The 47,871-nt window shown below is 63.3% G+C and carries 45 protein-coding genes and 4 pseudogenes; 9 read left to right on the top strand and 40 right to left on the bottom strand.

From position 1 onward, the window contains the following. Positions 1-233 (top strand): annotated as a pseudogene (locus AC1DYD_RS31935) (IS630 family transposase); the annotation flags it as partial. On the opposite strand, the gene AC1DYD_RS31930 reads toward AC1DYD_RS31935, so the two are convergent. The 3 genes from AC1DYD_RS31930 to AC1DYD_RS31920 form a co-directional block, all read right to left on the bottom strand. Beyond that, positions 230-1,033: an enoyl-CoA hydratase/isomerase family protein gene (locus tag AC1DYD_RS31930; protein WP_478176750.1), complete on the bottom strand. Its 804-nt coding sequence runs from the start codon at positions 1,031-1,033 to the stop codon at positions 230-232. The pseudogene AC1DYD_RS31935 and the gene AC1DYD_RS31930 sit on opposite strands and share 4 nt — an antisense overlap. Then, on the bottom strand, positions 1,026-1,154 hold the full coding sequence (locus AC1DYD_RS31925) for a hypothetical protein (RefSeq protein WP_478176749.1): 129 nt from the start codon (positions 1,152-1,154) through the stop codon (positions 1,026-1,028). Before AC1DYD_RS31925 ends, AC1DYD_RS31930 begins: the two co-directional genes overlap by 8 nt. Positions 1,155-1,274: 120 nt before the next feature. Further along, positions 1,275-2,279 carry an NADP-dependent oxidoreductase gene (locus AC1DYD_RS31920; protein WP_478176748.1) on the bottom strand — a complete coding sequence of 335 codons (1,005 nt, stop codon included), beginning with the start codon at positions 2,277-2,279 and terminating at the stop codon, positions 1,275-1,277. A 171-nt stretch (positions 2,280-2,450) separates the two neighbouring features. Here AC1DYD_RS31920 and AC1DYD_RS31915 point away from each other — a divergent pair, with 171 nt between their 5' ends. The 3 genes from AC1DYD_RS31915 (at position 2,451) to AC1DYD_RS31905 (ending at position 4,782) form a co-directional block, all read left to right on the top strand. Further along, entirely contained in the window at positions 2,451-3,035 is a 585-nt protein-coding gene (locus AC1DYD_RS31915; RefSeq protein ID WP_478176747.1) for a TetR/AcrR family transcriptional regulator, read from the top strand. Between the two features lie 448 nt (positions 3,036-3,483). Further along, on the top strand, positions 3,484-3,708 hold the full coding sequence (locus tag AC1DYD_RS31910) for a hypothetical protein (RefSeq protein WP_478176746.1): 225 nt from the start codon (positions 3,484-3,486) through the stop codon (positions 3,706-3,708). A gap of 201 nt (positions 3,709-3,909) precedes the next feature. After that, entirely contained in the window at positions 3,910-4,782 is an 873-nt protein-coding gene (locus AC1DYD_RS31905; protein ID WP_478176745.1) for an SDR family NAD(P)-dependent oxidoreductase, read from the top strand. A 685-nt stretch (positions 4,783-5,467) separates the two neighbouring features. On the opposite strand, the gene AC1DYD_RS31900 is transcribed toward AC1DYD_RS31905, so the two are convergent. The 6 genes from AC1DYD_RS31900 to AC1DYD_RS31875 all read right to left on the bottom strand — a co-directional run bounded on the left by AC1DYD_RS31900 (position 5,468) and on the right by AC1DYD_RS31875 (position 10,772). Beyond that, on the bottom strand, positions 5,468-5,785 hold the full coding sequence (locus AC1DYD_RS31900) for a type II toxin-antitoxin system RelE/ParE family toxin (RefSeq protein ID WP_478176744.1): 318 nt from the start codon (positions 5,783-5,785) through the stop codon (positions 5,468-5,470). After that, a complete protein-coding gene (locus AC1DYD_RS31895; protein ID WP_478176743.1) occupies positions 5,782-6,033 on the bottom strand; it encodes a type II toxin-antitoxin system ParD family antitoxin in 252 nt (83 codons plus the stop codon). The genes AC1DYD_RS31900 and AC1DYD_RS31895 overlap by 4 nt, the downstream gene beginning before the upstream one ends. 282 nt (positions 6,034-6,315) lie before the next feature. After that, entirely contained in the window at positions 6,316-6,825 is a 510-nt protein-coding gene (gene rraA / locus AC1DYD_RS31890; RefSeq protein WP_478176742.1) for a ribonuclease E activity regulator RraA, read from the bottom strand. Positions 6,826-6,836: 11 nt separating this feature from the next. Then, on the bottom strand, positions 6,837-7,805 hold the full coding sequence (locus tag AC1DYD_RS31885) for a tripartite tricarboxylate transporter substrate binding protein (RefSeq protein ID WP_478176741.1): 969 nt from the start codon (positions 7,803-7,805) through the stop codon (positions 6,837-6,839). After that, positions 7,802-9,766 carry an aconitase family protein gene (locus AC1DYD_RS31880; RefSeq protein ID WP_478176754.1) on the bottom strand — a complete coding sequence of 655 codons (1,965 nt, stop codon included), beginning with the start codon at positions 9,764-9,766 and terminating at the stop codon, positions 7,802-7,804. Before AC1DYD_RS31880 ends, AC1DYD_RS31885 begins: the two co-directional genes overlap by 4 nt. A gap of 118 nt (positions 9,767-9,884) precedes the next feature. Next, positions 9,885-10,772, bottom strand: a complete 888-nt coding sequence (locus AC1DYD_RS31875; RefSeq protein ID WP_478176753.1) for a LysR family transcriptional regulator — start codon at positions 10,770-10,772, stop codon at positions 9,885-9,887. 637 nt (positions 10,773-11,409) lie between these two features. Here AC1DYD_RS31875 and AC1DYD_RS31870 point away from each other — a divergent pair. Further along, positions 11,410-11,764 (top strand): annotated as a pseudogene (locus AC1DYD_RS31870) (aldehyde dehydrogenase family protein); the annotation flags it as partial. A gap of 153 nt (positions 11,765-11,917) precedes the next feature. On the opposite strand, the gene AC1DYD_RS31865 reads toward AC1DYD_RS31870, so the two are convergent. From AC1DYD_RS31865 to AC1DYD_RS31830, 8 genes are all read right to left on the bottom strand, one after another. Further along, complete coding sequence (locus AC1DYD_RS31865) at positions 11,918-12,862, bottom strand: alpha/beta hydrolase (protein ID WP_478176740.1); 945 nt, start codon at positions 12,860-12,862, stop codon at positions 11,918-11,920. Between the two features lie 78 nt (positions 12,863-12,940). Continuing rightward, the gene (locus AC1DYD_RS31860; RefSeq protein ID WP_478176739.1) at positions 12,941-13,762 is read right to left on the bottom strand and encodes an alpha/beta fold hydrolase; all 822 of its coding nucleotides are present in this window, start codon (positions 13,760-13,762) and stop codon (positions 12,941-12,943) included. 100 nt (positions 13,763-13,862) lie between these two features. Beyond that, on the bottom strand, positions 13,863-15,086 hold the full coding sequence (locus AC1DYD_RS31855) for an alpha/beta fold hydrolase (protein ID WP_478176738.1): 1,224 nt from the start codon (positions 15,084-15,086) through the stop codon (positions 13,863-13,865). 117 nt (positions 15,087-15,203) lie between these two features. Then, entirely contained in the window at positions 15,204-15,410 is a 207-nt protein-coding gene (locus AC1DYD_RS31850) for a hypothetical protein (RefSeq protein WP_478176737.1), read from the bottom strand. Positions 15,411-15,443: 33 nt separating this feature from the next. Beyond that, on the bottom strand, positions 15,444-17,483 hold the full coding sequence (locus AC1DYD_RS31845; protein WP_478176736.1) for an ABC transporter permease: 2,040 nt from the start codon (positions 17,481-17,483) through the stop codon (positions 15,444-15,446). Then, positions 17,480-19,039 (bottom strand): sugar ABC transporter ATP-binding protein, encoded by a 1,560-nt coding sequence (locus AC1DYD_RS31840; RefSeq protein WP_478176735.1) that lies wholly within the window; start codon positions 19,037-19,039, stop codon positions 17,480-17,482. The genes AC1DYD_RS31845 and AC1DYD_RS31840 overlap by 4 nt, the downstream gene beginning before the upstream one ends. A 35-nt stretch (positions 19,040-19,074) precedes the next feature. Beyond that, the gene (locus tag AC1DYD_RS31835; protein WP_478176734.1) at positions 19,075-20,196 is read right to left on the bottom strand and encodes a sugar ABC transporter substrate-binding protein; all 1,122 of its coding nucleotides are present in this window, start codon (positions 20,194-20,196) and stop codon (positions 19,075-19,077) included. A 91-nt stretch (positions 20,197-20,287) separates the two neighbouring features. After that, on the bottom strand, positions 20,288-21,250 hold the full coding sequence (locus tag AC1DYD_RS31830) for a cyclase family protein (protein ID WP_478176733.1): 963 nt from the start codon (positions 21,248-21,250) through the stop codon (positions 20,288-20,290). 394 nt (positions 21,251-21,644) lie between these two features. Here AC1DYD_RS31830 and AC1DYD_RS31825 point away from each other — a divergent pair, with 394 nt between their 5' ends. Then, complete coding sequence (locus AC1DYD_RS31825; RefSeq protein ID WP_478176732.1) at positions 21,645-22,748, top strand: LacI family DNA-binding transcriptional regulator; 1,104 nt, start codon at positions 21,645-21,647, stop codon at positions 22,746-22,748. A 139-nt stretch (positions 22,749-22,887) separates the two neighbouring features. Here AC1DYD_RS31825 and AC1DYD_RS31820 read toward each other — a convergent pair whose 3' ends face one another. The 9 genes from AC1DYD_RS31820 to AC1DYD_RS31780 form a co-directional block, all read right to left on the bottom strand. Then, positions 22,888-24,486 (bottom strand): GMC family oxidoreductase, encoded by a 1,599-nt coding sequence (locus AC1DYD_RS31820; protein WP_478176752.1) that lies wholly within the window; start codon positions 24,484-24,486, stop codon positions 22,888-22,890. 2 nt (positions 24,487-24,488) lie between these two features. Continuing rightward, positions 24,489-25,886, bottom strand: coding sequence for an FAD-binding oxidoreductase (locus AC1DYD_RS31815; protein WP_478176731.1), 1,398 nt, complete (start codon positions 25,884-25,886; stop codon positions 24,489-24,491). Next, positions 25,883-26,698, bottom strand: coding sequence for a shikimate dehydrogenase family protein (locus tag AC1DYD_RS31810; RefSeq protein WP_478176730.1), 816 nt, complete (start codon positions 26,696-26,698; stop codon positions 25,883-25,885). Before AC1DYD_RS31810 ends, AC1DYD_RS31815 begins: the two co-directional genes overlap by 4 nt. Positions 26,699-26,701: 3 nt before the next feature. Then, positions 26,702-28,147, bottom strand: coding sequence for an aldehyde dehydrogenase family protein (locus tag AC1DYD_RS31805; protein WP_478176729.1), 1,446 nt, complete (start codon positions 28,145-28,147; stop codon positions 26,702-26,704). 24 nt (positions 28,148-28,171) lie between these two features. Further along, positions 28,172-28,951 carry an SDR family oxidoreductase gene (locus AC1DYD_RS31800; RefSeq protein ID WP_478176728.1) on the bottom strand — a complete coding sequence of 260 codons (780 nt, stop codon included), beginning with the start codon at positions 28,949-28,951 and terminating at the stop codon, positions 28,172-28,174. A 1-nt stretch (position 28,952) separates the two neighbouring features. Continuing rightward, positions 28,953-29,087, bottom strand: coding sequence for a hypothetical protein (locus AC1DYD_RS31795; protein WP_478176727.1), 135 nt, complete (start codon positions 29,085-29,087; stop codon positions 28,953-28,955). A gap of 383 nt (positions 29,088-29,470) precedes the next feature. Next, positions 29,471-30,115: an NADPH-dependent F420 reductase gene (locus tag AC1DYD_RS31790; protein WP_478176726.1), complete on the bottom strand. Its 645-nt coding sequence runs from the start codon at positions 30,113-30,115 to the stop codon at positions 29,471-29,473. Between the two features lie 182 nt (positions 30,116-30,297). After that, positions 30,298-31,152 carry a pirin family protein gene (locus AC1DYD_RS31785; RefSeq protein ID WP_478176725.1) on the bottom strand — a complete coding sequence of 285 codons (855 nt, stop codon included), beginning with the start codon at positions 31,150-31,152 and terminating at the stop codon, positions 30,298-30,300. A 20-nt stretch (positions 31,153-31,172) separates the two neighbouring features. After that, on the bottom strand, positions 31,173-31,556 hold the full coding sequence (locus AC1DYD_RS31780; RefSeq protein ID WP_478176724.1) for a DoxX family protein: 384 nt from the start codon (positions 31,554-31,556) through the stop codon (positions 31,173-31,175). A gap of 132 nt (positions 31,557-31,688) precedes the next feature. On the opposite strand from AC1DYD_RS31780, the gene AC1DYD_RS31775 reads away from it, so the two are divergent. Continuing rightward, entirely contained in the window at positions 31,689-32,603 is a 915-nt protein-coding gene (locus tag AC1DYD_RS31775) for a LysR family transcriptional regulator (RefSeq protein ID WP_478176751.1), read from the top strand. A 59-nt stretch (positions 32,604-32,662) separates the two neighbouring features. Here AC1DYD_RS31775 and AC1DYD_RS31770 read toward each other — a convergent pair whose 3' ends face one another. The 3 genes from AC1DYD_RS31770 to AC1DYD_RS31760 are packed head-to-tail and all read right to left on the bottom strand — an operon-like array spanning position 32,663 to position 34,653. After that, positions 32,663-33,061 (bottom strand): nuclear transport factor 2 family protein, encoded by a 399-nt coding sequence (locus AC1DYD_RS31770; protein ID WP_478176723.1) that lies wholly within the window; start codon positions 33,059-33,061, stop codon positions 32,663-32,665. A 4-nt stretch (positions 33,062-33,065) separates the two neighbouring features. Beyond that, on the bottom strand, positions 33,066-33,965 hold the full coding sequence (locus AC1DYD_RS31765; RefSeq protein ID WP_478176722.1) for an MBL fold metallo-hydrolase: 900 nt from the start codon (positions 33,963-33,965) through the stop codon (positions 33,066-33,068). Between the two features lie 49 nt (positions 33,966-34,014). Next, a complete protein-coding gene (locus AC1DYD_RS31760; RefSeq protein WP_478176721.1) occupies positions 34,015-34,653 on the bottom strand; it encodes a DsbA family protein in 639 nt (212 codons plus the stop codon). Positions 34,654-34,731: 78 nt separating this feature from the next. On the opposite strand from AC1DYD_RS31760, the gene AC1DYD_RS31755 reads away from it, so the two are divergent. Further along, positions 34,732-35,697, top strand: coding sequence for a LysR family transcriptional regulator (locus AC1DYD_RS31755; protein WP_478176720.1), 966 nt, complete (start codon positions 34,732-34,734; stop codon positions 35,695-35,697). A gap of 55 nt (positions 35,698-35,752) precedes the next feature. On the opposite strand, the gene AC1DYD_RS31750 is transcribed toward AC1DYD_RS31755, so the two are convergent. The 10 genes and pseudogenes from AC1DYD_RS31750 to AC1DYD_RS31705 form a co-directional block, all read right to left on the bottom strand. Beyond that, positions 35,753-36,745, bottom strand: a complete 993-nt coding sequence (locus tag AC1DYD_RS31750) for a Bug family tripartite tricarboxylate transporter substrate binding protein (protein WP_478176719.1) — start codon at positions 36,743-36,745, stop codon at positions 35,753-35,755. Between the two features lie 171 nt (positions 36,746-36,916). Further along, entirely contained in the window at positions 36,917-37,567 is a 651-nt protein-coding gene (locus AC1DYD_RS31745) for a 3-oxoacid CoA-transferase subunit B (RefSeq protein ID WP_478121976.1), read from the bottom strand. Next, positions 37,560-38,219 carry a CoA transferase subunit A gene (locus AC1DYD_RS31740; protein ID WP_478176718.1) on the bottom strand — a complete coding sequence of 220 codons (660 nt, stop codon included), beginning with the start codon at positions 38,217-38,219 and terminating at the stop codon, positions 37,560-37,562. The genes AC1DYD_RS31745 and AC1DYD_RS31740 overlap by 8 nt, the downstream gene beginning before the upstream one ends. 38 nt (positions 38,220-38,257) lie before the next feature. Next, a complete protein-coding gene (locus AC1DYD_RS31735) occupies positions 38,258-39,784 on the bottom strand; it encodes a UxaA family hydrolase (RefSeq protein ID WP_478176717.1) in 1,527 nt (508 codons plus the stop codon). 112 nt (positions 39,785-39,896) lie between these two features. Next, positions 39,897-41,213, bottom strand: a complete 1,317-nt coding sequence (locus AC1DYD_RS31730; RefSeq protein ID WP_478176716.1) for an MFS transporter — start codon at positions 41,211-41,213, stop codon at positions 39,897-39,899. 213 nt (positions 41,214-41,426) lie between these two features. Next, positions 41,427-42,527 (bottom strand): annotated as a pseudogene (locus tag AC1DYD_RS31725) (enoyl-CoA hydratase/isomerase family protein). Positions 42,528-42,611: 84 nt separating this feature from the next. Beyond that, positions 42,612-43,538 (bottom strand): 3,5-dioxohexanoate:acetyl-CoA acetone transferase, encoded by a 927-nt coding sequence (gene kce / locus AC1DYD_RS31720; RefSeq protein WP_478176715.1) that lies wholly within the window; start codon positions 43,536-43,538, stop codon positions 42,612-42,614. A gap of 26 nt (positions 43,539-43,564) precedes the next feature. Continuing rightward, positions 43,565-44,527, bottom strand: a complete 963-nt coding sequence (locus AC1DYD_RS31715; protein WP_478121955.1) for a 3-hydroxyacyl-CoA dehydrogenase — start codon at positions 44,525-44,527, stop codon at positions 43,565-43,567. 166 nt (positions 44,528-44,693) lie between these two features. Continuing rightward, positions 44,694-45,473, bottom strand: coding sequence for an SDR family oxidoreductase (locus tag AC1DYD_RS31710; RefSeq protein ID WP_478176714.1), 780 nt, complete (start codon positions 45,471-45,473; stop codon positions 44,694-44,696). Positions 45,474-45,500: 27 nt separating this feature from the next. Further along, entirely contained in the window at positions 45,501-46,376 is an 876-nt protein-coding gene (locus AC1DYD_RS31705; RefSeq protein ID WP_478176713.1) for an SMP-30/gluconolactonase/LRE family protein, read from the bottom strand. 449 nt (positions 46,377-46,825) lie between these two features. On the opposite strand from AC1DYD_RS31705, the gene AC1DYD_RS31700 reads away from it, so the two are divergent. Then, positions 46,826-47,611 (top strand): GntR family transcriptional regulator, encoded by a 786-nt coding sequence (locus AC1DYD_RS31700; protein WP_478121681.1) that lies wholly within the window; start codon positions 46,826-46,828, stop codon positions 47,609-47,611. Positions 47,612-47,636: 25 nt separating this feature from the next. On the opposite strand, the pseudogene AC1DYD_RS31695 reads toward AC1DYD_RS31700, so the two are convergent. Then, positions 47,637-47,871: pseudogene (locus AC1DYD_RS31695) on the bottom strand (hypothetical protein); the annotation flags it as partial.

Here is a 47,871-nt window from a genome sequence, read left to right as displayed (position 1 = left end):
CGCCGACCTCTGCGTCCTGGCTGAACCAGGTCGAACGCTGGTTCGCCACCCTGACGCAGAAGTACATCCGCCGCGGCACGCATCGCTCCACGCGCCAGCTCGAACAGGCCATCAGGCACTACATCAAGATCAACAACAGCGCCCCCAAGCCGTTCGTCTGGTCAAAGACTGCCGATGACATCCTTGCGAGCGTCGAGAGATTTTGTTTGCGAACTTCTAACTCACGACACTAGATATCCGCGAGGTTCTTTCCGAGGTTCAACTCGAACTCGCCCGGCTTCCCGATGCCGCTCTTCATCAGTTTCGGAATGCGTTGCTGGAATCCCTGCCAGGCGAACGTCTTGAAGAAGGTGTCTTGCGTTTCCTGAAGATCCGCACCGCTCGGCAACCCGGTTTTATTGATGGTCGCCTTAGATATCGCCAGCACGCTTTTGTCGAACGACAGCACCCGTGCCACGAACCCGGCGACATGCCCGTCCAGCTCGTCTTCCGGAATGGCGCGATTGATCCAGCCGTAACGTTCCGCAGTGTCCGCATCGAAGTCGTCTGCGCCGAGCACGATCTCCAGAGCGCGCGCGCGGCCGACGAGCAGCGGCAGGCGTTCTAAGGCACCTCCCCCCGGAATCAGCCCGGTGCCGACTTCCGGCTGGCCGAAGATGGCCTTCTCTCGGCTCGCGAAGCGGATGTCGCACCCCATCGCGAACTCGCTGCCGCCACCACGCACGCGCCCCCTGATGACCGCGATGCTGAGTACGCTGCTGGCGGCAAGGCGCTGCGCTGTCTCGATCCACGGAGGAATGCCGAAGCGACTGCGCGGCTCCGCCGTGCTGTAGTGTGCGACAAAGAAGTCGGGGTTTGCACTCTCAAAAGTGACTATCTTCAGCGCCTTGTCTGCCTCGATCTCGGTAACGAGGTCGTAGAGCTCGTCGTACATACTGTCGTCGATTAGGTTGATCGGCGGGTTGTCCAAGATCACTCTCCAGTGACCTTGCGCCGCTTTGTCGACAAGCAGCTTCTTCTTTCTGTCAGTCATCATCTTCTCCGCGTGGAGTTGTGAGGGCTTGTCTGGGTACCAGCGCCGCCAGCCGTTGCATGAACTCCTGCGCGACATAACTGGCCTCGATCTTGCCCACCAGCGCCTGAAACTCCAGCACGGTCTCAGGTTGACGATGTTGGATGGCGGGTCTTCGAACGGGGGGCGCTACCGCTAGCCGGAGGACGCTTCGATGCGGAATTGGCTATCGGCCATGTCAGCTCCTCAAGCTACTTGGAGTTCAGATCAGCTTGGAGGTGTCGAGCACCAACTTGCCGCGGGTGTGACCCGTGCCTACGGCTTCGTAGGCCTGCTTCAGTTGGTCTAGCGCAAAGACCCGACTGACGTGCGGCTTGATGATGCCGGCGTCCACCAACTTCGCGATCTCGGCCAACTGATCGGCGTCCGGGCGGGTCAGTGGTCCATGAAACTCCGCGCCACGCGAGGCCGCAAGCTCTTCGTACTGGGCGATTCCTGCGGCTGCGCCCTTGGCCATCGCCTCTGGGAGGCCCAGCGACATGAACGCGCGCGCGTCCGCCACCATGACCAAGCCCACGTAGCGCCCGCCGGGTGCCAACGTGTTGATGGAACGCTCGACCAGTTCGCCGCACACACCGTCATAGACCACGTCGAACGGGCCGAAGTCTTCGAAGCGCTGCTTGGTGTAGTCCACAGCAACGTCAACGCCCAGTTCCTTCAGGAAGGCTTGGTTGGCGGTACCGGCAGTTGCTGTCACATGCGCACCGAAGTGTTTTGCCAGCTGGATGGCGAATGTACCGACGCCGCCGGCGCCGGCCTGGATCAGGACGCGGTCGCCATTTTTCAGGTTGGCGCGCTCGAAAAACGCTTGCCAGGTGGTCAGGGCCACAGTTGGCAGGCTGGCCGCTTCGATGTGGGAAATCTTCGTGGGCTTCCTGGCGAGCAAGTCATTGGCGACTACCGCACGCTCTGCGTACGCGCCAGGCGCGCGGTTGGCCATGCGCGCGTAGACCTCGTCACCCACCTTGAACTGAGAGGGACCGCTGACCTCGCGCACCACACCGGATATGTCGAAGCCCGGCACCTGAGGGAAGGAATAGGGCAGCACGCGTTGAAAGCCGCCGGCACGCATGGCCGGCTCCACGGGGTTGACGCCCGCAGCCTTGATTTCGATCAGCGACGTGCCCTCGGAAAGGACTGGCTCTGGCAGTTCGCCAGATGACACCACCTCGTTGCCGCCATAGGCGGTCAGATAACTTGCGCGCATTTCAGATCTCCTGTGTGGTAGCCATTCACCAACTTGTCAACAAGCAGCTTCTTCTTTCCTTCAGTCATCATCTTCTCCGGGTTGAGGGTGTCAGGACTTGCGTCGGTTTCAGTCGATTGCTGTGTACCGGTCGGTACAAGCGCATCATATACCAAACGGTACAATGCGCAAATGGCAAGGAAACTGATTCGAGAGAAAGCGCTGGAACAGGCCTTGCGCCTTTTCTGGCGTAACGGCTACAACGGCACGTCGATGGAGATGTTGACGAAGGAGCTTGGTGTCGAAAAGCCCAGCATCTACGCGACATTCGGCAACAAGCGAAGCCTTTACCTGGAGGCATTGCTCCACTACCGAACCAGCATGGTCAGGCAGGTTGCGGAATTCCTCGACTCCGCTGCCAACCCGCGTGCAGGCATCGACCGTGTGGTCCGTTTCATGATGACTTCGCTGTACGAGCCAGGCGTGCAGGAGGGTTGCATGGTGACCAATGCCGCGCTGGAGCTGGCCGATCAAGACCCAGAAGTTGCTGCGCACGTGAGTACCATGCTCCGCGAGATCGGCAGCTTGTTCGAAAAGTCGTTGGTGGCAGGACAGAAGTCGGGCGAGGTGACGACTCGTGTCTCCGCAGACCTGCTAGCGGCTTATCTCGTCAACGCGGTCGAAGGGGCTCGGGTCATGGAGAAGACTCGGCCAAGCAAAGAGAAGCTTCAGGCACTCGCGCAGTTTTCCTTGAGTGCATTGGACCCTGCGGTTTGACGCGCCTCGCCATGAGCGTTGGCAAGAGCGAAGCACAGTGGCGCGCTGGGTGGCAAACCGTGGCCGGATTTTGTCGAAGCCTCCCGCCCGCCGGCGCAAACCCCGGCTCTCCCACATCTTGGTGTCTGCGGCTCCGGCATGTCGGCAAGCTTTGCGAAAAGCGACCTTCCGTACCGCTAGGTTGTCCGTCCATGGCTGACCCTAAGCACTGGACCATGGGGTAGCAGCGCGGGAGCTGCAGCCGGGTTGTCGTTGCGTCTGGAGTCGGACTATGTGGTGCAGGCCGCGCAAGCCGGCGATGACCCGTTGAACATGCGGCTCGCGCTCCTCACACACGAGCCGTCGCGTGAGGTGTTGACGGCGGTGGCGTCCCTTTCGGACTGGGGCCAACCATTGGCCACCGGCCGCGGCCGCGGGGGTGGCTTTTCACCTCTGCCGCGGCGTGCCATTGGCCCAGGTGATCGAGATCACGGTGGTCAAGGAGGGTGTGAAGATCGACAAGGTCTTCGTCGCCGTTGATGTGGGCACGGCGCAGCACGTTGGCGCGGTCCACCACGGCGTCTTGCATCAGCACGCGCCACCGGGACGGACCCAGAGGCTGCGGGCGTGGCTGAGGCGGTCGTTGCAGGCAATCAGGTCGTCGGTCCGCTCGGATGACATGCGTCAAGTCTAGTTCGCGCATCGCGCCAACACATCAGCGAATCGCGCCAAGCAAGATAGACGCTGTTGGCGCGTTTCGCTGCCAATCTGGCGCCATTGGCGAGTGCGCGCGGACAGCGTCGTTGGAACAATGGCCTCATTGAATCGACAGAACAATTCGACCTGCCATAGGGCTGCAGCGACCCCCCAAGACCTACAACGGAAAGCGAATCGAATGAGTAAGCAGATCACGGAACGGACCTCGGTGATTACCGGTGACGCTACCGGAAACGAACGGGCCAAGGCAAGTCAGGGCATCAATGCGCCCACCGCCGTTCTTATCGGGGCGACCGGAGGACTTGGCCACGCCCTTGCCAGACTCCTCGCGGCCGAGGGCTTCCGGATCGTGCTCGCGGCGCGGCGCGAGCAAGACGCCGCGGTGCTGACCGGCCGAAGCGACGGTTCGGCGATTTACCTGCGCGCGGATGTCACCGATCCGGCGAGCCTTGAGAAGCTCGCGGCTGCGGCTTTCGATCACCTCGGCCGGATCGACGCGGTGGTGAACCTCGCGGGCATCTCGCCGCGCAAGCCCCTTGAGGACTACACGACGGCCGACGTCGACGCGCTGATGGCGGTCAACGTGAAGGGGCCGATCTTCGTGACTCAGGCATTCCTGCCGAGGTTGCTAAAGCAAACCGGCGGTGGGGTGGTCGTCCACCTCGGTGGCGCCATGGACGGCCGCGTAGCGCTGCCGTTCATGAGCGCCTATGCGGCCACCCGCGGTGCGCTGGCAAGCTACGTTCAAGGCGCCAACCGCGAGCTGGCCGGGACCGACGTGGTGCTTTCGTTCTTCGGGCCGGTACCCTCCAACACCGAGTCAGAGTCTCCGTATTTCGACATGTGGCGCAAGATGGGCGTTGCCCTCTGCGAGCCCGAAGTGGTCGCGCGCGAGATCCTCGCCACCATCCGCCAGCGACGTCGCTCCCATGTGATGGGCGGAGGTCTACTCAAGATGCTCACGCTTGCGAACGCCGTGTCGCCGTCCATTGCCGACGCGATTGGTCTGCGGCGATTCGGGAAGCTCATCAAGCAGCATAGTCCACGCTGATCTTCGCACGGGGCGCCTCGCGCCCGTCACCGGCGGCAAGCGGAGGGGCCACCGCTCCTAGCCCAACGTCGTTTCCGTGCGCGGCTTTGCCGTGGGGCGGCTCTCGAGGGTCGAAGGGTGCATGGACGCATTTGGAGCGGCTCGCCCCTCGGTATGAGCAAGACGCCCTCAACGTGCCAGCCCTCTGACTACGTCACTGTGGCTCTCGGTCTCGGCACTCGCACCAAGCCGTCCGACACCATGACCAGGATCTCTTCATCGGAGGCGAAGGTGCAGGGCTCCCCGACTCCGTCGAACGTGAGCCACTCGACGGTGAAGCGGTGCGCCCGAGCAAGCAGCTGCTGCCCGGATGCCGTCGCCGCGGGCGACCCGCTGCCGAAGTCCACGAAGGTGCGCTGTCGTATCGGAAGTGTTGCCATGGGAAAGGTGTCGAGTTGATCAACGATCCTAAGTCGAGCACCGAGCGAAAGCGCGGATGGTCGCCTCACTTTCCGGCAGCCGGAATGCGTGTAGTAGTTGTTCTTCGCTCGTTTCGAGATTCGCAGGGTTTTCCAGCTGATTACGCCTGGGCCGGCGCAAGGGTTCTGTCAACTGGCTCGCTACCTGGTCAGATCCTTGAGATACGTTGTATCTCACCTCTGCGCACGCCGCCAGTCACAACTCTGATCGTCGAGAGCTCAGTCATTCAATCGCCGGAAGTCAGAATGACTGCAATGTCTTGCCGGTCGCCAAGCAAGCGAATCACATCCAGATGGTCTTCGGTTTCGAAGTAAAGCCACTGCATGGGAAATCCCTCGACGCGCCACGATCGCAATCCGGGGATCTCGCACAACTGCCCCAGTCGCGGCGAGCCCATCGCGGGCATGCGCTGAATCGGTTTCAGCGCCGCAAGCGCTGCGTCGAACATCCGCTCGCCCAACGCCCGCCCGCCCTTCTGCACATAGTAGGCCACGGCGTCGACGAGATCTTCCTCGGCCAGCGGTCGCAGCTTGGCCGGCTTCAACGCGCAGCGCCCAGAGCACGCTCCTTCAACTCAGCCACGACCTTGCGCGTGAGCGTGCGACCGGTACCAGAACTCAGCCCTTCCTCGATCAACTCACGCAGACGTTTCTTTGCCTGATCTTCCTGGTCCCGCCGAATCAGTTCACGAAGATATTCGCTGGTGTTGCCATACTGACCCGAGCGCACGCGCTGGTCGACGTAGCTCCGAAGGGCTTCGGGGAGGGCAAAACTCATTGTATTCGTGCTCATGTGCCCATGATCGCGTGACTATCAATAGTTGTCAAGACGGCCAGATCCCTGCGATGGTAGGCGCGCAAAGCAGGCTTCTGCACCTCCACGGAGGCCCATCGAGTCGAGACGGGCAGCATCGAGAACTTGGCCCGTTGGGGAAGCGACGGCCGCAAGGGAGCCCCATCGGCCACGTCAGGCTCCCTGAGCGCTGCACAAACCTCTGCTTTGACGGTGCAGAATGCAATCGCCTCTTAAAGGCGAGCCGTTCGACCTTGAACCGAGCCGAGCCGAGCCGGCAATCTATGCTTTCGACTGCTGGTCAACGCCATGCGGAGGTGCCATCGGCGAGATGACCAGACCATCGCGATCGATGCAGATGAATTGCCCCGGAGCGAACACCGCGTCCCCGAAGGCCAGCTCGATGTCTTCCTCGCCCAGTCCGGATCTGCCGCCGCGCATGGGCACATGGCCGACGGCCAGCACCGCAATGTCCATGGATTGGAGTGTGTTGACGTCGCGCACCATGCCGTTGATGACGACGCCGGCCCAGCCGTTTTCGATCGCCAGTCGCGCCATGTTGTCGCCGAAAATCGCCACGCGCCGCGATGCACCGCCGTCGATCACCAGAATGCGGGCGTCGCCCGGCTGTTCGAGCCGATCGCGCAGCAGTGCGGCATCCTCGAAGCAACGCAGACATGCGATGAGACCCGACGCGCTGCTGCGTCCGCCATAGGAGTTCATGGGCGCCCGACACACCTGGACGTTGTCGCCGAAGCGGTCGCACAGATCGGAAGTTGTCTCAGACGGCATGGCGTGCCGGCTCAGTCGAGCGTGGCGCCCGACTGCTTCACCAACTTCTGATGCTTGGTGAGTTCGGACTGGAAGAAGGCCGGGGCCAACTCGGGCCCGGTGTCGAGGATCGTGAGTCCCTGTGCCGCTATCGCACGCTGGGCCTCGGGCGAGGCGAGCGCCGACTTGATAGCGGCATATTCGCTGTCGACGATCGCCTTCGGCAGGCCGCCAGGACCGACGAGCGCGATCCAGGCATCGAAGCTGTACTTCGGCACGCCCGCCTCAGCGAGCGTCGGCAGGTCGGGAAGCGCCGCGGAACGTGTCGGCGTGGACACGGCCAGCGCCCGCAATGCGCCCGCCTTCACTTGCGGACCGACCTGCGAGATCGACACGAAGCCCAGCTGCACCTGGCCACCGATCACGTCCGTGATCAACGCCCCGGTGCCGCGGTAAGGCACATGCTTCATGTCGATGCCGGTCTCGCTGACGAGCAACTCCCCCGCAAGATGCAGAGTGCTGCCGTTGCCAGCCGATCCGTAGTTGAGCTTGCCCGGATTGGCCCTGGCATAGGCCAGCAGTTCCTTGACGCTGTTGACGGGCAGCGCCGGATTGACGACCAGCACCAGCGGTACCGTGGCGAGCACCGCGATCGGCGTGATGTCCTTCATGCTGTCGTATGGAATCGACTTGTAGATGCCGGGGTTGATGACGTGGTTCGACGAAATCATGCCGAGCGTGAGTCCGTCCTTGGGCGCCTTCGCGATCTGGCTGGTTCCCGGGATTCCGCCGGCACCGACGATGTTCTCGACGACGATCGGGTGGCCGGTGGCTTTGCCGAAGCCGGGTGCCACGGCGCGCGCGACCGCATCGACTGTCGAGCCGGCGGCCAACGGCACGACCAGCCGAAGCGGCTTATCGGACTGCGCATGGGCGGCGACCAGGCCTCCGAGGGCAAGAAGGGCCGCCAGCGCGATGCGCCGGAAGGGATTCGGGTTCATGGGTTGTCTCCTGATATGCGGATTCGGGCGTGCTGTTGCCGAAGGGTTTCGAAAGACACAAGTTCACCGGCGATCGCGCTCGCAGCCACGGTCGGCGGACTCGCCAGCCAGACCTGGCCCGGGCCGCCGCGGCCCGGAAAATTGCGGTTGATGGCGCTGACCGTGGTCTGGCCGACGCTCACCGAGCCGCCGGGTCCGCAGTTGCCGCAGGCACCGCACGACGGCTGCAGCATGCGTGCGCCGACCTTCTCGAAGGCATGCATGTAGCCCTGCGCGATGCAGTAGTCGCGCACGGCCGTGGTGCCGAACTGAAGGAACAGTTGGACCCCCGGTGCCACCTTCAGCCCGCGGTCGGCGGCCCAGCGCAGCACAGCGTGGTAGTGGTCGAAATCCTCGCGCTTGCCGGCGGTGCACGATCCGCCATAGGCGATGTCGATGCGCACAGGCTCGTCGACCTGCGACAGCGCCGCGCCGTTTCCGGGGTCCCCGGGCCGCGCCACCATCGGAGGCACCGCGGCGCAATCAACGCGCAGGGTGTCGGCATACGACGCGCCCGGGTCGCTGCGCATCCAGGGTTCGATCGTGACGTCGATGCCGCGACGCTCGCGCAGGAAGCGCACCGTCTCCGCATCGGGTGCGACGATGCCCGTGAAGCCGCCGAGCTCGGCCGTCATGTTGGTGAGGGTGGCTCGCTCGTCGGTGGACAGGGCTGCGATCGCATCGCCGCAGAACTCGAAGACCTTCCCAACGCCGCCGCCCGCGCGGATGAAAGGCATCGACAGCAGGTGCAGAACGATGTCCTTGGTCGTGATGCCCGCGGGCACTCGGCCTTCCAGCACGATACGCAGCGTCTGCGGCAGAGTCATCCGCACCGCGCCGGTCACGAAGGCGTTGGCCATGTCGGTGGTGCCGACGCCGAAGGCCACGCAGCCCAGCGCGCCGCTGTGAGGCGTGTGCGAATCGGTGCCGACCACGAGCTGGCCCGGCAGCGCGTAGTGCTCGGCGACCATCGCGTGCGAGATGCCCGCCACGTTCGATCCGTCGTCGCGTGCGGCCTCGGTCTCGGTCAGCGTTCGGTGCGAGCGCAGGCCGTGAGCGGCGGCGAACGCGCGCTGCGCTTCGACCATGCGGTGCACGTTCGGCACCAGACCGCCTCGCACGTGGGCCGGGCTTTCCTCGACATAGGAAGTATGGTCCTCGAACACGATGATCGAGGCCGGCTCATGCAGCGTCAGCGACGGACCGAATTCCGACTTCAGCATATGCGCCGCCATGCCCGTGTAGTACTCGTGGATGAAGCGCCAGTCGGCGCGCACGAAGGCACCCTCGCCCGGCGCGGGATTCGCGCCGGTCAACGCGGTCGCCAGGGCATGGCGGGCCACGATCTTCTCGAACAAGGTGCGCGGGCGCGCGTCGGTGGGCTGCGACACGACATGAACGTCCTGCATGGACTGCCGGCCGAAGCGCAGCAGTCCGCCGCTCGCGAGGATGCGGGCAGCCAGGGCATCGCGCCCCGTCAGCAGCGCATCGAGCGGAATCGGCTCGCCGGCCTGGATGCGCTCGACCAGGCCGAAGTCGGTCGAGGTGAAGAGCCCGATGTTGTCGGCGTTCTGGCGGTAGATGCGCTCGAAACTCTCGGCAATGACCAGCCGCACGCCAGCCATCTTCTCGGCGGCGGGACTGTGCTCACGCGAAGAACCCTTGCCGTAGCGCCGGCCCCCCACCACGACTTCGATGCCATGCGAGCGGATCGCATCGAAGCCGATGGGCGTGGCGTCGCCCGCCCGGAAGCCCGTGTAGGGGTAGCGGCCGAGCTTGTCGTCGTAGTGCGTGAGGATGGGCAGCGGCGTGATCTCGTCGGTCGACACGTCGTCGCGCAGCGGCCGTGCCTTGTCGAGGCTCACTGCGTCGCCACCCAGGCTGCGGGTGACGATGTCGGCCGAGCAACTCAGAAAGAGCATGGTCGGCGCGAAACGCAGGGCTGGCGGGTTGGCTGGCATGCCGAATCTTCGCCACCACGGCGCGCGCAGGAAAGCGCTGGTGCGTCAGACCGGCTCTCGCGGAATGCGAGATCGGTATTTACCCTTGAAGGCTTTCAATCAAGGCCGCGACAGCGCGCGGCCTCGGCGACTTGCGCAGCGCGTAGAGGCGCAGTTCGCGCTGCGCCCAGGGCTCATCAAGCGCCAGGCGCACGAATCGGGGGTTGCCCGCGTAGGCAGCGGCTGCGCTCTGCGGGATCACCGCGATGCCGAGCCCCGCCTCGACCATACGGCAGACCGCGTCGAAGCTGCTGACCGACACGGTCGGGTCGAAGCGGCGGTGCAGCGCGGTGGCCCGCTCATGCAGCGAGCGGTCCAGCGCGCCGCCCTGATGGACGCCGATCAATGAATACTCGAGCGCCTGCGCGAAACTCATCGACTTGCGCCTGGCCTGGGCATGGTCGGCACGCAACACCACCTGCAGCGGATCGGTGGCGAAGGACCAAGTTTCGAGCCCCGCCGGCACCGGCACTTCGACACCGACACCCACATCGGCGAGGTCGTCGAGGCAAGCCCGAATCACGTCGCGGGTGTCGTCCTCCTGCAGCGAGACCGCGACACCCGGGCAGCGCGCCATGAACGCACGCAGGCGCTCCGGCAAGAAGCCGATCACGGCCGACATGTTGGCGTAGAGGCGCACGGTGCCGCGCACTTCGTCACCCGCGGTTTGGACCTCGCGCACCAGCGCTTGCAGGTCCTCGTCGATCTTTTCCCCTCGCATGAGCACCATCCGGCCGGCTTCGGTCAGCGCGACGCCGCGTGGGGACCGGATGAGCAACGGCGTTCCAAAGGCGTGTTCGAGGTCGGCGAGGCGTCGACTGAGTGCCGAAGGGGCAATGTGCTCCTGCTCCGCGGCGCGCACGATCGAGCCCGCCCTTGCTGCGGAAACGAACAAGCGGAGGGTGTAGGGGTCGACGCGACGGGCCAAGGTCAAGTTTTGATCGTGAGGCAAACATTGTTGCAGCGTTGCAAGTGACTACGTTCATCGCCGAATCTTGACCAGCAAATATCGCCTTTGGCCCAGTCGAAATCGTCCCCAACATCCGGGAGCGCTCCCGCGCAAGGCCGTTCATGGCTCGGCCTGCAGCCGCCGCATTTCCCCCGTGCAGCCGTCTGGCAGCACATGTGACAGCGGCGACGACGACACGTCGAACATGCCGCGCGTATCGGCGCAAGCGCACAGGCGGATGCGAGGGGCGGCGACCTTCACGGTGCCGAACAACGTCTGTAGAGTGCGGGTGCGCTGATCGCGTAGCCGTCTCAGCTTCAGGCAGTCGCGRCAGACCCGGGCGCAGGTGCCGTACTCACGATTTGGCTCTGCACGATGCGCTGCTGTAGCTCTGCCAGTACCGCCTTGGCTTCGGCAAGGCCGAGGCCCACGCCGTCGGCGGTGAGATCGCCAAGGCCGCGGCGCAGAGCACCGATTTCGCAGGTCGTCACCTCACCCCAGCCGGTTCTAGCTTCGAGCCTGACCGTCTACTCCATGATGCCCCCTCCTGACCATAAGCGACGAGCGTCGCATGGCTGGTCTGGGCAGCCCAGGTCTTTTCCACTCCCTCTACTAGGTGTCGCCGGCGCTGTTCAGAGAGTCGGCCGCCTCGATGCGCATCAACAAGGAAGCGATCTTCGGGCCGGTGAGGAGCGTGATCCGGGTCAAGCACTACGAGGAAGCGCCGGCCACGGCCAACGACACCGAGTTCGGGCTGTCGGCCGGCATCGCCACCACCTCGCTGAAGAACGCGACGCACTTCAAGCGCCACAGCCAGGCCGGGAGGGTGATGGTCAACCTGCCGGACGGCGGACGTGGACCACCACGTCCCGTTCGGCGGCCGCAAGGGCTCGAGCTACGGGCCGCGCGAGCAGGGCCGGTATGCGCAGGAGTTCTTCGCGGTGCCGAAGACGACCTACACGCTGGGCTGAGACCTTGCGGGACAGACTAAGAAACAGCAGTTTTTTGCTCTGTCCTCAGCGCGATGGCCAGGCCATGCTTTCACCGAACCGCGATCGCTGCGACCTACACCCTGGCCCTTGCAAGGGGTTGTCCGCCAGGGAAGGCACGTTTCCCGGAATGCCCTATCGCAAGCCAGCCGACGGGTTTGCTTTGCGCAGACACTGTTCCAAAAACAATGCGGCGCTCTCCATGGCCTGTTGTGCCTCGGGCTGCAAAGTCGCAACGAAGTGCCACGCGTGAAACATATGGGGCCAGACTTCGAGAGTCATCCTGACACGATTCTCGGCAAGGTGCGCCGCGAGGCGCATGCCGTCCGTGAGCATCAGCTCTGCTTCGCCCATCTGGACCATGATGGGCGGCAGACCCGTTACATCGGCGAAGACGGGCGATGCCATCGGATGATTTGGCAAAGCGCCTTGCAGGAACACTCTCGCCAAGAAGACAAGACCGGCTTTGCTGTTCAAAGGGTCGATCGTTTCCCGATTGGTCATCGAGATGCCCGTGTGCTCCAGGTTGGCCCAAGGCGAAATGGCCACCCCTCCAGCCGGCAGTGGGACGCCGGCGTTGCGGGCAGCCACCATCGCGGTCACGGTCATTGCGCCACCAGCAGACTCGCCGGCAAAGACGATCCTGCTGGCTGGGTGACCTGMATCGAGCAAGCCTTTGTAGAACCGCAGGGTATCGTCGATGGCAGCCGGAAACGGGTGCTCGGGCGCGAGCCGATAGTCCGGCAGGAACACCTTGGCGCCCAACATCTTCGCAAGATTGCCACTGATGCCGTGGTAGCCGTCCGGCCCGCCCACGATGTACGCGCCCCCATGGATATAGACAACGATGGCATCGGTCTTGAGGACGTCGGGGATCGCCACCTGACCCGGTATCCCGCCAATGGCGACATGCTCGAACGTGATGCCCGCCGGTGCAGGGTTCTGCGCCAGCATCCTGCTGTAGAGCGCCCGGATCTCGTCCAGAGATACCTTCTTGTTCTCGCCCGTCAGGACAGGTCCCAAGTCCAGCAAGCTCTCGCTCCATTGCTTCACAAAGGCCTGCGCTTCATTTGTCAGCATCGATATTCTCCAGTTGGTAGCAAAGCAGGGCTCGACGCCCTTCCATCCCCGGCCTCGCGCGCCAGAGCCAGCGCAGCCTCAGACGCTCGGATCGGAGAAGAAGCCCACGATCTCGGGAAGCACAAGCTCCGGGGCTTCCAAGGTGGGACTGTGGCCGATCTTCTTCAATCGGATCAGCTTCGCGTTGGGCAGCTCCGCCTTCATCTGGTCCGACCACGCCGGCGGACGGGGCATGTCTTCTTCGCCGTTGATGATCAGCACCGGGATCTTTATCGAGGGCAGCAATTCGACCGAGCTCTCGCGATGCATGACGCCCTTCATCGCAGGACGCAGCGACTTCGGCAGGGCGGCGATCCGGTCGCGCCAGTACGCCACCATCTCCTTCTTGGCGGGGTTCTGGCGGGTGGTCTCGCCGAACATCACCCGCATCGTCATCTCCAGTATCTCGCCTGTGAAGCCTTGGTTGCCGGCATCGACCACCCACTGCGCGAAGAGAGCACCCTGTTCGGGCGGTTCGCCGCAGGCCGATGAGCCGGCGACGACCAGCGAACGGAACAACTCCTGGCGTCGCGCGATCAGACGGAATGCAACGTCCCCTCCCATCGACTGGGCCATCACGTTGATCGACCTGATGCCCATCGCATCGATGAGCGCCTGCATGTCGTCCGCGCATTGGTCCATGCTGATGATGTCAACGTCCTCGATCGCGCTCTTGCCTTGTCCGCGGAAATCGGGACGGATCACCCTGAACTTGCCTTTGGCGGCCTTGACCAGGCCGTCGAACATGGTGCCGTCCAGGAAGCAGGAGTGCAGGCAGAGGACGACGGGAAGATCGCTCTCTCCTGTGTCCTCGACCCATAAAGTCGTGCCGTTGATCTCTTTGTGAGTGCCTTGTGCCATGGAAACTCTCCGTTTTTAAATCCCAATTGCCCTTGCTCGTCGGGATCCCGGCCGAGGGCAAACCTGCCGAAATAGGTTCGGCGCCACATCGACGATTTCTCTAGCGCGGAGCCTTGCCCACGCCGGCCTTCTCAAGGAAGGCCCGTACCGTCTCGCAGAATTCGAGCGGGTTCTCGGTCATCGGGTAATGCCCGGTGCCCGCCAGCACCGCGATTTCGCTGCCAGGGATGCGAGATGCGGTCTCTTCAACCTTGCTTTGATAAACGAGCCAATCGGCGTCACCACGCAGCAGCAGGACGGGCGCCTTGATCTTTCCCACCTGGTCTCGCTTGTCGAAATTGCCGTAGCCGGTCAAGTCGCCGCGCATCACTTCCGGCGTGGTGCGAGAGATCTGCCACACCACATCGCGTGCCCGGTCAGGCGGCGTGCGATAACCGGTCATGGACCGAGACCAGGCGCCGATGATCTCAGTGCCGTTCATTAGCAGCATGTCGAGGAAGAACTCTGAAACCGTCGGTGTGTAGTCCGCGCCCTCGGCCGACACGATCGCGCTGTATGCATCGGGTCGGCGCGCGCCCAGTTCCAGCACGAGATTTCCGCCCATGGAGCAACCGATGATGGCGGGCTTCACGAGCCCGAGTTTGTCCATCAGCTTTTCGTTGAATTCAGCATGACGCGTCAGGCTTTGAAATGGGCCATCCGCCGGCAGTTCCGACTTCGAGTGACCCGGCGCATCGACGGCGATGACGCGATAGTTGTCGGACAGGCCTTCGAGCACATGCCGGTACATCAGGGTGTCCTGCGCTGCCGCATGGAAACAGATGATCGGATTGCCTTCGCCCGCCTCTTCGTAATAGACACGGATCCCGTCGACGACGACGTAGTGACCGTTGATCTCCTTGCCAGACGACTTCCCTGCTGGCGAATACGAGGCCGCGTCAAGCGACTCGGGCTTGCCGACTCGCTTCATCGCGTCAAACGCCCGAGCCATGACGTCGACGTAGCGCCAGGCGGCCACCGTGTTGCCTGACAGCGCAAGGCGACCCAGACCGGGCGAAAGCGCCTCGAACCAATCGATCTTGCCGTCGAGCACGCGTTGCCATTCCTCGTCGGGCCCGCCGACCTCGATCTCCGCACCCAGCGGAATTCCATCGGGAAATGCCGCGACCGCGCGGCCGGCCACGACGGCCAACGTCGAATGGCCCTTGTCGTGATTGAACTGGATCTGCCCGCTGAAATATTTGGCGGCCTTGGTCCAATGGGTGTCGGCGTTGAGCTCCGCGATATAGCGCTCCCACCAACCGTTGTCTGAAAGCTTGAACATGATCTGTCTCCGAGTATTGGGATCGTCAGTCGACTGTGGCGCAGCGGGTGATCCAGATCCCGCGCGCCTGCATCGTCGGCAACCACTTGGCTGGCTGCCTGGATGCGCCTTGATTCTTCAATGTGAAATGTTGCTGTTGGGCGGGACCGCTGGCGAACGCGCAGCTTCCTGGCCGATGTTTCCATCGAAACCGCAGCCATCGAAGCCGCGCAATATCCACTTGCGCGCCACACTCTCTGCCATCGTCGGCGCATGAGCCAGCGCCTGCGCTGCCTTGTTGCCCCACATCGGCTTGGCCGGGGTGAACGTGATGGTTCGCTCCATGATCAGACTCCGCATGGAAACAGCGCCGGTCGGTCAGTGGGACGACCGTTCGCGCAGCATCACCACCGCGCACAGGATGACCACACCGTAGATCACATCACGGATCGAGGGCGGGATCATCGTGCCGGCAAGCAACGTCTGCAGGGCGGTCAGCAGCAGCACGCCGCCGATCATCCCGACGTACTTTCCGCGTCCCCCGGTGATGAGAGTGCCGCCTATAACGACCACGGCGATCGATGGCAGCAGGTAGGGGTCTCCCATCCCGAGGCTGGCCTGCCCGCCGAAGCCCGTGAGCATCACCCCGACGAGCGCCGAGCACAGCCCACTTAAGGCATAGACGCTCATGGTCACGCGCCCGACGTTGACACCGGAAAGATGGGCCACCCGCTGGCTGTTGCCGACTGCATAGACCTGCCGCCCGAACACAGTGCGCGACAGCAGGACGATCCCAAGAAAGGCAAACAGGATCACGGCAAACACCACCGGTGTGAACGGTCCGATCCGCGCATTCATGAGCCACTTGAGAGCGGGCGGCGCGAATCCATCGGGCGTGCCGTTGCTGTAGAGCAGCGCGATGCCCTGCAGAAGCCCGTTCATCGCCAGGGTTGCCACGATCGGCGGAAGTTTGAACAGCACGATGGCCAGCCCATTGACCAGGCCGATCAGGACCCCGATTCCGAGCACCAATGGCACCGCCCACAGCGCGGCTTCGTTGCTGCCGCGGGCCAACCCTCCGAGCAAGATGCCACAAAGCCCGATGGTCCAGGGCAGCGACAGGTCCAGCCCCCCGGTCAGAATGACGGTGCCCTGGCCCAAGGCCAGCACCACCAGGAAGGAACCCAGCAGGATCAAGGTGTTCAGGTAACCCATGTCGATCGGACGTCCGAGCAGGACCGTGACGAGCATGATCAGCAGCAGACATACGTAGGCCGGCAAGACATAGCGAAGCGCGGTGCCGTGTGTCTTGAGCCAATTCGCGCCGACAGGCAGTTGCCGCGCCGGCTCCACCAGCCGCACCACGGGTCTGGAGCGCGCAGAGTCGGCAAGGCGCCGTTTGACGGTCTGGCGCCACCAATGCGCAAGCTCCGCGCGCGACACGCCGGTCGTGCCGAGCGCTGCCGCGATCAGGACCAGGCCTTCCACGATGGTGCCGTAGTAGGCCGGCACGTTCAGCACCAGCAGAATGTTGACGATCAGCATCAGGCTGTAGGCACCGACGACGGAGCCCACGCAGCCGCCTCTACCGCCACCCAGTACCGTGCCCCCCAGGACCACGGCGGTGAACGTCTGCAGCAGCAGAGGCACGCCCACCAACGGATCTCCGGTCGCCGTCTGCGCCGTCACCAGCACGCCCGCGGCGCCATAGGCCAGGCCGGCGAGCGTGTAGGCGCCAAGCTTCGTCATCACGACGTTGATGCCCGAGTACGTGGCCGCCTCGTGATCGCTGCCGACGGCATAGAGCGCGGTGCCGAAGCGCGTTTTCTTGATGGCCAGCCACGCAAGGACGACGAACCCCAGCACCAGCACGGGCGAGGGCAAGACGCCTTCGATCGCACTGCCCGTGAAGAACCGGGTGAAAGACTCGGGCACCATGCCGCCGGGCTTGTCCATCACCACCAGCGTGATGCCGGTGAGGATGAACATCGTGGACAGCGTGACCACGATCGACTGCAGGCGCAGGACAGCCACGAAGAATCCATTGAACGCCCCCACCAGCGCGCCCACGCCCAGGCCGATGAGCACGGCGGTGCCTTGCGAGGCCGGGTGATCGTTGAGGTAGACGGCCACCAGCACATTCACCAGCGAGATGACCGCACCTGCACTCAGGTCGAAGCCGCCTGTGAGGATGACGATGGTTGCCCCGAGCGCCGCGACCGCCAGTGTCAATCCCCCGGCGGAGAGATAGAGCAGGTCGGCATACGCCAGCGGCGTGGCCGAGAGAAGGTTGACCAGCGCAAAGAGCACCGCCAGGACCGCGATCGCGATCAAGAGCCCCTTGGCGCGGCTTGGCACCCACCGAGCCATCGGCGAAACCGGTGGCTGGACGTACGAAACGACTGCGGTATTGCTCATGATTGAACTGCCTTCCGGGTCGCCGATTCGGACCCGTGTGTGTGTGCGCTTCCCAGGGCCGCACGCATGATTTCCGACTCCGAAATGGCCTCGACTGCACCGTCGATTTCACGAACGATGCTGCCGCCGTAGAAAACGACGACGCGATGGCTGAGATGCACCACCTCCTCGATCTCGGTCGAATACAGGATGACTGAACCGCCTGCCCGCACGTACTCGTTGATGAGCAGATAGATTTCGTGCTTGGTGCCCACGTCGACGCCGCGCGTCGGGTCGAACAGCAGCAGCACTCTCCCGCCGGCCAGCAACCACTTCGCCATGACGATCTTCTGCTGGTTGCCGCCGCTGAACGAGTTGGCCGGCATATACAACGCGCGTTCGGCAACCTGCACCTTGGCAAGGGCGCCGGCAACGGCAAGGCCCTCGGCCGCACTGTCGATGAGCCCGAAGCGCGTGTAGCGGTCGAGCACCGGCAGCGCGGTGTTCTGCCGCCCGTCCAGGCGCAGAAACAGTGCCTCTGTCTTGCGTTCTTCCGGCACGAGCGTGATGCCCAGCTTGGCGTCGATGGCATCGCGCGGCGATTCGATTTTCACCTCGCGGCCGTCCACCGTGATGGTGCCGGAGCTTGCCGGCATGTCACCGAAGAGCGACAGGAAGAGTTCGAGCTGTCCCATCCCCGCGAGGCCGGCCACTCCCAGCACCTCGCCAGGCTGCAGCGACAAGGATGCGTTGCGCAGCCGCCCGGCGGACATGTCGCGCACCGTCAGCACTGGCGCCACGCTCCGGTCCACCGGGGGCTTGGGCGGGAAGGTCTTCTCCAGCGAGCGGCCGATGATCTGCTCGATCACCTCTTCGTCCGAGATCTCGTCGATGCCGAACGTGTCCACGCTGCAGCCGTTGCGCAGGATGGTCAGGCTGTCGCAGAACATGCGCACCTCGGGCATGCGGTGCGTGATGAAGATGATCGTCGTGCCGCACGCCTTTTGCTGGGCAATGATCTGTCCCAGCCACGCGATGTCTTCACCCGACAGCGCCGAGGTCGGTTCGTCGAGCAGCAGCACCTTGGGCTCGCGCAGCACCGCCTTGACGATTTCGATCTTCTGGCGGAGCGGCAGATCCAGCGAGCGCACCTCGGCCCGCGGCGAGATCATGTGCAGGCCCATCTTCTCCAGGCTGGCTGCAACACGCTCCTCCGCCGCCTTCTTGTTGAGCAAACCGGCAAAGCCGGTCGGCTGGTAGGGCAGCAGCAGGTTCTCCGCCACGCTGAGATCCGGAATCAGGGTAAGTTCCTGGAAGGCTGTCTGCACGCCCAACCTGTGCGCATCGCGCGGGCTGCTCATGCGCACCTCTTCGCCGAACAGGCGGATCACGCCGCTGTCCGGGCGAACCAGGCCGCTGAGGATCTTGACGGAGGTGGACTTTCCCGCCCCGTTTTCCCCCAGAAGCGCATGCACCTTCCCGGCAGCGATGCTGTACGTCACGCTTTCGAGCGCCACGGTCGGCCCGAAGGCCTTGCGTACCTGCTCGACGCTGACAGCTTGAGTTGACTTGGACATGCCGAGCAATTCCTGGTCAGGCGATGGGTGCCGAATCAGTTCTCGGTCTTGCCCGTCAGCGCGRCATTGAGCGCGACTTCTGGCGTTTCCGGATTGAAGACGTCCGCAAACCAGCCCGGATTGGTGACGACGGAGGGCTGGAACACATTGCAGCCCTCCTTCATCTCCTTCCACGTCCCTTCCTTGCAGAGCTTCACGGTGTCGTTGGTGACCTGCGGCAGCGGCACGATGATGTCGTGAGGAAACTTCTTGCCCTCCAGGGCCTGGATCGCCTGCTTGAGCGCGTAGGCACCGGACACCGGCGGAGATGAATAGGAGAAGCTCGGCGCGCCCATCGGCCGATAGGTCCCGTTCGCACCTTGGACTTCCTTGTCAGACACCGGCAACATCTGGATGCGGTGACCATTGGCTCCCTCGCCCGCACACGGCTTCTTCTTGCCGTCCGGAATACCGGCCTCGTCCTGCATTGAGAAAACGGTGTAGCAGCCCACCTGAACAAGCAGGCCATCGACTTTGTCCCAGGGATGCGAAGCCAGGATCTTGGTCATCTCAGTGCGAGCCACGGCCTGGCTCCACATGCCCACGCCCTGGGCAACCACCTTGACATCCGGATACTTGGCGAACACTTCCATCGACGCCTTCGTGCGCTGGGTGTCGGTCGAGGTGCCGGGAACACCAGTGAGATACACCACGTTGCCCTTGCCACCCATGGCCTTGACCAGCCATTCGGCAGCGACCTTGCCGGCGAGGAGCTGATCGATATGCACGTTGTGAGCACAAGGTTCAGTGATTTCGGCGTCGTAGGCGAAGACATGCACCCCCTTGTCACACGCTGCCTTGACAGCCTGGTTCAGCGCGGTCGGCGAAATCGGGTAGATCACGATCGCCTTGGCGCCCGCTTGCACCATGGCATTGATCTGCTGAATCTGTTTTTGCGCATTGGGCCCTGCGACCTGGACTTCGAAATCGATCTTGTCCTTGTTGCTGGGGTGCGATGCCAGGGCGCGCTGCATCGACGCCGCTTCGCCTTGCCAATCGTTGCCGATGTAACTCATGCTGAGAAAGACCTTGTCCTTCGCAGCAGCCGCACCTGAAAAAGCAATGGCGGCGCTCAATGCGAGCACGGCACGGGCGGCGATGGTATAGCTCTTGGTCATCGTAGTCTCCAGTTGTCGAAGTGAATGCCCAGTGGGCGGTTGGAAAAAATGGATCGGCCGACCTGACTCGGCAGATGTCCTGCGGAAAAAACTATTTAATGACGATCGGATTCACGGGCGCACCCGAGCCGCCAACGATCTTCAATGGGGCCCCTGCGTAGAGAAATGTCCACTGGCAGTCTTTCGCGCAGTCCTCTGCCAGAGGATCGAGTTGCGCAATTTCCGTCAATGCGACGCCGAGATTTCTCATCAGCGCGTTGTGCAATGGGAGTTCGACGCCCGAGACAGGATCGACGGTCACCTCGTTAGCCATCGTGTCGGTGACCAGGTTGGGAATCTCCATATCCTGGAACCACTGGACCAGTTCCCGGCTGTAGGTAAGGCCAGGTTCCTTGAAGTCCTTGTAGAACTCGGCGTGCTCGCGCTTGTAGAAGGATCCGATCCAACCCGTGCGGACAATCAGGATGTCCCGCTTCTCGATCACCACCCCTTGCTTTTCCGCAGCCTCGAGCAAATCGACATGCGAAAAGGTTTCTCCGGGACCGAGGACTTCCTTTCCACGGTGGCGCGCCATGTCGATCAGAACGCCACGGCCTACGACTCCTCTTTCACCAATGGGCAGCACACTCGCCTTGGCCAAGCCGCCAATGGTGGTGTCCGCGTCGTAGCCATTCCATATCTGGTCGTCGTACCAGACATGCCCCAATGCGTCGTACTGGGTGGAGCCTTGCAGGTACATGAACATCACGTCGTCGGCATATTCGTATTGCCCTGGAAAACGTGGCCCCTTGCCGCACAGATAATGACCTCGGTCCATGACATTCATCCGCTTGGCCGATTGCCGACCGGGCCATACCGGGTCGCCCCCAGGGTCGCCCATTCGAACTTGCAGCGTGAAAGTCTTTCCCTGCTTCACGGTTGCAATGCCGCGCAGGATCTCCGCTGATGTCAGGTAATTGAGCGAGCCGACTTCGTCGTCCTTGCCCCATTTGCCCCAGTTTTTTGGAGAGGATTCCAACAGCTCCCGCACATGAGGCACGTTCTTCGCTTCCATATGACTCCTTGGTCAGGTTCTCGTTAAAGGACGCAGCTTCCGCACACCGGCACCGACGGCGGGGGCTCGGACGAACGTCACCTCCGCCCCTGGGTGCCGATGCCCCCCACCTTGAAGGTGCAATTGAAGCGCTTCATTTTCCGAAAGCATTTGTTCTCGGTACAAGGTGCAGGCGCACCGGCAGTGGATTGGAAGCGCTTCATTTTGCGGGAAAAGACGAGACACGCATCATGGTGTTTTCCCGAATACGCGACCAGCGGGATCGCCAGGTGACGGGGCCGGTCAGCGCTCGCTCAGGAAGCCGCTATTTCCCGTATCATGAAGCGCTTCATCTGAGCCTTGTTCACGACAGCACGGCCGGCACCTACGACTTCGCCTTCCAAGACTTTCATCCATGCCTCAATCGCCCACTGGCAGACCGACTCTGGAGGACGTCGCACGACTCGCGGACGTCTCGCTGGGGAGTGCATCTCGCGCCTTGTCAGATCCCGGCCTCGTCAAGCCGAAGACCCTCCAGCGTGTCATGCAGGCGGTGGAGCAGCTCGGCTATGTGCGCAACGGTGCGGCTCGCGCACTCGCCTCGCGCCGAACATTTTCGGTAGGTGCGGTTTATCCCACTTTGCACAACCCGGCGTTCGCCGACTCGATTCACGCCCTTCAGCAGACGCTATGGGGCTTTGGCTACCAGTTGGTCGTCGCAAGCCACGAATACGTCGAGGAGCGCGAATACGAGGTGGTGCGCTCCATCGTTGAGCGGGGCGTGGATGGCCTCATCCTGGTGGGCGTCGAGCATGATCAACAGGTGTTCGACCTGGTGCGTCATCGAAAGCTTCCGTTGGTCTTGTCGTGGTCGCTAGACCAGGCGCCCTACGGCCACTCTGTCGGATTTTCGAACCATCAGGCTGCGTACGACCTCACACTCGCAGTGCTCGCCAGGGGACACAAAGACATTGCAGTCGTTTGTGGTTCCCGGGCGCACAACGAACGCGCACGCCAGCGAGTGAGCGGAACCTCCGACGCCATGGCCGAGCACGGCCTCAAGCTGCGCGAAGACTGGATCATCGAGCAGCCTTTGTCCGTGGAGGGTGGCAAGCTCGCCATGCATCGAATTCTTGCGATGGAGCAACGTCCGACAGCGATCATGTGCAACACCGATACCTTGGCCATCGGTGCGCTGCACGAGTGCCGGATGCATGGAATCGTGGTACCTGACCAAATGTCCATCACGGGCTATGACGACATCGTGCTCGCCAGTCTTACCGTTCCGCCTCTCACTACCGTGCATATTCCGACAGCGCAGATGGGGACGCTTTGTGCACGACGCCTGGTCGGTCTTATTGAAAACCGCGACCTCGGCGAAGTCCCCGCGCTAGGCCATGAAGTCATCATCCGTGAAAGTCTGGGTCAGGCACCTTCCATGACCACGCCGGCATCGATTGCGACCGGTGCCATCAAGAACCGGTTGATGCCAGCGAGAATCGACTCCGACTGGGTCTGACCTCGTCGATCGGAAACATCGACAAGGGTCATCGAAGCCATGCGGCCGCTGGCGTCCGTGGCGGCCACCATGGCGGCAGGGTCGATGAATTCATCGAGGTGCACACACTGTTCGAAACAGGACGGCGCGCTCGTTCGCACTACCGGCGGGAAGCATCCTCCAGGATCAGGTCGGCCGCCTTCTCCGCCACCATCATGACGGCCGCCTGGATGTTGCCCGACACCATGCAGGGCATCACGGAGGCGTCGACGATGCGCAGACCGCTCATGCCCCGTACTCTCAAGCGAAGATCGACAACGGCCGCATCGTCCTCTCCCATGCGGCAGGTGCCGATCGGATGATAGATCGTCTGGCCGTTCTGGCGTGCGAAGGCGAGCCAGTCCGCGTCGGAGCGAACCTCGATTCCCGGACTCATTTCCTCGACCACGTGGCGCCGCAGCGCCGGCCGTTCGACGATGCGCCGCGCGATCTGCATGCTGCGCACCATGCATTCCCGATCGACGGGGCTCGACAGAAAATTCGGCCGGATCGACGGCCCCGCGGAGGGGTCCCGCGATTTGATGTGGATGGTGCCGACCGATTCGGGCCGCAACTGCGTCACGCCGATCGTCATGCCGGGCAACTTGTCGAGCACGCGCTCGGCGGCATTCGCATAGCTCGCGTGCATGAAGAAATACTGCGCGTCGGCTGTCGGCATCTCGGGCTTGGTCTTCACGAAGGCGTTCACCAAGCCGGTGCCCAGCGTGAGAATGCCGGTCCGCCGCGCGTAATATTCCGACACGGCCAGACCAAGGCGCCAGCTCCGCGACATCTCGTTCAGCGTGACGGCGTCTTTCACGCGCCAGTTCATCCGGGTGCAGAAGTGATCGATGTAATTCTCCCCGACCCCGCGCAGGTCGTGGCGCACCGCAATGCCATGTGACTGGAGCAGTTCTGCCCGGCCGACGCCCGAGAGTTCGAGCAACTGGGGAGACTGGATCGCACCGGCGGCAAGAACGACTTCCGCAAGGGCATTGACCGTGCTCTCCACGCCGTTCCGGCGGTAGGTGACGCCGGTGCAGCGCTGGCCGCTGATCTCGAGGCGCACCACATGCGCATGGGTCACGATGGCGAGGTTCTGGCGCCTGAGCGCGGGCCGCAAATAGCCGTCGTACACGCTCCAGCGCCGCCCGCCGCTTTGCGTCACCTGGTAGTAGCCGACGCCTTCCTGGCGCCCGGCGTTGTAGTCTTCGTTGAAGGAAAGGCCGTCCTCCCGGGCCGCCCGGATGAAGGCGTCCGAGATCGGAAAACGTTCGCGCACCTGCGCGAGCTTCATTGGCCCTTCGTGTCCGCGCGTGGGTCCGCCCTTGTCGTAGTTCTCGAGCTTGCGGAAGTAAGGCTCGACGTCTTTCCATGCCCAGCCGCACGCACCGGCGTCGCGCCAGGCGTCGTAATCCCCGGACTGCCCGCGCACGTACACCATGCCATTGATGAGCGTCGAGCCGCCCAGGCCCTTGCCGCGCGGTACCGCGATCACCCGCTGGTTGGTGTTCTCTTCCGCCTCGGTCTTGAAACGCCAGTTGTACTGCGTATTGGTCAGCAGCTTGCTGAAGCCTGCCGGAATGTTGATCCACATGCTCGCGGGTTCGCCCCCGGCCTCGAGCATCAGAACCCGGTGCTGTCCGGAGGCGGTCAGCCGGTTCGCCAGGATGCAGCCGGCGGTGCCACCGCCGACGATGATGTAGTCGTAGGGTTCCATGTTCACTGTGTCTCCGTCCAAGAAATGACCTTGCCGGGATTCATCGTCCCGGCCGGGTCGAGCGCCGCCTTGACGCGGCGCGCCAGCCTCAGTTCCGGAGCCGAGCGGCACCGTTCGAGTTCGCTCACGCGGTACTGCCCGATGCCGTGTTCGGCGGAGATGCTGCCCTGGTGTTTCACGACCAGGTCGTGGACGAGCGCATTCAACGCCGGGCCGTCACAAAATGGCGGCACGACGACGTTGTAGTGGATGTTGCCGTCGCCGGCATGCCCGAACGCATTGACGCGCGACCCGGGAAACGCGAGCGCGACCGCTGCATCGGCCTCGCGCAGGAATGCGGGAATTCCGGAAATGGGCACAGACACGTCGTGCTTGAGCGAGCGCCCTTCGCGCGACTCGGCCTCGGTGATGGATTCGCGCAGCAGCCAGAGCTCGCCTTCCTGCCGCTGCGATTCGGCGATGACGCCGTCCGTCGCATCGCCGTCTTCGAGAACCATTGAAAGAAGCGCTTCCACCGCATCGCGCAGGCCGGGAAGGCACGAGCTCGCTTCCAGCAGCACGAACCATTCGGAGGGCGCCAGCGGCGTCTTGAGGCTTTGGTGACGCTCGACCAGTTCCAGTGCGGCGCCGGACATCAGCTCGAACGCGTTCAGCGTCTCGCCGATCTGCTGCCGCGCCGCGCGAAGCACCTTCAATGCGGCGTCGGCGCCGGGCACGGCCAGCAGCGCCGTGACGCGGTGGCCGGACAGCGGCGCAAGCTGCAGCACCGCCGCGGTGATGATGCCGAGCGTGCCTTCGGTGCCGATGAACCACTGCTTCCAGTCGTAGCCGGCGTTGTCCTTGCGCAGGCGGCGCAGCCCGTTCACGACTTCGCCATTGGCGGTCACGACCTCCAGGCCGAGCACGCGTGCCCGAGACATGCCATGGCGCAGCACGTTCGTACCGCCGGCGTTGGTCGAGAGCACGCCGCCGATCTGCGCGGAGCCTTCCGCGGCCAGGCTGATAGGCAGCATCAGGCCGGCGGCCTCCGCGGCTTCCTGCGCGGCCTGGAGGATGCAGCCCGCTTCGACCTCCATCGTTTCGCCGAGGACGTCGACGTCGCGGATTGCACGCATGCGCGCGAGCGACAGCACCACCTGCCGGCCGCTGCCGTCGGGCGTCGCGCCGCCGGAGAGGCCGGTGTTGCCGCCGTGAGGCACGACCGCGATGCCCTCGCTCGCGCAAAGGCGCACCACGGCCGCAACCTCGTCGGTGGCTCGCGGCAGGACGGCGCAGCGAGCCCGGCCCTTGAACACATGGCGCCAGTCCACGTTGTAGTTCTCGAGATCGGCCGGGTCCGCCACCACACCGCGTTCGCCGACGATGGCGCGGAGCGCCTCCAGGAATTGCGCGTCGGTCATGTTCCGGTCGCCTCTTGCGCGGGCACGCCCATGAACGCGGCCATCAGCGCAACCTGGCTCGCGAGCATCGGCGCACCGAACTGCACGCGGCAGCCTTTCGCGCGTGCCGCCCGCAGCAGCGGCGTCTCGGCGGGCTGCATGACGATCTCGGCCACGATCTGATCGGCCAAGAGCCGGCCGGTATTCAGCGGCAGCACATCACCCTCTCGAAGGCCAAGCGAAGTGCCGTTGACCACCAAGTCGTGCTGCGACGGGTCCTCGGTTCCCAGTTCCATCGCCAAGCCGGGAAAATCCTCCTTTAGGCGGGCGATGAGCTCCTCGGCCTTGGCAGGCGTACGGTTTGCAACCGTGAGGCGCGAGACGCCGGCCTGCGCGAGCGCATAGGCGATCGCGCTCGCGGCACCGCCCGCGCCGGCAAGATAGGTGGTAAGGCCCGCGGGCTCGATGCCCTCGCTGCGCAGCCCCGCGACAAAGCCTTCTCCGTCGAGCATGCCGCCGACCAGGCGGCCGGCGGCGGATCGGCGCACCACGTTGACCGCGCCGATCCGCTGCGCGGCAGGCGTCAGTTCGTCGCAAAGCGCGGACATGGCGGTCTTGTGCGGCACGGTCACGACGAAGCCGCCCAGGTTGTTCATCCGGCGCAACCCGTCGACCATGGCGCCAAGGCCCTCGGCGCCGACGTGGATCGGTACCATGACGCCGTCGAACCTGCGCGCCTCGAGCAGGCGGTTGATGCCCTGAGGCGTCTTCACGTGATGAATTGGATCGGCCAGGATGCCGAAGATCCGCGTGTGTCCAGTGATTTCGATCATTTTTCAAGCCTGCGTATAGGTGGTCTTGACGGCGGTGTAGAACTCGCGCGCATAGGCGCCCTGCTCCCGCGATCCGTAGCTCGAGCCCTTGCGGCCGCCGAAAGGCGCGTGGTAGTCCACGCCGGCTGTCGGTACGTTCACCATCACCATGCCGGCGGTCGAATTGCGCTTGAAGTCGCTGGCATGCTTGAGGGAGGTCGTGCAGATGCCCGACGACAGGCCAAACTCGGTGTCGTTGGCGACCACCAGTGCCTCGTCGTAGCTTGCGACCCGGATCACACTGGCAATCGGACCGAACACCTCTTCGCGGTTCACGCGCATCGCGTTGTGGGTGTCGACGATCAGCGCGGGAGACAGGTAGAAGCCGGGGTGCTCACGCTCGAGGAGTTCGCCACCTGCGACCAGGCGGCCGCCCTCTTCCTTCGCATTGGCTATGTAGAAGCAGTCCTGGTCGAGCTGGTCCTTCGAGGCCACTGGGCCGATGTCGGTGCCGCTCTTCAGTGCATGGTCGGTGCGCAGCTCGGCCATGCGCTCGATCGTGGCGGCGACGAAGCGGTCATGGATGCCGTCCTGCACGATGAGCCGGCTGGAGCCGGTGCAGCGCTGGCCGGTGGAGAAGAACGAGCCATTCACCGCCACCGAGACCGCCTGCGCCAGGTCCGCATCGTCGAGGATCACGAGCGGGTTCTTGCCCCCCATTTCCAACTGGACCTTGGCGCCACGCTCCATGCACCGGAGGCCGATCTGCCGCCCCGTGGACGTCGATCCCGTGAAGGTCATCGCGCGCACCTTGGGCGAATTCACCATCGCATTGCCAACCTTGGAGCCGGCGCCCATCACCAGGTTGAAGACGCCGGCCGGCAGCGCACCCGCACGCACGATGATCTCCGACAACGCCCAGGCACTGCCCGGAACCAGGTCCGCGGGCTTGAAGACGACCGTGTTGCCATAGGCCAGCGCGGGCGCGATCTTCCATGAGGGAATCGCAATCGGGAAGTTCCAGGGGGTGATGATGCCGATGACGCCTTCGGCTTCTCGCACCACGTCCACCTCCACGCCAGCGCGGATCGACGCGAGCTTTTCGCCGCCCAGGCGCAAGGCCTCGCCGGCAAAGAACTTGAACACGCGGCCCGCTCGCGTGGCTTCGCCGATGCCCTCGGCCAGCGTCTTGCCCTCCTCGCGCGAGAGCAACCGGCCCAGCTCATCGCGGCGCGCGAGGATCTCGGTTCCGATGCGGTCGAGTGCGTCGGAGCGTTCTTCGGCCGTCTTGCGTTGCCACGGGAGCCGGGCCTCGAACGCCGCATCGATCGCCTGAAGCACCTGCGCCTCGTCGGCGCGCGCGTACTCGCCGACGAGGTCGCCGGTGTCCGACGGATTGATGTTGCGGTTCACGTCCGCACCGGAGAGCCATTCGCCGGCAATGTAGTTCGACTTGAGTTCTGCAGTCATCGTGGTTCCAATGTGATTCATGTGTCAGGTCATCAGCCAGCCGCCAGCGACATCGATCACCTGGCCGGTGATGAAGTCCGACCTCGGCGAGCTCAGGAACAGGCAGGCGTCCGCCACTTCGGTGGGCTTGCCGAGCCGCCGCAGCGGCGTGAAGCCAACCACGGCTTCGTTGGCCTCGCGCGGCGCACCGGCCACCATCGGCGTATCGATACGGCCGGGGGCCAGCGCATTGACCGTGATCCCGTGCGGGCCCAGTTCGCCCGCGAGATGGCGGGTCATGCCGATCACCGCCGCCTTGGTGGTGCTGTAGTGCGCGGCCACGATGTCCAGGTAGGCCTTGCCCGCCACTGAAGACATCGACAGGATGCGCCCGAACCTGCGATCGACCATGCCGGGTGCAAGCCGCCGCACGAAGTTGAAGACGCTGTGCAGGTTGACGTCAATCACGCGGTGCCATTCGGCCGGTTCCATCCGCCAGATGGGCGCCGGCATGCCCGCGTGCTTCGGCGAAATGCCGGCGTTGTTGACCAGCGTGTCGACGGGGCCGAGCATTTTTTCGATGGCGCTGCATGCGGCGTCGCATTCAACGAAGCTCGCCACGTCGGCTTGGACGAAGCAGACGTGGTGGCCTGCAGCCCCAAGCCTTTTCGCCAACGCCTGACCCGCCGTCGAATCGAAGTCCACGAGCCCGACCGCCGCGCCGTCGGCGGCATAGCGCTCGGCAATGGCCGCGCCGATGCCGCCCGCGGCGCCGGTGACGAGCACGACGCGACCGCGGTGTTCAAGCTCTTGCAGTGCATCCATGTCAATGCTCCAGGTAGGCGCGCCGCAGATAGAAGCCGAAGCGCGAGTGGCGGATCAGCCAGCTGATCCAAAGGGTCACGGCGAGGAAGCCGAATGCGATGGCCAGGGCATCCGATGCCTCCGTAGGTGCAATCACTTGAAGCGCTTCATTTTAAAACGGAGAAACATGTGTCGACCACGGAAAATAGGCCTAAATACTAACTTGAAGCGCTTCATAAAACAAGCGGCTCCGGCGTTTGTGCCTAGGGGTCTTCCCCAGGACAAAGGAGCGCCGCCCGCGCCACCTCGCAATGCGAAGCGCGCATGGCAAAGCCGGCGCTCAGCCGGCCAAACCATGCCGGAAAGGTCCAGTCGAGTTGCTTCTCGCCGCGCGCGTGTTCACGAACGCGCGACCCGCCTGCGCTTCTGGGTTCATGGTCCGGCTTGGGGTGCGATGGGGGCGCGGTGTCCGGTGCGGTGTCGCGACGCCGCCTGGCGGCCAGAACCGAAGTTCCTGCCGCCGCTGCGTTGAGGGCCGCTTCAGATCCTGATGAATTCCTGCGCGGCCAGCGAGCCGAACGGCAGCGATGCAAGCGGTCCACCGACATCGATCGGTCCGAGATCGACCGGCGCGAAACCAATGTCCTCGAGGATCTTGCGGACTTCAGCCTTCGCGGCAGCGTCATCGCCCGAATAGAAGAGCACGCGCTTGCCACCCGCCACTTCCGGCTCCGAAAGGACCTTGACATCGAGGTGGTTGAACGCCTTGACGACACGTGCGCCCGGGACGAACTCTTTGAACACCTCGCTTGAATGCTTCCCACCCAAGTCGACGGCCTTGATGCCGTAGGCTGCAAGCGGATTGCTCGGGTCTTTGGCGTCCGGCGAATTCGGATCGAGGAACTCGACCGGGTTGGTGCCATCGATGACGATGCGCCCCTTCCACGCAGGCAAGCCGCTCAAGACTTTCTCGGCATCGACCCAACGCAGCGCGGCAACCACGACATCGGCACTCGCCGCCTCGGAAGTCGTGCCCGCCTTGATCGAAGGGCCAAGCTCCTGAACCAGCGCTGCCAGCGAATCCGGTCCGCGGCTGTTCGAAAGCGTGGCCGCGATCCCCTTCTTCGCGAGCGCGCGCGCCACGTTGGCGCCGAGGGCGCCAGAACCAATAATGCCGATGCTCATGATGTATTCCTGTTGAGTCCAGTAATGCCAAGGGGCTTGAAGGATCGAACTGCCAGCGCCCCGAAGGCTGACAGCTCCGCATGTCGACTCTCACAAGTCGAAGCTGTGGTTGGCGCACGGAAGCTGCCAGACGCGCAGGCATGACTGCGCTTGGTAGTCGGCCAAGCGGCCTGGATGGGGCCTCAGGCTTTTTCGCGAGCGCCTTGCAGCCCGGCAGTGCCTCTCAGACGGGCGCCGATGCGCCGAATTTCGGCTTCCCCTTGCGCGAGGGTTGCCTTGCTCGTGTGCACCGAGTAGTGACCCATGACCAGATCGTGCGGATGCTTCACCGCCGAGCCCAGCACGAAGGACGTGTCGCCGTAGGCCACGACATCGATGGCCTGGCCCGACTCCTCGAAGACGACGAGTTCGCCGGCCGTGGCAGGGCCGCCCGCATCGAGCCGGCCCGTGTCCACTGCCAACCAGGCCACCGTGTGGCCGGCGGGCGTCGCATAGTTCCAACGCTCGCCGTCTTTCAGGCGGACTGCGAGGTAGTTCATGTCCGCAGGCGCTGGAATCGGGCTTCTCGCCGCGCCATAGTGTCCGAGCAACACGCGCGCCGGGCCTTCCTCGGAGATCTCGGATGGCGCCAGGTAGAGGCTTTCCGCAGGCGCGTTTTCCTCCGAAGCCGGCAGGGCCACCCAGAGCTGGAAGCCCAGCATGGGCGAGCCCTCGACCGGTGCGCCGGTGTGCCATACGCCGTTGCCTGCGCGCATCCACTCCACACCGCCCGCTGGCAGCACGCCTTTCTTGCCGGTCGTGTCTTCATAGTTCACGTCCCCTTCACGCAGAAAGGTCAGCGTCGCGATGCCCGAGTGCGGGTGCATGCCGAATTTCTGTCCCGTCAACGCCGTGGAGCGCACGAGGTCCAGAAACACGAATGGCTTCAGGAACATGCCGAGGTCGCCGGGGCTCATCAGCCGCGTGATGGGCCCGTGCGCGCTGCCGCGGGTACGGTGGACGATGGCGCGCGCTTGGGTGCGGGTTGCGAGAGTCATTGCACTTGCTCCTGATGGCTTCAACGGGCCACGGGTGAAGAGGAAGCCGGGCGCAGTCGCCAGGCCACGAAGGCGGAGAGCAGGCCCAGCACCATGGCCGGGAAGGGATTGCCGCCAATCAGCAGCAGATGCGTCGCCACACCTCCGACCATGGTGGCGGCCAGCAGCAGGCCGCCGAGGAAGCCTGTGGCGGGCACGAGGACAAGGAGAGCCCCCATGATCTCGACGGCACCCGTCAGATAGCGGAACCCTTGCCCGAAGCCGACGGCATCAAAAAACTGCACCATCTGGGGCACGCCCGCCAGCTTGCTTGCGCCGGCCGCACCGAAGGCCAGAGCGAGAAGAATGCGAATGCCCCAGACCATTCGGCGTTGGGTCAGGGAACGTGGCGTTGAAGTGGTCATGAAGCGATGTCCTTTTGCCGAGAAGTGGATGGCCTCCGTGGCCGATGGATGAAGCGTAGGACCGGCGTCATTGCCTGACTAGACAATGCAATTGAGTTGAACTCGTCCATTTTTTTAAGTAATCTCGGCTTCATGGTGGATTTGAACGACATCGCGCTGTTTGTGCAGGTCGCACGCAGCGGCAGCTTTGCGGCGTCTGCGCGACGTCTCGGCATACCGCCCAACACGGTCAGCCGGCGCATCCAGGCGCTGGAGGGGCAACTCGGCACGCGTCTGCTGCAGCGCTCGACCCGCAAACTCACGCTCACCAGTGCGGGCGCTGCATTCCACGAGCGCTGCGCGAGTGCGGTGGACGGCTTGATCGACGCAGGCCAGGAAATAGCGACCGGCAGCGACGAGCCCACTGGCCTGGTGCGCGTCGCCGCACCCGCCGACTTCTTCGATTTCTTCCCGATGGAATGGGTGACGGGTTTCCTGACTGCACATCCGCGCGTTCGGCTGGACTTCGTGCTCAGCGATGCGAAGGCCGACTTGATCGCCGAGCGGATCGACGTGGCATTCCGCGGCGGGCAGCTTCGCGACTCAGGCTACGTCGGCCGGCAGGTGCTGCGCGCCGGCAACGACATGCTGGTGGCCAGCCCCGCCTACGTTGCCGCCCGCGGCTTGCCCGAAACGTTGCAGGACCTTGTCGAGCACGACTGCGTGAGCTTCGCCGATCCCAGCGGGCACGCAACATGGCGACTGACCGGGCCGGACGGGGTCGAAGAGGAAATACAGGTCGCCACCCGCTTCAGCGCCAACACCGCGCAGGCGCTGCGCAAGGCGACGGTGGCCGGGCTCGGGATCGCACTGCTGCCGCATACGATTGCCGGGTTCGACCTTCAGGCGGGTCGGCTCGTGCCTGTGCTTGCGCAGTACCGATGCAGGGGTTATGGCCTCAACGTGCTCTACCCGAGCCGACGGCATCTGCCGCTGGCCGTGTCGGCATTCATTGATCTGGTGGTCGAAAAGCTCAATGTAGCGGAGGCAGCGCCGCATGGCGCGTGACGCAAAGCCCATCTCCGACCACTCCGAGAGGCCGATTGAAGTTCTCCCACCTGCGAAAGCTATTTCGTGGCCGTCAACGCCTGCTGCACCATCGCGCTGTCGACATACTGCTCCATGCTGACGATCTTGCCGTCCTTGAGCCGATAGAGATGGGCGAAGGTAGCGCGCATGGATTTACCGGTTTTCGCATAGGTGCCGGAGTACACCCCGAAGGCCGCGACGTGGTCGCCGTCGGCCAGGTAGGTGTGCACCACCGCCTGGTATCCCACCCACTCGGTCGCCAGTCTCCGAAACACCTTGGCGAAGATTTCTTCGGGGCCGGTGTAGGTGCCGGCGTACGGGAACCCGGCTGCCTCGGTCCACGTCGCGTCCGGGGCCAGGGCGGCCAGCAGATGCTTGCCGTTCTCCTCGGACGGACCTTCGTAGGTCGCGCGAATGACGTCGAGATGGGAGGTCATGGACTCAACCCCATTTCATCTCGCCCTTGGCCACCTTGGCGCCGATCTGCAACGCAATCGCCATGCCGGCATTCGGATAGCGCTTGGTCATGGCCGCGATGAGGGTGGCGCTGTCGCTGGCCTTGGCAAGCTCTTCCTCGAAGGCCACGAGGTAGTCGCGCGTGTATTGGATAGCCGATGCATCGGTCGCCGCGATGGGCGTCATGTGGCCGGGGACCACGACGGCGGGCTTGCGCGCCGCCATGGCGTCGAGGTTCTTGATCCACGCGGCGCGCGCTTCGGCGCCTTGCGTGTCCGCGGTCCAGACGTGAACGCCCGAGAACAACAGCACGCCGCCGAAGATGGCGTTGAGCGAAGGCACCCAGACATAGCGGCGATTGGCAAGGCCCTCGGCTTCGACGATCTCGATGGCCTGGCCTTCCAGGGTGAGGCTCCGGCCGTCGAAAACTTCGGGCATCACGATGTCCGCCAGGGTCTGCGGGCCGTTTTCCTTGAGTTGCGGACCCCAGGTCGCGAGCTTTTTGTCCACGTTGCCCTTGATGGCCGCAATCGTGGCCGCCGCGGCGATCACCTTCACCGCGGGAAACGCCGCCTTGATGGGCGCCAGGCTGAAATAGTAGTCAGGGTCGCTCTGGCTGATGTAGATGGTGGTCAGGTTCTTGCCACTGCTCTTGATGGCCTCGGCGAGCGCCTTGCCGTCCGAGAGGGTAAAGCCCCCATCGATCAGCACGGCATCGCGTGCGCCGGAAACCAGCACCGGGGCACGGAAGAATCCATTCTCGCCGGCGGGAAAATGCTTCCAGGTCAATACGGTATTTGCAGCCATAGCGCTCTTCACTCCTAGGATGGCCGTCGCGACACCCGCGGCGGCTACGGTTTTAATCAGTTCTCTGCGTGTTGTCATGGCTTGTGCCTTCTACATGGTTACAAGGGGTTTGCGGCGTAAATAGGGCTCAGGCCGCTTCCAACTGACTGATGAGTGCACCCGGGTTGGAATAGGCGACGCCGGGATTCACCATCCAGCGCTTGGCACCGGCTTCGGCGATCAGGGTGGGCACACCACGAGCGCTGAATTCCCGCATCAACGCCTTCGCTTGATCGATACGGGCTGCGTTGGCAGCCAGCAGATCTGCATCGGGTTGCGCGACCCTCGCAGCGGCCTGCGCGAGACCGAGCCCCTTCAGCAGAGTGGCCAGCGTTGCCAACGCCGTCACGTCGCTGCCATCCACATAGCGTGCATGCTGGATGGCCTTGAGGCTGTCGAGTTCTCGGGCCGGGTCGGTCAAAGACACGGCGGTCAGCGCCACCGTGGCAGGACCGCTGTCAAAGAGCTGCTGGCGATCACCGAGAACCCGATTCCGATAGCGCTCGGTGAATCTCTGCCCCGTCAGGCGTTCGATGCGCTGGTCGTTGGACCAGGCAAAGTTCGCGAAGGCATCGTCCATCGCTCGCGCGCCCTCGCCCGAAAACAGGCCGGTCGGCTGCAGGCTGACGACGATGCCTGACGATTCAAGCAAGTCCGATACAGCCGGAGTCGCCCCGTAGCACCAGCCGCACAGCGGGTCGAACAGGTAGTGAAGAGTCTTGTTCATGGCAGATATTTGGGTTGCGTGCAGGAATAGTAGGCTCGATCTATTGATTCTTAAATACACACGTGCTAAACACAATGTATGCTGAAAGCACACAATCAAGACGAGAGCAACCTGGGAGGAATCGGCAACCTGCGGCGACTGACCTACTTCGTGGCCGTGGTGGAAACAGGCTCCTTCACTGCAGCAGCCGAGCGCCTGGGTATCACGAAGGCGGTCGTCAGTCAGCAGGTTGCCCGGTTGGAGCATGAGTTCCAGACCTCACTGCTAGTTCGCACCACGCGCAAGGTCCAGCCCACCGAAGCGGGACAGGCGTTCTACCTGCGCTGCGCCCTGATCCTGCGCGAGGCCGAACATGCGTTCGAAGAACTGGCCGAGACATCGGCGGCGCCGTCCGGCATGCTTCGGCTCACCGCGCCCTTCGACTATGGCGTCGGCGTGGTTGTGCCGGCCATCGCCGCCTTCACAAAGCAATACCAAGCCTGCAAGGTCGATGCGATCCTGAGCGATCAGACGCTGGACATCATGGCCGGCAACATCGAACTGGCGATCCGCGTCGGATGGCTGGCCGAGACCAGTCAGCAGGCGCGCAAGATCGGCAACTTCCGACAGTTGCTTGTCGCGCCCTCCTCCATGGCTTCCCAGGTTGCGCGGCTCCGCGAGCCTGACGAGATCGCGGATCTGCCCTTTGTCGCCAACACCGCCTTGCATGACCACCTTCGGTGGAACTTCTCGCGCAACGAGATCGAACGCCAGGTTGTCAATGTGCAGGCCTCAATCTTTCTCGACGCGACGCTCGCCGTGCGCGAAGCCGTGTGCCAGGGCGCGGGGCTCTCGGTGCTGCCGGACTATGCGATTGCAGACGAACTCGCCGCCGGGCGCCTGATCCAGGTCCTGCCGCAATGGGGCCTGCCGTCCGGTGGGATTCACGCGGTCTTTCCGGCCGCTCGCTTTCGTCCAGCGAAAGTCCGCGCATTTGTCGACTTGTTAGCGGACAGGGAGCAGCAACGGCAGAAATCCACGTCAACGGCGCAGTCGCCTCGGTGATCCAAGACCTCGACTCCGACTCGACCTTCGGATCTGAGACCCGATAATCACTGCCTCATTCAGCACGAATGTTGTTTCGCTTGGCCACGTCGCCCCAAAGTTTGTAGTTGTCTCGCGTGAGCGTGGCGAGGCGCTCCGATGTTCCGCCGCCTACCATATCCCCATTCTTCACAATCTGAGAGGTGACTGCGGGATCGCCAAGTGCGGCATTCATTGCCGCATTGGCTTTGGTGACGACATCGGCGGGCAACTTTGGCGGACCGTAAAGCCCTACGAACACGGTGACCACAAAGTCCTTGATGCCAAGTTCCGCCGCTGTGGGAACGTCGGGAAGCGCCGGAAGCCGCGTGCTACCGGTAACGAGAATTGGCCGCAGCTTGCCGCTGGAAATGAATGGGATCAGGAGGGACGCCGCATCCATCAAGCAGGGCACCTGATTTCCCACAACGTCTTGGATGGCTGGAGCGCTGCCGCGGTAGGGCACTTGGCTCATCTTCGGCAGGCCAGCTCTCTCCCGGAAATATTCCATCGCCAAATGCGTGTTGCCGCCATTTCCCGACGAGGCGTAGCTAAACCCCTTTTCGCTTTCTGCCTTGACCCAGGCAACGAAGCCAGCAAGGTTCTTCGCCGGCGATGCAGGATTCACGACCAGTACCAATTGAGATTCCAAGATCAGCCCAATAGGAGTGAACTCGGTCGGAACAGGCGAAGGCGTGGAGTAGGTATGGGGGTTGATGGTGAAGCTCGTATTGGCCACCAGAAACTTGTACGGGTCGTTCGCGCGCTGCACCTCGGCTGCAGCGATATTGCCTCCCGCGCCCGGCTTGTTGTCGATCACGACAGGCTGTGCAAGAGCCGTTGCCATTCCCCGGCTGAGGAATCGCGCTCCGGCATCCGTCAGACCRCCCGGCGGATAACCCACGAGAACGGAAATTGGCTTCATGGGCCATTGCGTCGCCTGCGCGATCGCAGCGAGAGGACTGAAAGCGGACGTCGCCGCGCCGACGGCTGCCAACTTCAACACGCGGCGTCTGGACAGGATATTCATTGCAGTCTCCTTAGGTCTCAAAAATATTGAATGTCGTGATCGTATATGTGTGATCACACAAAGAGCATAGGACTTACCCCGATCGAGCGGCCGAGGCCCGTTGCTTGAATCGGAAATGACCTATGCCGTGGGCAGTGGCGCAGCAGCCACCATCAAGAATGCGTGCTTCCATCAAATACGCATCTCGTGAACGTCATCCGGCACGATCAGTCGCGCACCCGTCGCACTGACGACCTGCTCGACCGTCACGCCCGGCGCCGTCTCGCGCAACATCAGCCCAGCCTGCCCCGGTTCGATGACGGCGAGTTCCGTGACGATCAAATCGACACGCCGGGTCGAGGTGATCGGATAGGCGCACCGTTTGACAAGCTTTGGCGCGCCTCTGGCCGTGTGCGTCATTGCCACAATGACCCGCCTGGCGCCCGTGACGAGGTCCATGGCGCCGCCCATACCGGGCACCATGACCCCTGGAATGAGCCAGTTCGCCAAATGCCCCGCCTCGTCCACCTGAAGGCCGCCGAGAACGGTCACGTCGAGGTGCCCACCACGAATGAGGCCGAAGGACATGGCCGAATCGATTGCACAGGCCCCAGGCCCGGCGCCGACTGGGCGGCCGCCTGCGTCAGTAAGATCAGCCCACGCAAAGCCCTCCTCAGGTAGCGGCAGCATGCCGATCAGACCGTTCTCGGACTGAAAAAACACATTCACGCCCTTGGGCAAGTGGTGCGCTACCTGCGTCGGGAGTCCGATCCCCAGGTTGACGAGCTGACCATCGCGAAGCTCTTTCGCGATCCGGCGGGCGATCAATTCCTTGTCACCCATTCGCGCTCTCCTTGCAGACCAGGTACTGGATCAACACGTGGGGCGTCATGACCGCATCGGGCGGGATGACACCCACAGGAACCATGTCTTCCGCTTCTGCGATGACTGTTCCAGCAGCCATCGCCATGATTGGATTGAAGTTCCGAGAGGTCAATGCGTACTCCAGGTTGCCGAGGTAGTCGGCACGCCTCGCATTGATCAGAGCGAAGTCGGCCTTGAGAGGCAGCTCCAGCAGAAACGTCTTGCCATCGACTTCGACCACTTGCTTGCCTTGCGCTGCGAGGGTCCCAAGCCCTGTCTGCGTCAGAACGCCGCCGAGTCCGAATCCCCCGGCCCGAATACGTTCCACAAGAGTCCCCTGCGGCACCAGGTCGACAAGCACCTCACCCGCGATCATCTGCCGCTGCGTCTCTGGATTGGTGCCGATGTGGCTCGTCACGATTCGACTTACGAGCTTGGCGTCGATGAGCTTGCCGATGCCTACGCCCGGCCGTGCAGTGTCATTGGCGATCACTGTCAGGTCTCGTCTTCCCAGCTTGACGAGCGCGTCGATGAGACGCGGTGGCGTTCCTGCCCCCATGAAACCGCCGATCAGCAGGGTCGCGCCGTCAGGTATCAAGTTCGCGGCGTTCGGAGGTTGAATGGTTTTCATGGTTGGCGGATGGATCAAGGCTTGTCCGCTGCGTCAACTCACATCTGAGCGCCGATCATCCACGGCACCGTCTCTTCGTTTCCGAGGCCGAGTTCCTCGCTCTTGGACATCTCGCCTGATGCGATCCTGAGCATGAGCTCGAAGATCTCTCGCCCCTTCGATTCAAGGGTTGCGCCGCCATCCATCACGTCGCCGCAGTTGATGTCCATGTCGTCCTTCATTCGCAAGAACATCTTCGTGTTGGTGGCCAACTTGATCGAGGGAGATGGCTTTGCCCCGAAGCACGAGCCACGACCCGTCGTGAAAGCGACCAGGTTGGCTCCGCTGGCAATTTGTCCGGTCGCCCCCATCGGGTCGTAGCCGGGCGCATCCATGAAGACCAGGCCGTGCGTCGTGATCGGTTCGGCGTAGCGGTAGACGCCCATCAGGGCGGAAGAGCCGCTTTTGGCCACCGCGCCCAAAGACTTCTCGAGAATCGTGGTCAACCCACCGGACTTGTTGCCCGGTGTCGGGTTGTTGTCGATGCTGCCCTTCTCCCGGTCCGCGTAATCCTCCCACCACTTGATGAGATCGACGATGCCCTGCCCTACCTCACGGTTCACGGCCCGTCGCGTCAACAGATGTTCGGCTCCGTAGATCTCAGGGGTTTCGCTCAGGATGGCAGTTCCCCCATGCGCAACCAGGAGGTCGACCGCCATGCCAAGCGCAGGATTCGCGGTGATTCCCGAGTAGCCGTCAGAGCCCCCGCATTGCAGTGCCACGGTCAGGTGAGCGGCGGACACGTCTTCGCGACGGCACTGGTTCGCCACCGGCAGCATCGCCTCCACGGCGGCGATAGCGGCTTCGACCGTCTTGCGCGTGCCGCCCTTTTCTTGAATCACGAGCGGTGCGATCAGCTTGCCGGTCTCGATGCCCTCGGACATGAACATCGCGCCCATCTGGTTGGCCTCGCAACCCAAACCGATGACAACTACACCGGCGAAGTTGGCGTGCTTCACGAAGCCGCCCAGGGTCCTGCGCAACTGCTGCACCCCGGTTCCGTTGTGCTCGATGCAGCATCCGAAGCTGTGGGTAATGGGAACGACTCCGTCGACGAACGGATAGTCCTTCAGCGCATCACTCTTGGAAAAGTGCTCGACCACCAGCTTCGTCACCGTGGCGGAGCAGTTCACGGTGCTGACAACCCCAATGTAGTTGCGCGTCGCCACACGGCCATCAGCACGCACGAACCCCTTGAACGTGGCCGGCGTCGCCGGCGGAGCCGGCACTCTCGCGTCTTCACCGAACGCGTAGTCGCGCTTGAACGATCCCATGGCCAAGTTGTGCGTGTGGACGTGCTCACCAGGCCAGACGGGCTGGGTCGTGAAGCCGATGATCTGACCGTAGCGCAGAACCGGTTCGCCCAAGGCGACCGGTGCCAGTGCCACTTTGTGCGCTGCAGGCACGTCTGCCGTCACGACCAGGTTGGCGAACTCGGCAAGGACAGTTCCTTTGGCAATGGCATTTCGCGCGATCGCGACGTTGTCATTCGGATGAAGCTTGAAGGCGAGTGAATCGTGGCTCATATGATTTCTTCCTAGGTCAAATTTGGCTTCTGAGTGAAGCAGCCAGGTGGGCAGCGCGAGACGTTCAAAAGGTCGCCGCGCACGCTGTCTCAGGTGAATGTCAGCGCTGAAGTCAGGTCCGTTCCTGTCCTTGTCTCATCCTCGTGCTGGCGAGCGCAGCAACGCTCAGAAGCACCGAGATGATGATCAGGCCGTTGGTGGTGCGGCCGGTCGATTGTTCGATCAGTCCCATGATGGAAGGGCCCACAAAACCACCGGAGATTCCGAAGGTGTTTAGCAATGCCAACCCGCCAGCCAGAGCCACGCCTGCGAGGCGGGACGAGGTGAACAGGAAGATCACCGGTTGCACGACAAAAAACATCGCCGCGGTGAGACTGAAGCCTAGAATTGCGATCACGGGGCCGGCGAACGCTGCGGTCAGAAGCCCGGCGGCCATCACGAGCAACCCGCCGAGCAAGAGCTTGCGCCCGCGCTGCGGGGTGTCCGCAAAGCGTGGCAATGTCGCGGCGCCGATCGCAGCTGCGATCCATGGCAGCGAGTTCAACAGGCCGACCTGTACGGGCGAGAGCTTCGCGTAAGTGCCGATGATGCCAGGCAAAAAGAAAATGCCCGTATAGACGCTGATCTGGTGGCAGAAGTAGACAAAAATGGCAAGCCAGATTTGAGGATCGACAAACGCGCCTTTGAACGAATGGCCAACGTGGCCAGCCTCCTCTTGCTCGGCGCGCTCGGCGGCAAGGCGTCGCTCGACGTCCAGCGCCTGGGAGCGAGACAGCCACTTTGCACTCGAAGGGCCATTGGGCAGCTTCTTCCAGATCACGATCGCGAAGAACACTGCAGGCAGGCCCTCCAGCATGAACATCCACTGCCATCCGTGCCACCCAAGGAAGCCGTTCATCTGCAGCAGAAAGCCGCCCAGCGGGCCGCTCACGATATTCGCCAAGCACACGCCGAGCAGGAAATAACCTGTGGCGCGAGCTCTCTCCTTGCGTCCGAACCAGTAGGTCAGATAGAGCATCACGCCTGGATACAGCCCAGCTTCTGCGGCACCCAACAACATGCGCATGACGTAGAAGGACGTTTCGCCGGTGACGAAGGCCATGCCGGCCGACAGCAGTCCCCACGTCACCATGATCCGCGTGATCCACAGCCTGGCGCCGACGCGGTGCATGATCAGATTGCTCGGAATTTCCATCAGGGCATAGGTCAGGAAGAAGAGCCCAGCTCCCAACCCGTAAGCCGCAGCAGAGATTCCCAGATCGACGGCCAGATAGTTCTTGGCAAGCGCGATGTTGGTCCGATCAAGGAAGCTGATCACATAGGCCGCCACGACGAGCGGCATCAACTTTCGAAACATCAACGAATTCAGCGACTCCGCGGTGTCCGGGGGCGCTGGCCGCCAAGTGTCGGCGGGGGTTGTGGTGAGCATTTGCCTTGGTCTCCAAAGGTGGGGATGACTGCGAGGGCGTCCGTTGGCGAGCGGATGCCCCACCCCAGAGTGCGGGCCTAACCACAAAGCAGATCGCCAACCCAATGTTGTGATGATATATGTGTGATCACAGATAAAAATGCGGGATTACCCGGAGAGGCCCCGGCACGCGCCGGAACTGCTTTCGAGCGAAGCGGGTCTCGTACGCGGGGGTCAGCCCACCAGCTGCGCGAGCGGATGATTCGAAGCTGCCCAGGGGCTCTCGAAGTATTCCTGGACGGCTTCGCCAGTGACGTCCTCCAGCCGTCGGGGGCTCCACCGGGGGTTGCGATCCTTGTCCACGACCAAGGCCCGTATGCCTTCCACGGGTTCAGCGGCTGCGCCGGGACGCCTATGGAAACTGTTGTGAATCAGTACGCGCTCGGTGCGAAGTTCGTCGGAGAACGTCAACGATCGGGCTCGACGCACTTGCTCCAGCGCCACACTCATCATCAAGGGGGAGTTTTGACGGATGGCCGCCAGCGCTTCGCGCGCAAAGGAGCGACCGTCTCGTGAAAGCGAAGCCACGATGTCGAGCATGTTGCCATGGGCGAAGTGCTCATCGATCTCCGCTTGGAGGGCGCCCAATTTGGATGGTCCGGCCTCGATCGCATCGGCTCGCGCCGCATGGTCGATCGCTGGGGCATTGTCCAGCCGGGTGAACGCCGAAGTCAGTTCAACCAGCTTGCTGGAAGGCACCTGGATGTCCGCCAGACCGCACATGATCGCGTCCGCGGCATTGACGGACTGGCCGGTGATGGCCAGATACTCGCCGATCCGCCCCGGGCAGCGCGACAAGAACCATCACCCACCGACATCGGGGAACAGCCCGAGCTTGGTCTCCGGCATGGCGAGCGTCGAGTTCTCCGTCACAATCCGCAGAGACGCGCGTTGACTCAGGCCCATCCCGCCCCCCATGACGATGCCATCCATCAGCGCGATGTATGGCTTGGGGTAGCAGTGGATGAGGTGATTGAGCCGGTATTCCTCATCGAAGAAAGTGCCGAGAACCGGATCATTCGCCAGCGCTGCATTGCGCTGAAAGCGGATGTCTCCCCCGGCGCAAAACGCCGGGGCCTTGCCGGTCCGCCCTGCCCCCTTGACGACAACCGCGACCACGGAACTGTCCTTTGCCCAGGCCTGGAGCGCCTCCGAGAAGAGCCGCACCATATCCAGATCCAACGCGTTGAGGCTGGCCGGCCGATTCAGGGTCAAAACACCGACGCGACCCACCTTTTCCTTCTGCACCGGTGCGTCTGTCTTGATAGCGTCCATCCCAAAACTCCATTCATGAACTGCACGCGACAGCGGCCGCACCGCCCCGAAGCCGGTTCGAAGCGCGCGCCGCCTTCAACGCGGCTAGAAATTGACGTTGTCGCCGCCCTTGAGTTGAAGGATTTCCCGGGCATCGTCGGGGGTGGCCACCTCGAGCGAGAGACCCTCGAGAATGCGGCGCATGCGCAGTACCTGGTCGGCGTTGGTTTTGGCCAACTGGCCCGGGCCATCCCACAAGGAATCCTCCAGGCCGACCCGGACATGTCCGCCCATGGCGGCAGACTGCGCGCCGATCGGCATCTGATTTCGCCCTGCCGGAAGCACCGACCACTGGTAGGCATCGCCGAACAAGCGGTCGGCCGTGCGACGCATGTGAAGCACATCCTCAGGGTGTGAACCAATGCCCCCGAGGATGCCGAAGACCGACTGAATGAGAAAAGGTGGCTTGATCAAGCCGCGTTCGATGAAGTGCGCGGCCGTGTAGAGGTGACCGATGTCGTAGCACTCGATCTCGAAGCGCGTGCCGTTGTCGCTGCACGACTGGAGGATGTGCGCGATGTCCGTGAAGGTGTTCTTGAAGATGCGGTCATGGCTGCCGGACAGGTAGGGCTCCTCCCACGCATGCTTGAACTCCTTGAAGCGGGCAAGCATGGGATACAGGCCCATGTTCATCGACCCCATGTTCAGGGATGCGACCTCCGGCTTGAACTCGAGCGCGGGGCGCAGCCGGTCTTCCAGCTTCATCGTTGGCGCGCCGCCAGTCGTCAGATTGATGACCACGTCGCTCGCGGCCTTGATCTGCGGCAAGAACTGCCTGAAGAGTGCCGGATCCTGCGAAGGGCTTCCATCGACCGGATCGCGTGCATGAAGGTGCACGATGGCGGCGCCGGCTTCGGCCGCGCCGATGGCCGACTGGGTGATCTCTTCAGGGGTGACCGGCAGATAGGGCGACATCGACGGCGTGTGGATGGCGCCGGTGACGGCACAGGTGATGATGACTTTGCGGGGCATGCGGTTCTCCAGGGGGTTGAATGTGATCAGTGGGTCGGTGCCTGGCGCTTGTGCGCGGCCAGCGCCATCAGCCGGCGGTCTCGCCAGGCCGAACGGGTGCCGATGTCGGCGATGTCCAGTTGCTTGCGGCGTTCTGCATCGACCCGCGCGAGCGTATCGTCGCCCCAACCAAAGGGCTGGACGTCGACCACTGTCTCGCGGTTCTGCTGGCCGTAGCGCTTCGCGTAGTCCGTGACGCCCGCCGGGGCATTGAGATCAATCGTCTCGAAAGGACCCATGAAGGACCAGCGCAAGGCGAGGCCGTCCTTGAGCACCTTGTCGATGTCATCGGAGCTTGCGAGGCCCTGCTCGAACAGGCTGAAGCACTCGTTCAGCACGGCGGCTTGAACCCGGTTGAGGAGAAAGCCATGGATTTCGCGCGTAAGCGTCACAGGCGTTTGGCCGGCTGCCTCGTAAAGCGAATGCGCGCGCTCCATCGCTTTGGGATCTGTCCACGGCGCCGGGCAGAGTTCGACCAGCGGGACGAGGTACGGCGGATTCGTTGGATGACCCACCAGGCAACGCCCGCGGCCCGCCAAGTCGGCGGTGAAGGTGGACGCCGGCAGCCATGACGTGGAGCTTGCCAATATCGCCTCCGGCGGGGTCAGCGCATCGAGCTGCGCGAAGATGGCCTTCTTGGCCTCGACCGTTTCGCGGATGTTCTCCTGCACCATCACCACGTCACGCAGCGCGTCGGCCAGATCCGGCTCGCAGCGGATTCGCGCCAGCACGACCTCTGCCGGGTCGTCGAGCAGCCCGAATGCCTCCAGTTCCTTGAGGCGCTCGCCGATGTAGGCCAGGCTCCCGGCCATCGTGGCTGCATCCGCGTCGTGCAGGCGCACCGGATGACCGCCGCGCGCGAACACGATGGCCCAGGCCCGACCAATCAAGCCTGCACCGACTACAGCGACCGGCTGTGAAGATTGAGGAGAGGTGGCTTGCGCGTTCACTTCGATCCCTCCGGCCCGGAATCTACCGTGCGCAGGCATGGAGGTGCCGGGGGCGCGTTGAAAGCGCCACTACCGGCACCAACGAGAAGGGTTGTCAGGGTCATGTTGTGCTCCACGTGAGTAAAGGTTTAAGGTGAAAAAGGCCCGGTCGGGCATTTCGGTGAGTTCAAGACATCGACTCGACGTTGCCGCCAACACTCAATTTCTCTCCGCTGACGTATCGCCCGGCTGGTCCGGCCAGATAGAGTGCGGCTTGAGCGATGTCCTGCGCTCGGACCATCGTTCGCATCGACACCCGTGCGACGGCCCGCTCCTGCTGTTCTTCGAGGCTTATGCCATTGGCCTTCGCCTTGATGGCGAGCACTCGGTCCTGCCGCTCTCCGGCAACCACGCCGGGGAGAATGGCGTTCACGCGGATCTGGTCCACGCCGAGTTCAATCGCCAAGGTCTCCGTCAGGCCAATGACGCCGAACTTGCTCGCCGAGTACGCCGTGCGCAGTGGAAAACCCAGTTTGCCGGCGGCCGACGAGATGTTGATGATGGCGCCACCTCCTGCCGCTCTCAACAGCGGCACCGCGCGACGCGTGACCAGGAAGACGCCACTCAGATTGATTGCAATCGTCCGATCCCATTCGTCAGGTTCAACCGTCTCGATTCCACCGGTGGGCCCGGCAACGCCAGCGTTGTTGACCAGAATGTCCAACCGATCGCCATGACGCTCGGCCATCGCCGCGAAAAGGTCATCCACTTGATCGCGCTCGGAGACGTCGCAGTTCACGACGGCCCAGTCCGGGTGCGCCTGGCGTGCTCGGGCCATCGCCGCCTCGTCGACATCGCAGATCACGACCTGCGCGCCGGCCTCGTGGAAAGCGATCGCAATCGCAAGTCCGATGCCGCTGGCGCCTGCCGTGATCAAAGCGCGTCGGCCTGAAAGCAGTGCAGTCACGGGGTGTCCTTCGTCTGGAGCCATCGCTCAGCCACCGAAGCGTGGCTCGGGCAACCCCTGGATGCCAAGGTCGTGAATCGCGAACAGGCTGCCGCGTTGAACACCGTCGCCAGGGAATCGGGGCAGCGGCGGGCGGGCCATCGAAGTCACGAAGAGGATGTCGAGATTCGGTCCGCCGAAGCTGACACTCGTGACCTTCTTGACAGGCATCTCGATCACCCGGTCGAGCGAGCCATCAGGTGCATAGCGACAGAGCTTTCCAACGTAGCATTGCGCGTTCCAGACAAAGCCTTCGGCATCCACCGTCGAACCATCCGTCGCGCAGCCGGGAGACATTCCGAGCTTGGTGAACGTTCGGCGGTTCGCCACGTTGCCCGTCTCCAGGTCGTAGTCGTAGGCCCAGATCTCATCCGACCAGGTGTCGGAAAAATAGAAGGTCTTTCCGTCCGGGCTCCAGCATGGGCCGTTGGAGACGATGATGCCGTCATCGAGCCGATGCAATGAAAGATCAGGATCGAGGCGATAGAGCGAACCGTTCGGACCAGCTTCCTGGGTGTCCATGCTTCCAGCTATGAAGCGTCCCCGCTGATCAACCTTTCCGTCGTTCAGCCGATTGTCCGGCTTGTCTGGCTCGGGGTTCACGATCAGCGTGGTATCGCCCGTCTCAAAGTCGAGGAAGTGGAATCCGGTTGCCAGAGATACCACCGCACCGCCGTCACGTCGAACTGCCATCGAGCCGATCTTCTCGGGCACGTCCCATGCGCGAATCTCGCGCCCGTCGGCGGTGCAGCGGAAGACGCGACCGCCGAAACTATCGATCCAATACAGGCGCTGGTCCTGCACGTCCCAAACGGGTCCCTCGCCTAGCGTGGTCTTCACATCAACCAAGACTTCGATGCGCATGAGTGTCTCCTTGTACGTATGGATGGAATGTGGTGGGTTTCGCCCACTTCAACGACGGCGCTCGCGCAACCCGACGACGGCCGCCAGCACAACCAGGCCGAACAGGATTGCACGCGACGCGTAGGGCAAGGTGGTACCCGCCAACAGCGTCTGGAGCGCGGTCAGCATGAGCACCCACCGAGGATGCCGAGGTAGAGCCTGTAGGCACCGATGAGCGTGCGGTCAACACGCACGCCAGAGAGTGCAGCGACCCGCCGCCCATTGCCAAGGAATCGCAACAATCTTCGGAAGGTCGGTTGCATGATGTGTCCCGGTTTCACTCGTCGTGATCGTACGATGTGTGATCACAGATACGTAGTAGGGAAATCCCTAGATAGACCGCCGTGTTCGCGACATTCGCGGCTGTGCTAAGAGATCACAGTGAATACGTTTCGTCCTATACTTCGGGCATGGACCTCTCGAGCCTCGTCACCCCGGTTACCCGCCAAACCCTGAGCGGAGATGTCTACAAGCAGTTGAGCGAACTGCTGATAAGCGGGCGCGTGATGCCTGGCGAACAGTTGTCGCTGCGAACGATTGCGCAGAGCCTCGGCGTGAGCGTGATGCCTGTCCGGGAAGCGGTTAACCGCCTGCTGTCGGAGAAAGCGCTCGAGCTGATGCCGAACCGAGTCCTTCGTGTACCGACCATGACGGTCAGCCAGTTCCGCGAAATCACCGACATCCGCGTCAACCTCGAGGGCCTGGCAACAGCCCGCGCCGCCGAGCTGGTCGATGAGAGGGGGCTTCGCGAGATCGGGGCAGCACATGACCGCTTCTCGAGAGAAAGCTTGCTGAAGAAGCCGAATGAAGCGAATTTGATCGCGCTCAACAAGGAGCTTCATTTCGCCATTTATCGGCAGGCGCGTATGCCGATGCTGCTTGAAATGATCGAGGCGCTTTGGCTGCGTATCGGCCCCATCCTCAACTACGACTTGCGTTCGGGGTCCGCCCGCGTGACCGAACACGTTTCGGCCGATCATCACGATCGGATCTTCTCCGCCTTGAGGAACAAGGATGCAGTGGGGGCCAGCAAGGCATTGGCAGGGGATCTCCGAGGAGCCGCTGACTTCATCGTTACAGCGGGCGTGCTGGTTGCCGATGCCGATTCCCCGTCCGCTGTGCCGACGGCCCGCCCCGTCCCCGCACCTCAGCCCGCCAAACCCGCGAGGCGGGCCCGTGGACTTCCCGTCAGCTAGTGCAGTGCGCCACTCAGATATGTACTTATCTTGTACTCCTTGCCAGCGCGGCCTTGGCTCGCGTGACCTTGGCCAGGATGTCGGTCGCGCTGGCGGTCCATATGAAGGGTTTGGGGTTGGCGTTGTGGTGCTCGACATAGAGATCGATCGCCAATTCCAGCTCAGGCACGCTGGTGAAGCTGTCGCGCCGGATGCGGTTCTCCGAGATGTCGCGGAAGAAGCGCTCGACCATGTTCAGCCAGACCATGTTCAGCCACGAC

It is taken from the genome of Variovorax sp. P4_B11 (assembly GCF_056402355.1).
The sequence above is the reverse complement of the archived record's forward strand: the minus strand, read 5'-3'. Positions and strand labels throughout refer to the sequence as shown.

Bases quoted from the DNA above. Each gene is read 5' to 3' on its own strand.
- AC1DYD_RS31930 (WP_478176750.1), bottom strand. From the start codon at position 1,033: ATGACTGACAGAAAGAAGAAGCTGCTTGTCGACAAAGCGGCGCAAGGT.
- AC1DYD_RS31920 (WP_478176748.1), bottom strand. From the start codon at position 2,279: ATGCGCGCAAGTTATCTGACCGCCTATGGCGGCAACGAGGTGGTGTCA.
- AC1DYD_RS31915 (WP_478176747.1), top strand. From the start codon at position 2,451: ATGGCAAGGAAACTGATTCGAGAGAAAGCGCTGGAACAGGCCTTGCGC.
- AC1DYD_RS31905 (WP_478176745.1), top strand. From the start codon at position 3,910: ATGAGTAAGCAGATCACGGAACGGACCTCGGTGATTACCGGTGACGCT.
- AC1DYD_RS31895 (WP_478176743.1), bottom strand. From the start codon at position 6,033: ATGAGCACGAATACAATGAGTTTTGCCCTCCCCGAAGCCCTTCGGAGC.
- rraA (WP_478176742.1), bottom strand. From the start codon at position 6,825: ATGCCGTCTGAGACAACTTCCGATCTGTGCGACCGCTTCGGCGACAAC.
- AC1DYD_RS31885 (WP_478176741.1), bottom strand. From the start codon at position 7,805: ATGAACCCGAATCCCTTCCGGCGCATCGCGCTGGCGGCCCTTCTTGCC.
- AC1DYD_RS31880 (WP_478176754.1), bottom strand. From the start codon at position 9,766: ATGCTCTTTCTGAGTTGCTCGGCCGACATCGTCACCCGCAGCCTGGGT.
- AC1DYD_RS31860 (WP_478176739.1), bottom strand. From the start codon at position 13,762: ATGGCACAAGGCACTCACAAAGAGATCAACGGCACGACTTTATGGGTC.
- AC1DYD_RS31855 (WP_478176738.1), bottom strand. From the start codon at position 15,086: ATGTTCAAGCTTTCAGACAACGGTTGGTGGGAGCGCTATATCGCGGAG.
- AC1DYD_RS31850 (WP_478176737.1), bottom strand. From the start codon at position 15,410: ATGGAGCGAACCATCACGTTCACCCCGGCCAAGCCGATGTGGGGCAAC.
- AC1DYD_RS31845 (WP_478176736.1), bottom strand. From the start codon at position 17,483: ATGAGCAATACCGCAGTCGTTTCGTACGTCCAGCCACCGGTTTCGCCG.
- AC1DYD_RS31840 (WP_478176735.1), bottom strand. From the start codon at position 19,039: ATGTCCAAGTCAACTCAAGCTGTCAGCGTCGAGCAGGTACGCAAGGCC.
- AC1DYD_RS31830 (WP_478176733.1), bottom strand. From the start codon at position 21,250: ATGGAAGCGAAGAACGTGCCTCATGTGCGGGAGCTGTTGGAATCCTCT.
- AC1DYD_RS31825 (WP_478176732.1), top strand. From the start codon at position 21,645: ATGCCTCAATCGCCCACTGGCAGACCGACTCTGGAGGACGTCGCACGA.
- AC1DYD_RS31820 (WP_478176752.1), bottom strand. From the start codon at position 24,486: ATGGAACCCTACGACTACATCATCGTCGGCGGTGGCACCGCCGGCTGC.
- AC1DYD_RS31815 (WP_478176731.1), bottom strand. From the start codon at position 25,886: ATGACCGACGCGCAATTCCTGGAGGCGCTCCGCGCCATCGTCGGCGAA.
- AC1DYD_RS31810 (WP_478176730.1), bottom strand. From the start codon at position 26,698: ATGATCGAAATCACTGGACACACGCGGATCTTCGGCATCCTGGCCGAT.
- AC1DYD_RS31805 (WP_478176729.1), bottom strand. From the start codon at position 28,147: ATGACTGCAGAACTCAAGTCGAACTACATTGCCGGCGAATGGCTCTCC.
- AC1DYD_RS31800 (WP_478176728.1), bottom strand. From the start codon at position 28,951: ATGGATGCACTGCAAGAGCTTGAACACCGCGGTCGCGTCGTGCTCGTC.
- AC1DYD_RS31790 (WP_478176726.1), bottom strand. From the start codon at position 30,115: ATGAGCATCGGCATTATTGGTTCTGGCGCCCTCGGCGCCAACGTGGCG.
- AC1DYD_RS31785 (WP_478176725.1), bottom strand. From the start codon at position 31,152: ATGACTCTCGCAACCCGCACCCAAGCGCGCGCCATCGTCCACCGTACC.
- AC1DYD_RS31780 (WP_478176724.1), bottom strand. From the start codon at position 31,556: ATGACCACTTCAACGCCACGTTCCCTGACCCAACGCCGAATGGTCTGG.
- AC1DYD_RS31775 (WP_478176751.1), top strand. From the start codon at position 31,689: ATGGTGGATTTGAACGACATCGCGCTGTTTGTGCAGGTCGCACGCAGC.
- AC1DYD_RS31770 (WP_478176723.1), bottom strand. From the start codon at position 33,061: ATGACCTCCCATCTCGACGTCATTCGCGCGACCTACGAAGGTCCGTCC.
- AC1DYD_RS31765 (WP_478176722.1), bottom strand. From the start codon at position 33,965: ATGACAACACGCAGAGAACTGATTAAAACCGTAGCCGCCGCGGGTGTC.
- AC1DYD_RS31760 (WP_478176721.1), bottom strand. From the start codon at position 34,653: ATGAACAAGACTCTTCACTACCTGTTCGACCCGCTGTGCGGCTGGTGC.
- AC1DYD_RS31755 (WP_478176720.1), top strand. From the start codon at position 34,732: ATGCTGAAAGCACACAATCAAGACGAGAGCAACCTGGGAGGAATCGGC.
- AC1DYD_RS31745 (WP_478121976.1), bottom strand. From the start codon at position 37,567: ATGGGTGACAAGGAATTGATCGCCCGCCGGATCGCGAAAGAGCTTCGC.
- AC1DYD_RS31740 (WP_478176718.1), bottom strand. From the start codon at position 38,219: ATGAAAACCATTCAACCTCCGAACGCCGCGAACTTGATACCTGACGGC.
- AC1DYD_RS31735 (WP_478176717.1), bottom strand. From the start codon at position 39,784: ATGAGCCACGATTCACTCGCCTTCAAGCTTCATCCGAATGACAACGTC.
- AC1DYD_RS31730 (WP_478176716.1), bottom strand. From the start codon at position 41,213: ATGCTCACCACAACCCCCGCCGACACTTGGCGGCCAGCGCCCCCGGAC.
- kce (WP_478176715.1), bottom strand. From the start codon at position 43,538: ATGCCCCGCAAAGTCATCATCACCTGTGCCGTCACCGGCGCCATCCAC.
- AC1DYD_RS31705 (WP_478176713.1), bottom strand. From the start codon at position 46,376: ATGCGCATCGAAGTCTTGGTTGATGTGAAGACCACGCTAGGCGAGGGA.
- AC1DYD_RS31700 (WP_478121681.1), top strand. From the start codon at position 46,826: ATGGACCTCTCGAGCCTCGTCACCCCGGTTACCCGCCAAACCCTGAGC.